Here is a 49,798-nt window from a genome sequence, read left to right on the forward strand (position 1 = left end):
ATCGGTCGATCGGGCGGAACCCCGCCTCTCCAATGCCCACCAAGCGCTGGTGCGGGCCCCGCACAAACCGGGCCACCGCCCGATCGGATCCCCCGGAGCGATCCAACCCGCCACACGAGACGGGAGCCCGGTCGACCGGAAACAGCCCACCGCCGTCTCCCGCAGCTGCTCGTCCCGCCGGCACCCCGGCAGTCTCCTCTGCTTCCGCGCAGCGATCACCCGACAGACGTCGTACCCGCCCTCGACGCCGCGCACGGGCCTGACTGAGCAGATGACCCGGGTGCTCCGGGCTCGCCCGTCCCCCGAGGACGAACCGGCGACCCGGCTCATCGCGGCCGGGACGCGCGAGGCCGGCACCGCCGCCGGGAAGACTTCGGCGGTGCCACGCACGGATCGCGCCTGCGCGGAGGTCGGCGGGCCGCAGCACACCCGTCACCACGGCCTTGCCCCTGATTCCCCTGCCTCGTCGCAGAGTTCAGGATCACGCGAAGGCCGGACAGGCGGACGGCCGGGCGACCGTTCGGTCGCCCGGCCGTCCGGGGAATCCTCGCGGGTGCTCGTCCCGACGCCGGGTCCGAGGCCGGACGTCGGACGCCGAGTCGAGCGCCGGTGCCCCAACCCCGGCTTGCCGGAGGGGGTCCAGGTCTAGAGCGCGACGCCGAGCAGCGCGTCCACCGTCCGCGAGACCAGACCGGGCGCACCGATCTCGGTACCGCCGGTCTCGGCCTGCTGGGCGGCCCAGCGGTCGACGGCAGCCAGCGCGGCGGGCGCGTCCAGGTCGTCGGCGAGGGCAGCGCGGACCTCGGCGAGCAACGTCTCGGCCGACGGGCCGTCCGGGCGGGAGACCGCCGCGCGCCAGCGGGCGAGCCGCTCCACGGCGCCGTCCAGGTCCTCCTTGGACCACTCCCAGTCGCTGCGGTAGTGGTGCGCCAGCAGCGCCAGGCGGATCGCCGCCGGGTCGACGCCGTCACGACGGAGCACGGAGACGAACACCAGGTTGCCGCGCGACTTGGACATCTTGTGCCCGTCCAGGGCGACCATCCCGGCGTGCACGTAGGCACGGGCGTACGGGTGGCCGCCGGTCGCGACGTGGGCGTGCGAGGCGCCCATCTCGTGGTGCGGGAAGGAGAGGTCGCTGCCGCCGCCCTGGATGTCGAAGGACATCCCGAGGTACTGCAGGGCGATGGCCACGCACTCGATGTGCCAGCCGGGCCGGCCGTGGCCGAGCTCGGTGTCCCAGGCGGGCTCGCCCTCACGGGCCGCCAGCCAGAGCAGCGGGTCGAGGCGGTGCTTCTTGCCCGGGCGGTCCGGGTCGCCACCGCGCTCGGCGAAGACCGGCAGCATGGCCTCGCGGTCCAGCCCGGAGACCTCGCCGAAGTGCGGGTCGGACTCGACCGAGAAGTAGATGTCACCGTCCAGTTCGTACGCCGCGCCGCTCGCCAGCAGCTTCTTGACCAGCGGGACGATCCACGGGATCGACTCGACCGCGCCGATGTAGTGGGCCGGGGGGAGCATCCGCAGGGCGGTCATGTCCTCGCGGAACAGGGCGGTCTCGCGCTCGGCGAGGGCGGTCCAGTCCACGCCGGTGGCCACGGCCCGCTCCAGCAGCGGGTCGTCGACGTCGGTGACGTTCTGGACGTAGAGGACGTCGTGACCGGCGTCCTTCCACACCCGCTGCACCAGGTCGAACGTGGTGTAGGTGGCGGCGTGGCCCAGGTGGGTCGCGTCGTAGGGGGTAATGCCGCAGACGTAGATCCGGGCGGTGCCGTCCTGCGGCACGACCTCCCGGACCCCGCCCGTGGCGGTGTCGTGGATACGGAGCGGGAGCCCCTGACCAGGCAGGGCGGGAACCTCGGAGGCGGGCCAGGCATGCATGGAACCGACTCTAACCTTGCGATCATTTGAAAGGCTAACCAGTTACCAAGATCGGCCGGAATCCGCTTCCGATCGATCGGATTCGTTCATCTTCGCCGAAGTGCCCCAGGCGCCGCGAGAGCCACGGCCGGACCCCGGTCACCGTCGGCTGCTGGACCGGGGCGGACGGGACTGATGGGACGGACGAGACGGGGCAGGGCGGACGGGGAAGACGGGGCGGGGCGGAGCGGGGCGGACGAGCCGCACCGGAACCGGACGGCGGCCGCAGACCAGTGTCAGAGCCGCCGTCAGAGCCTCCGTCAGACCGGCGGCCAGGGAATCGACGGCCAGTCAGGAGAGGGCAGCGGATGCCGTGCCGTACGACGCAGCAGGGCCACCCGCTCGGCGGCGGCGGCCAGTTCGGCCGGAGTGAGGTGGGGGCGCAGGCGCTCGCCCAGGACGCCGTCCAGCGCGTCCGCAAGCCTGGCGAGGACATCGAGCGCCTCACCGGTCACGGGTTGCTCCGCCCATCCCCACAGCAGGGTGCGCAGTTTGCCGGGGACCGCGAAGGTGACCCCGTGGTCGATCCCGTAGAGCCGCCCGTCGGCTGCGGAGATCCAGTGGCCGCCCTTGCGGTCGGCGTTGTTGAGCACGGCGTCCAGCAGCGAGAGGCGGCGCAGCCGTTCGTCGTCCCGGTGCACCAGCAGCGCGGTCCGGCCGGGGCCGATCTCGGCCCGGACGATCGGCAGCCAGCCCGGTTCGTGGCCGGCCGGGTCCTGGAGTGCCAGCAGTTCCTCGGCCGCCGGGTCCGGCTCCACCCAGAGCTGGACCATGCCGGGGCCGTGCGGGCCGTCCCGCAGGACCGTCGGCGGTATCAGCCCCCAGCCGGTGGCCGCCGAGACCTCGTACGCGGCGACCTCGCGCCCGGCCAGCGTGCCGTCGGGGAAGTCCCAGAGCGGGCGTTCCCCGGCAACGGGCTTGTAGACGCAGGGAGCGGTCAGCCCGTCCAGGGTCGCGGTGCAGTACAGCACGGCGTTCGAGGCGTCGGTGAGCCGCCCGTGGACGGTGAGCACGCCCTCGCGCAGCAGGCGCAGAGCGGTCTCGGGGTCGGCCGCCAGGGCTGCACTCCCGGACGGGTCCGCCGACGGCACCGCATCCGCCGATGCCGTCGGCGACTGGTCCTCCTGCACGGGGGCCGGGTCGGCGTTCAGCGCCGGTAGCCGTTCGCGCGCGGGCACAGGTGCCCCTCCGGGTCGAGCGGGAGGTTGCAGAACGGGCAGGGCCTGCGGCCGGCCGCGACCAGGTCCAGGGCGCGCTTGGCGAAGACCCGGGCCATCGCCCCGGAGAGCCGCACCCGGAGCATGTCGGGGCCGTGCTCCTCGTCCTCGAAGAGCCGCTCGTCCGCCTCGTCGTCCTCCGACTCGGCCTCTTCCTCGGTCAGTGCCTGGGCCTCGACCACCAGGCACTCCTCCGCGCTGTCCCAGGCGAGCGCCATGGTGCCGACCCGGAACTCCTGCTCCAGCGGGAGGTCCAGCGGCGCGGTGTCGATCAGTTCGACCGGGGCGACGGCAGGGATCGACGCGGATCCTCCGCTGCGCCGCAGCGCCTCGTCCAGCACCTGCTCGACCCGCTCGGCGAGCGCCATGACCTGGGCCTTCTCCAGCAGCACGCTGGTGACCCGCCCCCGGGTGCTGGCCTGCAGGTAGAAGGCCCGCTGACCGGGCTGGCCGACGGTGCCGGCCACGAACCGCTCGGGCTGGTCGTAGAAGTAGACCTGACGGGGCACTCTCTCGCTCCGGGTTCAGATGGGTCAGTCATGGACTCTTGTGCCACCCTACGGCCTGTTCGCCCGCCCCGGTGGGTCAGGTACGGAGCAGTCCGTCAGGTGTCAGCCCGCTTCGCGGCGGGCCGCCCGGACCCCGTGGACGGGGGACGGCGGTGCGGTGCGGCCGGATCGGCTCGGACGCACCGGGCGGGGCCGCACGGACGGGTCGGGCAGGACGGGCAGGACGGGTGGCCTGGATCGGGGGTGCGACCTGGTGCGTCCGGTTCGGGCCGGTTCAGTTCGGGCCGGGTCGGACCAGGCCGGCTTCAGCCCGTGCCGGTCTCGCCCCCGACCACCGCGTCGCCGCTGGGGGCGTGGGCGCCGGGGCGCGGCGCCAGCGAGGCGAGGCTGCCGGTGTCACCGACCCGGAGCACGAAAGGGCGCCGCGGGGTGTAGCGGATCGCGGTGACCGAGCAGGGCTCGACGGAGATCCGCTGGAAGTGGTCCAGGTGCAGGCCCAGGGCGTCCGCGACCACGGCCTTGATCACGTCGCCGTGCGAACAGACCACCCAGACCGCCTCGGGGCCGTGCTCGGCGGCGATCTTCTCGTCCCACTCGCGGACGGCCGTCACGGTGCGGTGGCTGAGCTCGCGCAGCGACTCACCACCGGGGAAGGCGGCGGCCGCGGCATGGTCCTGCACGGTGCGCCAGAGCGGTTCCTTGGCCAGCTCGGCGAGCGGACGGCCGGTCCAGTCGCCGTAGTGGCACTCGCCGAGCCGCTCGTCCAGCGCGGCCGGCCCGAGCTCGGGACGGGTGGCCAGCAGCGGCTCCAGGGTCTGGCGGCAGCGCTCCAGCGGACTGCTCACCACCTGGGCCAGCGGGATCCCCGCCAACCGGGCCGCCAGCGCGTCGGCCTGGGTGCGTCCGGTGTCGTCCAGGTCCACTCCGGGGTTCCAACCGGCGAGAATCCCGGCGGTGTTGGCGGTGGAACGGCCGTGACGGACGAGCAGCAGGGTGGGCATGGGGCCCAGCCTACGGCCTGCGGCCCGGCACCGGAACGGCCGCCGGGCGGGCGACGGGCGGGCGGGCGGCAGGCGGGCGGGAGGCGGCGGGGCAACGGGCCCGCCGACTCCTCCGTGTCCGATATCCGGTGCTTGGCGTCCGGCTAGCGGTGCAGGCGCCGGACACCAGTGCCGGGGCCGGACACCAGTGCCGGATGTCCCGAAGGTGCGCGGGCCCCGGCGATCCCGGGTCCGATGGGCATCGGGCGGCCTCCGGTGGCCTCCGCGTCCGGGCCGGTGAGCGAGCGGTCCGCCACCACCGGTTCGTGAACGATCGCGGGTGCTGACGCCGTCCGCGCCGCGCAGGCGCGACAATGGCCTGATGATCGTCGACAGTGCCATCTACCGCGACGGCCGCCGAATCTCGGGGCCGTCGGACCTCTCCGATGCCCTCGCAGCCGCCAGGACGGCCGGGGACGGCTTCGTCTGGCTGGGTCTGTTCGAGCCCACGGCCGAGGACTTGGAACTGGTCGGCGCCGAGTTCGGCCTGCACCCGCTCGCCGTCGAGGATGCCGTGATGGCGCACCAGCGGCCCAAGCTGGAGCGGTACGAGGGCTCACTCTTCATGGTCTTCAAGACGATCGGCTACCACGCCGACGGCCGTGCCGTGAGCACCGGTGAGCTGATGCTCTTCGTCGGAGACTCCTATGTGGTGACGGTCCGCCACGGAACCGATCGCCCGCTGTCCGGCCTCCGGGCGGCACTGGAGAAGGAACAGGAGCTGCTCGCCCTGGGGCCGGTCGCCGTGCTCTACGCGATCGCGGACGCGGTGGTGGACGGCTACCTCGACATCGCCTACACCCTGCAGGCCGAGCTGGACGACCTGGAGGCCGAGGTCTTCGCACCCGGCCGCCCGCCGCAGGGCATCGCCGAGCGGATCTACGCCTTCAAACGTCAGGTGATGACCTTCCGTCGTGCCACCCTGCCGCTCCAGGAGCCGATGGTCCGTCTGGCGACCGGTGGCACCGACCGCGTCCCGCAGAGGCTCCAGCCGTACCTGCGCGACGTGGCCGACCACCTCTCCCGGGTCAACGAGATGGTCGAAGGCCTGGACCGGCTGCTCTCGGACATCCTCAACGCCAACCTCGCGCAGGTGAGCGTCCAGCAGAACGACGACATGCGGAAGATCTCGGCCTGGGCGGCACTGGCCGCCGTACCGACGCTGATCGCGGGCGTCTACGGCATGAACTTCACTGACATGCCCGAGCTGCACTGGCACTGGGGCTACCCGGCGGCGATCGCGGTGACGCTCGCGATCTGCCTGGTGCTGTACCGGATCTTCAAGCGCAGCGACTGGCTGTAGTCGTGCGCCGGGCTCGCCGCGAGCCGGCAGCAGGCCCGCAGCGAGCCGGCGTCAGGGACGGACCGGTACCACGATCGGCGCCGCGATCGGTGCCGCGATCGGTGCCGCGATCGGTGCCGATTCAGCGCTGATTCGGTCCTGCGTGGGGTCGGCAACCGGCAGTCGGCGCGGCGCGGCGGTCCGGGCCCTCGACCGGCACACCAGAGGTCGAGGGCCCGGCCGGCTCAGGCCAGTCCGGCCAGCTCCAGCGCCTCGACGCCTGCGCGGAGCGCGGCGATCCGCTCGTCCAGGGTGAACCCGGCAGGCGCCAGGGTCAGCGTGGTGACGCCGGCATCCGCGTAGGCCTGCATCCGGTCGGCGATCCGGGCGGTGGAGCCCAGCAGCGAGGTGGCGTCGATCAGGTCGTGCGGGACGGCGGCGGCGGCACCCGCGTAGTCCCTGGCCAGGTAGCGCTCCTGGACCTCGTCGGCGGCCTGCTCGTAGCCCATCCGCCGGGTGAGCTGGTTGTAGAAGTTCTTCTCCTTGCTGCCCATGCCGCCGATGTAGAGCGCGGCGTAGGAGCGCTGGGAGTCGGCGGCCGCCTTGACGTCGTCGCCGAGCGAGATGGCCACGGTCGGGCAGAGGTCGAAGCCGTCCAGGGTCTGTCCGGCCTTGGCCCGGCCGGCCTTGAGCGGCTCGACGGAGAGCGCGGCGTGCTCGGGCGCGAAGAAGATGCCGAGCCAGCCGTCGGCGATCTCGCCGGTCTGCTCCAGGTTCTTCGGACCGATCGCGGCGATGTACAGCGGGATGTGCTCACGCACCGGGTGCACCGTCAGCTTGATCGGCTTGCCCGGGCCGCCGGGCAGCGGAAGCGTCCAGTTCGCACCCTCGTGCACCAGCCGCTCGCGGGACATCGCCTTGCGGATGATCTCCACGTACTCCCGGGTGCGGGCCAGCGGCTTGTCGAACTTGACGCCGTACCAGCCTTCCGAGACCTGCGGCCCCGAGACGCCGAGGCCGAGCCGGAACCGTCCGCCGGAGAGGGTGTCCAGGGTGGCGGCCGTCATCGCGGTCATCGCGGGCGTACGGGCCGGGATCTGGAAGATCGCCGAGCCGACGTCGATCCGCTCGGTCTTCGCCGCGACATAGCTGAGCACGGTGGCGGCGTCGGAGCCGTACGCCTCGGCGGCCCAGCAGACCGAGTAACCGAGCCGGTCCGCCTCCCGGGCCACCGCGATGTTGTCGGCGTCCATGCCGAGTCCCCAGTAGCCGAGGTTGATGCCGAGTCGCATGGTGCCAAGCCCTTCAGTCGGTCCGGTCCGGTCGGTGCTCCGCCCGGCCGTTTCGTATGGCTGTCATTCGTACGGCCATGTGTTCGTAGGGCCGTACGTCTTCGTTTTGTCAGACCGCATTTCGTACTTCCGCACTTCATACGTCTGTACTTCGTACGTCTGTACTTCCGTACGTCCGCACTTCGTGCGGCAGCGTTCCGTACGGTCGACGCCTCGGGTCCTGCCGGTGCTCCGGTACCGCCCGCTGCCGTTGTGGGCGTTCCGGCCGTTCCGGCTGTTCCGGCTGGTACGCGTCCGTGTCGGCCGAGCGTAACCGGGTGGTCGCGGATCAGGCTACTGGCCGGTAGACGTGGGCTGCGTCACGCCCGGGCGACCCGGTCCCTGCGGGTCTGCCGGGCAGCCAGGGCCCCGGCCGCTACGCTCAGCCGACGGCAGGAAGAACCGTTCCCACCTGCGCATTTACCAGCTCAAGGAGGCTCCGCCCGATGGAAAAGCGTCACCTCGGCCGCACCGGGCTTCGGGTCTCCAGGCTCGGCCTCGGCACCATGACCTGGGCCAGGGACACCGACGAGCACGAGGCCGCCGAACAGCTCAAGGTCTTCGTCGACGCCGGGGGAACGCTGATCGACACCGCCGACGTGTACGCCGACGGCGGCGCCGAGTACCTGATCTCCCGGCTGACCGAGAGTCTCGTCCCCCGCTCCGACCTGGTCATCGCCACCAAAGCGGGCAGTGTCTCCGACTCCGACCGCCACCTCGACACCTCACGCGGCCGGATGCTCGCCGCCCTCGACGCCTCGCTGCGCCGGCTCGGCACCGACTACGTCGACCTGTGGCAGGTCCACGCGTACGACCCGGCCACTCCCACCGAGGAGACCCTGCACGCCCTCGACCTGGCCGTCAGCTCGGGCCGCGCCCGCTACGTCGGGGTCTCCAACTTCAGCGGCTGGCAGCTCGCCAAGGCCGCCACCTGGCAGCTCGGCCACCACGGGCGGGTACCACTGGCCGCCACCCAGATGGAGTACTCGCTGCTCCAGCGCGGCATCGAGCGCGAGGTGCTGCCCGCCGCCCTGGACGCCGGGGTCGGGGTCCTCGCCTCCTCACCGATCGGACGAGGCGTCCTCACCGGCAAGTACCGGCACGGCGTACCCCCCGAGTCGCGCGGCGCCTCCCCCTACCTCACCGGCTTCGTCCAGCCCTACCTCGGCGAACGGTCGCGGCGCATCGTGGACGCCCTCGCCACCGCCGCCGACGGCCTCGCCAGCAGCCCCCTCGCGGTCGCCCTGGCATGGGTCCGCGACCGACCCGGAGTGGCAAGCGCCCTGGTCGGCGCCCGCACCGCCGCACAGCTGACTACGGCGCTGTCGGTGGAGGCGCTTACGCTTCCGGGGGAGATTCGAGGCGCGCTGGACGATGTGTCGGCGCCACTACACCGTTACCCCGACCAGGGCTGGACGGAGCTGTGAGGAGCGATTGATGGGCGACGGGGACGTGGAGAACGGCCACGTGGAGAACAGCGCTCCCGGGCACCGCACGGAGGCCGTCGCGGCCCTTGCGGAGGCGATCCGCAACATCGGCCGCCAGGGCGAGACGGTGGCGGCCGGTCAGCACGACGCCTCGGCACCGGAAGCCCCCGCCGGGAACGCCGGCGCAGCCGTAGCCCTGGGCTCGGGTGAGGGCACGGCCCGGGGCACGGGCGGCGACCAGGGCCCGGTTTCCGGTGCTGGGGCCGGCATTGGAGCGGGCACCGGGGCCGGGAGCGAGGATGGGGCCGGGGCTAAGCCCGGCCCGGTGACGGACCGGCAGCACGCCGACGCCCTCCGAGCCGCTGCCGAGGTGCTGTCCGCCGGCGGTGCACCGAGCGCGCTGGCACCTGCCGCCGTCGCCGAGTTCGGCGAGGGCGCGGCGGAGGCACTGCGGACCGACCCCTGGGCGGTGCTCGCGCTGCCCGGCGTCCGGCCCGAGCACGCGGACGGCTTCGCACGCGGGCTGCTCGGCCAGGCCGCCGGCCCCGGCGACCGGCGCCGCGCGCAGGCGCTGGTGCCCTGGCTGCTGGAGCAGGCGGTGCTGCGCGGCCACTCCGCCGTCGACATCGGTGAGGTGGTCACCGGGCTGGAGAAGCTCGGCCTGCCCGATGCGGCCACCGCCCTCCAGGAGGTCGTGGTGGACGGCCGGGTGATGGCCTTTCAGGATGAGGTCCCGGGTAGCCGGCACACCACCACCTCGGACGAGGACGAGCCCCCGACGCGGACCCTGCTGGCCCTGGAGCGCCTGGCCCTGGCCGAGGAGAGCCTCGCCGACGGCCTCGTACGGATCATGTCCACGTTCGTCCCCGCCGAGGACGAGCCCCTGACCGAGCCCCTGACCGAGGACGAGTCCGAGGACACGGTCCAGGATGCGGCCGAGGACACGGAGACGGAGACGGAGGAGGCAGGCCCGGCCGCAACCGAGGCCGACGCGCCGTCTTCCACCGACAACCCGACCGCCGCCCCGGACGTTCCGGCCGAGGACTCCGACGCCGCCCGGCCTCAGGACGTCCGGACGCGCCCGCGTGCCGTCGGCCCGTCCGCCTGGGAGAGCGCCGCCACCGCTGCGCCGACCTCCTCGGCGGCCGCCCTGATCAGGGCCGTCGCGTCCGACCCACTGGTCCTGCACACCGGCGGCGAGGCCGCGCGTGCCGAACCCGCCGCGCTCCTGCACGCGGCGCACGGCCTCGGCCTGCGCGCCTGGGCCGCGACCTGGACGGACCAGGGGCGTGGCAGCCTCGTCGCGCTGCTGCCCGCCGCCGGGTCCACCGGTGGTGCCTCCGGCGCGGCCACCGCTGACTCCGGCAGTGCGGCCGCACACGTCGTCACCCTCGCCGACCTGCTGTCCGGCGCCGCCGGTCCGGGCCGCGCGGAGGACGGTTCGCTGGCGCTGGACGTCCTGATCGTCCTGGACGCCCCACTGCTCGACGTCGAACTGGCCGCCACCGTGTTGGAGGCCCTGGCCGACGGCACCCGGCTGGTTCTCAGCGGCGATCCGGGTCAGCTGTGGTCGGCCGGTCCCGGGCGGTTCTTCGCCGACCTGCTCGCGGCGAAGGCGTGCCCGGCCGTGGCGTCCCGGACGCCGGACTTCGGTCCGATCGGCGAGCTGGTCTCCGGCATCGGCATCGGCGAACTGCAGAACGTCGAGGCGCCGGAGAAGGAGGTGGTGATCGTCACCGCCAAGGACGGCGCCGAGGCCGTGCACCGGGCGATCCAGCTGCTCACCGACTCGATCCCGCGCGCGCTGGGCATCCCGGTCGAGCAGGTGGTCCTGCTGACCCCCGGCCACGGTGGCAGCGCGGGCACCCGTGCACTGAACGCCGCCGCCAAGGCCCGGCTCAACCCCGGCCCCGGCCGGTTCGGCGGCTTCGACCCGGGGGACCGCGTGGCGTACTCACCCGTCCCCGGCATCACCCGCCCGGCCCGGGTGGTGGACGGCGACGCGTCCGGTCTGCACCTCGAACTCTCCGACGGCACGCGGCTGACCGTCACCCCCGCCCAGGCCGCGAAGCTGCGCCACGGCTGGGCACTGACGGTGCACCAGGCGGTCGGCCGGCGCTGGCCCGGCGTGGTCGCCGTGCTGCCCGACGACGCGGCTGCCGGGCTGACCAGGCAGTGGGTGTACACCGCTTTCGGACGTGCCGAGCGGCACCTGTCCGTGGTCCACGCGGCAGCCCAGGCGCTCCCGCAGGCCGTCGCCGAGCGGCCGGCCCAGCCGCGCACCACCCGGCTCCGGGCGATCCTGGCCGAGCAGACCGGCGAGGTGTAGTCCCGGCCGGGCGTTCCACCGCCGCTCCCGGGTCTGCGGGGCCCTGGGAGTGCGGTGGACCCCCGGGAGTGCGGTGAACCCCCGGACTTCGACCGGCCCCTGGACGGGTACCGGTCACTGCGCCGCCCCGGGGCGCGGAGAGCTGCGCGAGAACCCTGCGCGTTCACAGGGAGTTGCTCGCGGAGTTCCCTGCGCCCCGGGGCGGCGCCGCATGGCTGCCCTTCGCGCCCCGGGTGGAGCGTCCCTGCGTGTGCGCCGGGGGCGGTGCAGGGGCAGCGAGGACGGCCCCAGGGTGGCGAGGGCGGTGCCGAAGGTCTCCCTCCGGCACCGCCCACCGTCGTCGGCCTGGCTCAGCCCTCGCCCTCGAAGGACTCCAGGTCGTCGTCGTAGACCTCGCTGACGTCGAAGCGGCAGATCAGCAGCTGCGGGTCCGCACCGTCGAAGGGTTCGGGCAGCCACTCCCCCGGGTCGGACGGCTCGGTCGCCGCGACCCAGAGCGTGGAGTCGCCCTCCTCCAGGCCGAACTCCTCGCAGCGGGCCGCGATTTCGTCCGGTTCGTACTCCCCGAAGAGCACGCCGATCGCCGCGTTGACGCCGCCGTCCTTGCCGCCCCCGGGGGTGAGGGTGCTGTCCACCCGCTCCGCCTGGGTGCGCAGCCGCTTCGCGTCGGCGATCAGGTAGTCGCGGCGGATCAGCACGCTGATCGCCTCGGGCTGGTCCGGGCCGGCGTAGCCGCCGGCGCTCTCGTCCCCGGGGACTTCGAAGGGAGTGACCTCGTCGTAGACCTCGTAGAGGATCTGGTCGTAGGCGATGGCCGCCGCTGCGAGCTCCTCGTAGGCGGTGACAACAGCGGGATCGTCCGCTGCTGCAGGGGCGGAGACCGCTTGCAGGTGGCGGTCGATGGCTGCCTTGACCGCCTCGGCGGCGGCGCGTACCTCGGCGATGGTGAGCTGCGCGGCATCAGACATGGTGCTGACGCTATCCCCCCGGAGCGACGACACGCACAGGGGATGTCGCCTACATCCGTGAATTCCCGGCAACTTACCCCCGGATGTCCGGTCCGGGTGGTTCTGTGACAGCCCTGACCGGCTGCCTCCGGACCGTCCCGGAGGCGGTCGGCACCCGGCCGGCGCCCACCGACCGGTCCGCTCGCCGGCCCGTCCGCCGTCCGTCGGTGGCCGGGTATTGCGCGGCTGGCCACGACTGCGCGCGTCCGTGCGGGCCCGTGCACACCTGCGGCGCACGCATCGCAGGAGCCCCGTCTGGGTATCTGGTCCGCAGCACGAAAACTGATTGCCTGTCAGCGCGGTTCACGACACCCTCGCTGGCAGCAGCCGCCCGGGCCCGGCCCGCAGGACCGGCCCGGTTGTCACAGGCAGGTCGTACCCTGGCCTCCATACGTTCCGCAGGAGGAGAGTTTTGACCCCACCCAAGCTGGTCCGGCAGCCCGAGTACGAGTACCAGTCGCTGCGCATGCCGCGTGGCACGTCCCGGAACGCGGCCCGGCAGTTGCTCACCGAGCACGCCGAGTACGGGAACTGGGAGTTGGACCGGCTGCGCCTGTTCCCGGACGGCAGCCGTACGGTACTGCTGCGCCGCCGGATCATCCGGCAGGTCCGGAGCTGGTAGCGGAGCGCGCCAGCGGTCAGCAGTCGGGGGCAGCAGTCAGCGGGAGTGGACCAGCAGGAGCAACTCGGTAGGTGCGGCTCAGCGGGTGCGCTGGGCGGGTTGATCGGAGCCTGTCGGCCTGCGGCTTCAGTGGATCGTCGGATGTCGGACGCCACCGCCACCCTCTGCGCACGACAGCGCGCCCGCAGCCGTGCGATGACGGCTGCGGGCGCGCTGTAGCGGCCCTCCGGACGGTCTTCGACCCCGAGGGCGGGGTCAGCGGGCCCCAGCGCGTGCGCGACGGTAGAGCACACCGCCCGCGAGCAGCAGCGCCACGCCGGCCGGCGCGATCAGCTCCAGCCCGGCCGCGCCGGTGGATGCCAGCTGCTCACGGCTCGGCGGGCTGACCAGCGACTGCTGGGGCGTCTGGGGCTGAGACACCGACACGGCCGGCGGGGTGTGGCCGCCCGTGTCGGTACCGCCCGGCGGAGTGCTGACCGGGGGCGTGCTGCGCGGCGGGACGTGGGTGGTCTCGCCGGGCGGGCAGTCCTCGCCGGGCGTGGGCTGCGGGTGGCTCGGCGGGGTGACCTCGGTCGCGCCGTGGTTGCCGCAGTCGTTGCCGAAGGCCGGGTTCCCGACGCCGATCACGTTGACCGAGTTCCCGCAGGCGTTCACCGGGATGCTGATCGGCGCCTGCGCACTGTTGCCGGAGATGACCCCCGGGGAGTTCTGCGCACCGCCCTGGGACGAGGCACCCGACCCCGCGTGCACGGGGCCGCCCGAGCCGGTCGGCGCGGCGTGGTCATCGCCCCTGCCGTGGTCACCGGCGCCGTCGGGGCCACCGTGGCCGCCGTGGCCGCTCGGGCTGTGCTCACCGGGCGCGATCTGCCCGCCGTGCCCGCCGTGTACAGCGCTTCCGCCGTGCACACCGCTCCCACCGTGGGACACGTTCCCGCAGTTGTTCCCCATCGCCGGGTTGAGCAGACCGACCACGTTGACCGTGTTGCCGCAGGCGTTGACGGGGATGTCCACGGGGGCCTGCACGCTGTTTCCGGAGCCCACCCCGGGCGAGTTGGCCGCGCCGCCGTGGGCTTCGGCACTTGCGTACGCGTAGCCCGCGGTGGAGGCCAGCACACTGCCGGTGGCCACGGCAGTGAGGATTCCTCTCTTGGCGACCTGTCGCATGTACTCCCCTGACTTCTGATTGTCGGAATTCCTGACGAAGCTGCTGCCCGTCTACGGGATAACGAGACATGACCGCAAAGGTTGAGCCGAACGGGGTTCGTTCACCCAATCGTGTTGCCTCGGATTGCAGACTGACCCGCAAGCCGGATAAGCAGGAACGCGCCCCCGGGCGGAGCCATCCGCCGCCCGGGGGCGCATCGATCAGTGAACCGGCTCGACCGACGACGCGTGCGCCGGTACCGCGCGCAACACCACCTGCGCCGCTACCGCTCGTACCGCCACCGCGTGAGCCGTCACCGCTCCATGGGAGCTGCCCGGCGGGCCGCTCAGAAGTTCTGGCAGTTGTTGCCGAAAGCCGGGTTCAGCAGACCGATCACGCTGATCGTGTTGCCGCACAGGTTGACCGGCACGTGCACCGGGACCTGGACGTTGTTGCCCGACAGCACGCCCGGGGAGTTGACCGCAGCGCCGTCGGCCTGCGCACCGCCGTGAGCGGAGGCGACACCGGCGCCGGCCAGCGCCAGACCACCCGCAGCGGCGACAACGGCAACGATCTTCTTGACCTTCATGGTTCCTCCTGGCCGACCCCGGGTCGTCTCCGGGGCGGCTCGTGTCGATTCGTCATTCCACAGCCCGTTTCCGTGCTGCCATATGGGTGAACGACGGTGTGGCAAACGGGGTACGGAGGAGGTCACCCATTCACCCGCAGCGGTGATATCTCGCACAGGTAATCGACTACTCGTTCCGGGCATTATCGATTCTGCCGAGCCCCGGACGGCAGGCTGCATGTCATTCGCTCCGACTATGCGCCGACGCCGCGCGGGACCACGCCCGCAGCCACTTCCGCAGCCACGCCCGAGACCACCTCGGCTACCGCCCGGTGACGCTTCGGTGACGGCAGCAGCGAGGGCGGGAGCAGGAGCCACCGGCGAGGGCGAGGGCCAGGGGCGGGGCGGGGGCCAGGGGCGGGGCCGGGGACACCGCGAACCGAGCGCTCCGGACATGCGGGTGGCCCGCCCCCCGTGGTGCAGGGGCGGGCCACCCGTCGCCGGTGGTCACACGTCGGCGACCGTCGCCGGTCCCTCGCCGCTCGTCGCTGTCGCCAGGGCGCTCAGCAGGCGTCGATGAACCGGTCCAGCACCCGAACGCCGAACTTGAGCCCGTCCACCGGCACCCGCTCGTCCACACCGTGGAACATGCCGGCGAAGTCCAGCTCCGGCGGCAGCTGCAGCGGTGCGAAGCCGAAGCAGCGGATCCCCAGGTCGTGGAAGGACTTGGCGTCCGTGCCACCGGAGAGGCAGTACGGCACCGCGCGGGCGATCGGGTCCTCGGCACGCAGCGCGGACTGCATCGCCGCCACCAGCGGCCCGTCGAAGTCGGTCTCGATCGCCTTGTCCGAGTGCAGGCTCTCGCGCTTCACGCGCGGGCCGAGCACACTGTCCAGCTCGGCCAGGAACTCCTCCTCGTAGCCGGGCAGGAAGCGCCCGTCCACGTGCGCGGTGGCCTGGCCGGGGATGACGTTCACCTTGTAGCCGGCACCCAGCATGGTCGGCTGCGCGGTGTTGCGCAGCGTGGTGCCGATCATCTTGGCGATACCGCCGAGCACCCGGAGCGTCTCGTCCATGTTCTCCGGGTCCAGTTCGACCCCGAGCGCGTCCGAGAGCTCGTTCAGGAAGGCCCGCACGGACTTGGTGATCCGCAGCGGGAACTGGTGCCGTCCGAGGCGGGCCACCGCTTCGCAGAGCTCGGTGATGGCGTTGTCGTTGTTCTCCATCGAACCGTGTCCGGCCCGGCCCTCGACCGTGAGCCGCATCCAGTGCATGCCCTTCTCGGCCGTCTCGACCAGGTAGAGCCGCACGTCGTTGTTGACCGTGAACGAGAAGCCGCCGACCTCGCCGATCGCCTCGGTGACGCCCTCGAACAGGTCCGGGTGCTTGTCCACCAGGAAGCGCGCGCCGTAGGTGCCGCCCGCCTCCTCGTCCGCGAGGAAGGCCAGCACGATGTCACGCGGAGGCTTCCGGCCGGTCCGCAGCCGGTCGCGGACGACCGCCAGCGTCATCGCGTCCATGTCCTTCATGTCCACGGCGCCCCGGCCCCAGACGCAGCCGTCCGCGATCTCGCCGGCGAACGGGTCGTACGTCCAGTCGGCGGCGTTGGCCGGCACCACGTCGGTGTGGCCGTGGATCAGCAGACCGGGACGGGAGCGGTCCTCGCCCTCGATCCGGACCACGGTCGAGGCCCGCCCCTTGGCCGACTCGAAGATCTGCGGTTCCAGGCCGAACTCGGCCAGCTGCTCCGCGACGTACTCGGCCGCGACCCGTTCCCCCGGACCCGAGCCGTCACCGTAGTTGCTGGTGTCGATCCTGATCAGGTCGCGGCAGATCTCGGCGACCTCCGACTCAGCCGTCACACCCGGGGCAGCCACCCGCTCCGCCTTCGACTCGCTCATGCTCCCACCTCGTCTCAGGCCCGCCCGGCGCATCTCCACGCCACCCCCGGCCGCTGCGGCCGCGGCCCTGCGGGCACGCTCCCGCCATCCTCCCCCAGCCGCCGCCCCACCCCAAGGGCAATCCCCCAGATCGAAGCCCGCCGGGCCCTGCCAGGGACGATTTTGGATCCTCAAGCCGATCTTGCTACAGTTATGCATGTCAGCGCGGCACGGAAACGAGAGCCGCAAAGACAGACACCTAGTCCGGGTGGCGGAATGGCAGACGCGCTAGCTTGAGGTGCTAGTGCCCTTTATCGGGCGTGGGGGTTCAAGTCCCCCCTCGGACACCAACGAACCGCTGGTCACAACTGTGACCAGCGGTTCTTGCGTATCCGGCACTTGCCGGGCCGTTGCGATCACCACTGGGCGCGAAGCGATCAGCCCCCGGCCTCGGGCTGCAGAGCCCTGCCGCAATCGGGATCCGCGTCGCCCGTGCCGACATGAACCACCCGCAACGATGCCAGCGCCGTCGCTGCCACCGGAGAAATCCGACGATGCACCAGCTGACGCCGCCGTTCGGTGACTCGCCGTCGACGGTGGGGTGACGTCGCGCGGGAGCCGGGCCGTCCCGGAGCGGGAGCGGACGGGCCGTGGACCGTGGACGGCGCCCTGCTCCCGGTACGCGACTGCCCCGTCCGCTCGTCCGACCGCACCCACCTCGTTCTCCGCATCACCACCCGATGCGCCGTGTGGCAGGCTTTGGTAACGGTTTATGCCGATAGGATAGCTTTTGTGATCATTAGTGATCGGCTGCGGCGTCGCCGTCTCTCCGGCAGGCGGCTGGAACCTGTTCTGCTGGCGCCGGTGATCCTGACCGTCGTCGTCGCCAGCCTGGCGTTCGCGACGCCCAGGGAGGTCGCCTTCAGCCGTATCCTGACCGCCGCGCCGGCCCTCGCCGCGTGCATGTGGCCCGTGATTCCCACCATCCTGCTGGGGATGCTCTGCCTTCTGATCATGATCGGCCTCAGCCTCGTCTATCCGGACCTGGGGACGTGGTACACGGTGGGGGCGATCGTCGCGGTCACGGTTGCGGCCGCGTACGCGAGCCATATCCGGCTCCAGCGGGAGACGACCCTCCTGCACGTCCGACTCGTCGCCGACGCAGCGCAGGAAGTGGTCATGCGCCCGCTGCCGCGCTTCGTCGGTTGCATCGAGATCGAGTCGCTGTACCTCGCGGCAGCGGCGCACGCCCGCATCGGCGGCGACTTCTACGAAGCCGTCGACACGCCGTACGGGGTTCGGCTGCTCATCGGCGACGTGCGGGGCAAGGGCCTGTCCGCGGTGGGGGCGGCCGCGGCCGTGGTCAACTCCTTCAGGGAGGCCGCCTACGACGAACCGGATCTACGCGGCGTCGCCCGACGCCTGGAGACCAGTACGACCCGCCACAGCGACGCGTACGCCGGCCAGGACTCGCCGGAGCGGTTCGCCACCGCCGTCCTCGCCGAGATCCCGCAGGAGGGCGGCTGCATCAGACTCCTCAACTGCGGGCATCCCCCGCCGCTGCTCGTGCACGCCGGGCAGCTCGGCGTGCTGCGCCCCACGGCTCCCTCGCCGCTTCTCAACCTCGCGGAGCTGATCGGCGACCACTACAGCGTCGATTCCTTCCCGTTCACCCCTGGTGACCTGCTGCTTCTCTACACGGACGGCGTGGTCGAGACCCGCGACCGCACCGGCGAGTTCTTCCCGCTACCGGACTGGCTGCGGCGGCAGAGCCCAACCACGCCCCGCCAGCTGCTCGACCGGCTCCACCAGGACCTGGTCGACCACAGCGACGGCGGACTCGACGACGACATCGCGGCCCTCGCCGTACGCCTGCGCGAACACCCGGACCGCGAAAATCCTCGTCCATCCGGCTCGGCCACTGCTTGACGACCGGAGCCGGCACGCCGCCGAGGGCTGCTTAGCCGACTGCTCACTGCCGGTCCACGTTCGGTGTTCCCGACGAAGGACTGTCGGTGCGTTGCCACGGTGCGGGGCCAACGACCCGGCCAGGCGCGGGAAGTCGAACTACGAACCTCGTGGCGTCACGACCTTCTCACCGGACTTGAAGTCCTCCGTCGCCGAGCGTCCTCGTCATGAACACGCTGTTGGGGTCGGGGCGGTAGTCGGCGAACGGCTCGCAGTAGTCGAAGCCGAACTTCTCGTACAGCTTCCTGGCGGGCAGGAAGAACTCCTCCGAGCCGGTCTCCAGACTCAGCCGTGTGAACCCCATGTGCCCGGACTCGGCGATGATGTGCCCGAGCAGCAGGGAGGCGATCCCGCTGCGCTTGCGTTCCGCATCAGTACGCATGGACTTCAGCTCCGCGTGGGCCGCATCCAGCCGCTTGATCGCACCGCAGCCGACCAGCGCGTCCCCCTCCCGGACCGACCAGAACGTGACCTCCGGGCTCCGGAGTGCGTCGAGGTCCAGCGCGTGCACGCTCTCCGGCGGCGAGATCGAGCGCAGTTGCTGGAGATGAGCGTCGAGGAACCGCGCCGTCTCCGGGCCGCCGAGGTCGTCCACTGCGATCTTCATTACTGCGCCGTCCTTCCTTCCCGGGCTCGCCGGGGAGATCAGCGCTTCGGCGTCGTGCTGCCGGAGCTGTGGAGCCGCGCCGCGCTGGGACGGGACGGGACGATTGTCGACATGCCGAGGTCGGGGGCGCGTGCGAGCCTGAGTGAAGAGCCGTAACACTACGACACTGGAGTGATCATGGGTATCGGCGACAAGTTCAGGGACAAGGCGCAGCAGCTCGAGGAGCAGGCCAAGGAGCGCCTCGGCAAGGACCCGCAACACGCCAAGGACGATGCGCAGCAGAAGGCCTCACAGGCGCAGCAGCAGGGCCAGCAGAGCCTGGACGACATCAGGGACGACATCGACGACCAGCAGTGAGGGGCGGGGCCGGGAGGTGCGCCGCCCATGGACTGGTTGCTCGTGGGCCTCGCCTAGGCGCCTGAGTGCCACCCGGGTCGGCATGACCGCCTGCCCGGACCAGCCTGCGGAGCCGCGGTGACGCCGTGTGGGCCGTGGAGCCGTCGCCGCAGCCGGGACGAGGGAGTTGCGGGGCGGCGGGTACCATCGATGCCTCTGTGACCGACAAGTTCAAGCGGTGGATGTGACGAAACGTTGCGCGCTATGGTAGGGGCGGAGCGGGCAGCGGGCAGCGGGCAGCGGGCAGCGGGCAGCGGGCAGCGGGCAGCGGGCAGCGGGCAGCGGGCAGCGGGCAGCGGGCAGCGGGCGGTTCTGTTCGCGGTCCGGTCGGCAGGTGCGCTGTACCGGCTTCTCGATGTGCTGCCGGTGTTCGGTGGTGACGAGCGGATCCTGAGCCGGTTCACCCTGGAGCCGGGGTCCGAGTTCGGCGTCGAGGCGCTTGCCGCCGTGGAGCAGTCCGGGGCCCGGTGCATCGGCTGGGACGAGGCGGTGCGGTCGACGCACGACCTGATCCTGGCGGCCAGTCCCAAGGGGCAGCTCCACACTCTGCGCGGCCCCCGGGTCCTCCTGCCGCACGGCGCCGGATTCAACAAGGCCCTCAGCGAGGAGGGTTCACCCGGGCTGCCGTCCGGGCTCGACCCGGCCTATCTGCTGGCGGACGGACGGCCGTGGGCCGCGCTGCACGCGCTCGCCCATCCCGATCAGGTCGACCGCCTGGCCGCTCACAGCCCGTCGGCCGCCGCGCGGGCGGCCGTGGTCGGCGATCCGACGCTCGACCGGATCCTCGCGTCGGCCCACCACCGGGAGCACTACCGCACCGCCCTGGGCACCGGCGGCCGCGAACTGGTCGTGCTCACCTCGACCTGGGGGCCGGAGTCGCTGCTGCGGCGCCGGCCGGGCCTGCCCGCCGCCCTGGCCGCCCGTCTCCCCTACGACGCGTACCAGTTGGCGCTCGTGGTGCACCCCAACGAGCACAGCAGGATCGGCGGTTTCGACCTCGCCCGGCAGCTCGCCCCGGCCCTGGACGCGGGCATGGTGCTCGCGCCGCCCTTCGAGGAGTGGGCCGCCCTGCTCGTCGCCTGCGACGCGGTGATCACCGATCACGGGTCCACCGCCCTGTACGCGGCCGCCCTGGACCGCCGCATCGTCAGCGTCACCGACGGCGGGCCGGAGTTGATAGCCGGCAGCCCCATGGCGGCGGTGCTGGCCCAGGTGCCCCGGCTCACCGATCCGGCCGGAGTGGCGGCCGCCCTCCGGTCCGACCGGTCGGGCGGCACCAGGCGGTTCGCCGAGTACGCCTTCGCCGAGCCGTCCTTCGCGGAGCCGGACCACGCGCTGAACAGGCTCCGGGAGGAGCTGTACCGGCACCTGGAGCTGGCACCGCCGGCCACTTCGGTGCGGGCCCGCCCGCTGCCCGCACCCACCGCGGACGTCCGGACGCCTGCAGCCTTCGCGGTGCGGGCACGGATCGAGGGCACCCGGGTCCACGTCGAGCGCCTGCCCGCCCACCTGGACACGCCCGCGCACCATCTCGCCGCCGAGCACCCGGGCGCGAGCGCCGCTCAGCGGCAGAGCGCGGGCCTGCTCTTCCGCCGCGCCGCGCCGCCCTCGTCACTCCCGCACTCCGAGACCTGGACCGCCGCCGGTTGGACGGCCCGGGTACTGGCGGACCACCCCGGCTGCCGGACCGCCGCCGCGGTCCTCTCCCCCGGGACGTGCCTGGTACGGCGTCGCGACGGCGACCTGCTGACGGTCCGGGTCGAACCGTGGCGGGCCGCAGGCCGGGTGGTCCGGACCGACCCGGCCGCGGCGCTCTCCGCCGTGCACGCCTGGCTCGGCGCCCACCCGGGCCGGCGGGCTCCCGTGACACTGTCCTGTCGCACGGGCGTGCACACCGTGCAGGTGGCGCTCACCCCGGCCACCGAGGCCGAACTCTCCTACGAGCTCTGATCGGTGGCGCCGCCGGACCGCTCCCGCAGGACGCGCGCGGACTCCCGGTACGCGGCCGCTTCCGCCGGCCCGCCAGTCTCCTCCGCCAGGTCGGCGAGCGCCTCCAGCACCCTGACCTGGTCGAAGGCCGAGCCCCGCTGCTCGGCGCTCGCCAGCGCCGCCCGGTAGAGCGGCACCGCCTCCGCCGCGCGCCCGACTCGCCGGAGCGCGCGACCGAGCTCGAATCCGGTGCGCGCGGTCATCCGCGCACGGTCCTGCTGCCGGGCCATCGCGTGCGCCTCCCCCAACAGCTCGACAGCCCGGCCGTGTTCACCCGTGCCCGCCGCCGCTCGACCGAGCAGGTAGGTCTGCAGCATCACACCGTAGGCGTTGCCGATCGCCAGATGCTGCCCGCGGGCCGCCTCGAAGTGCTCCGCGGCGGCGGCCCAGTCGCCCTGGACGGACAGCAGCTTGCCACGGAACTCGGCCACCGACGCCCGCAGTCTGCGCTCCGGCTTCGAGTCCCCCAGCGCCTCGGCCCCGCCCAGCGCCTGTCGCAGCTCCGCCGCGGCCTGCTCGTACTGCTCCTGCTCCCACAGCGGCCTGGCCAGCTGGCACCGCATCCGGACGATCGCCGGCACGCTGCTCCCCTCCCGGACGGCCGCGGCGACGCCCCGGGTGAACGCGTCCACCACATCGCCGTAGTGCGGGTGGTCGAGGAAGTGGGTCCACAGCGGCTCGCACAGGGCCCAGGCGTCGCCGTCCAGACCGTCCTCGTACGCGATCCGGACACAGCCGTACAGCGCGAGGCGCTCGGACTCCATCCAGCGCAGCGCCCGCGCTCTGTCCGTCAGGGCCGGGTCCGTCGGGCCCGTGGCCGTGAAAGCCGTGAAGTCGACGTCCGGGGCGTACGGCAGGGGCGGTACGGGCTCGGCGAAGGTCATCCGGCTGCCGGCCGCCAGTTCGTCCGCCCGATGTGCCTGGCGGCGGTACCAGCGCACCAGCCGGCGGCGCCCGGCGGCCGCCCCGGCGCCGTCCGGGTCGGCCCGGCGGGCGCAGCGGTTGGCGTGCCCGCGCAGCAGGTCGTGCATCCGCCACCCGTCGGGCCTGTGCTCCAGCAGACCCGCGTTCTCCAGTTCCTCCAGGGCCTCCTCGGCCTGCTGCGGACCCTCCCCCAGCAGCGCCGAGGCGGCCGGCAGGCTGACGGACCTGGCCGGGTGCTGCGGCAGCAGCCGGTACAGCCGGGCGGCCGTGGGCCCCAGCCCCGCATGGGCGGCGTCCCAGACCGCCTCGACCTTGGGCAGGCCCTTCTCGTTCAGTTCGGCGGTGAGTTCGGTGACCAGGCGCGACAGGCTGCGGTGCCGGTACCTGACGGCCCACCGGCCCGCGACCTGGAGTGCGGCCGGCAGCCCGGCGCACCGGCGTGCCAGCTCCGCCACGGCTTCCGGTTCGGCGCTGGTGCGCGTACCGCCGACGATCCGCCGCAGCAGCCGGGTGGCGTCCTCGGTCGCGAGCGGCTCCAGCGTCACCTCCAGTGTCAGGACCCCCTCCAGGTCGTACAGTTGCCCGTGGCTGGTCACGATCACCACGCTCGCGGCGGAGGCCGGCAGCAGGGGGACGACCTCGGCGCCGTAGCGGGCGTTGTCGACCACCACGACCAGGTGCTTGTCCCGGGTCTGCGTCCAGTACTGCTTGGTCCGCCCGGTGAGGGACCGCTCCAGCCACTCCGGGCCGACGCCGAGCGGTCGCAGCAGGTCACCGAGTGCGTCCGCGATCTCCACCACGCCGTCGCGCCGAAGGTCGTCGAGGTCGACGTAGAGCACGCCGTCCTCGTGGCCGTCCCCGAGCCCGCGGGCGACCCGGAAGCCGAGCTCCGTCTTGCCGATCCCCGCCAGGCCGTTGAGCAGCACGACCGTCGGGGAGCCCGGATTCGTCCGGTCCTCGGCCGCCAGCAGGACACGGGCCTGCTCGGCCGCCCTTCCCTCGAAGTGCGCGGTCTCCGGCGGGATCTGATAGGGCACCGGGGGCTGGACGGCCGCCGAGTACACGTGCTGGTGCAGCTGCCCGACCGTCCCGGCCTGCACGAGGGATTCCACCTGTGCGTGTCCGCCTACGCTGTTGTACGTCTCCTCCGCCACACCCCAACTCTACGGTCGGATCGCTCTGGTGACGGTCGGCCGGGCCGGGACCCTCCGGCGGCGTCGGCGGCCGACACCGGCGGGTCGGGCGGCCGTGCCGATGCGGTGTCAGTCGCGCCGTCGGGTGACGACCGCCCGGTCGAAGCGCTCCGCGGCCGGGTCCCGGCATGCTGTCCGGCTGCCGGGCGGACGTCCTGCCAGGGGCTCGGGGAGCGGGAGTTCGGTCCGGGCCGCCTCCGCGACCGGGCCGTGTGGCGTGGTCCCGGCGGCTCGCGGCGCCGATGCGCCCGAGGGCCGTCCGGAGCTGCGCGGAAGGCGCGGTGCGGCCGGAGGCGCCCCGGCCGCCATCACGGGGGAGCGTACGCCGGACGGGCTCAGCCGACCGTGACCCGGAAGTGGCTGTGGTTGAAGGGTCCGAGCCGCACCTCCACCGGGAGCTCGGGCACCGCCTCGTCGGCGGTCAGCTCGGCGTGACCGATGGCCAGTCGGGCCTTCTTCTGGAAGCGGTAGCGGAAGTACACCGCCAGGTCGTGCGGCCCCGGAGAGACCGGGATCCGCGTGACGCCGCCCCAGAGTGCCGGGGTCTCGACGCCGTCGACGTCCACCAGCGGCCTGGTGAAGGCGCGGTGGAAGAGCAGCATGCCGGGGAAGGGCCGTATGTCGACCAGCAGTCCGACCGTTGTCGAATCCATGGCATTCCTCATCAGGACGAGCCGAGTACCGATTCCGGCCGGAATCCCCGGGCGATTCCCGCCAGACTGCCCACGGTGATCAGGACGGTGGCGCCGCCCGCGATCAGCAGCAGCCTGACCGGCCCGAGTTCGGTCAGGCCGAGCGCCAGGGCCAGCAGGACGCCGAATCCGGGCAGCAGGGCGACGACGGTCACCAGTCCGCCGCCGTTGCCGGCCAGGCCGCCCTGCCCCGGCTGGGCCAGCTTCGGGAAGAGCAGGTTGAGCAGCATGGCCAGGGCCGCGCCCGCCCAGGACGCCAGCAGCGGCAGCCCGAGGGCCAGCGCCAGGTAGCCGCCGGTCGGCGCGAGGCTGTCGTGGTGGAGCCGGGTGGCGATCACCATGGCCGCCGCGCCGATCGCGCTCATCACCGCCCACTGGACGGTGGTGACGACGAGGACGTAGCCGAGCAGTCCGCCCGCGATGTCGGCGGGATTGTAGGGCGCGGCGAGCATCGCCTCCAGCGCGCCGACCCCGGCCTCGGCGCCGATCACGTTCCGGACGGCGAGGCCGGCGCCGACCGTGCCGTGCATGGCGAGGACGCCGGGAACCAGTACCAGCAGCAGCCCGGCGGCGATCGTGTCGCCGGTGGCACCGTACTGCAGGCCGAGCCGGGCGCTGTCGGCGGCGCCGTTGACCCCTCGGTCGTCGGAGACCAGCGGCAGGACGACGGTGGACGCGATCGTCAGGACGAAGGGGAGGAAGACGGTGGCCAGGTTGCGCAGCCGCTCCCGGCGCATCCGCCAGAGCAGCGCACCGGCCAGGACGCGTGACCGGGCCGGGTCCGGCAGCAGACTACGCCGCGCCATCGTTCGCACCTTCCGTCTGCAGCTGCCGGTAGACGTCTTCCAGCGGGTTCCGCACGGGCGCCACCTCGTGCACGCCGACGCCCGCGCCGACCAGCTGTGTCACCAGTGCCTGGGCGGCCCGTTCGTCGGCCACCTCGACCACGACCGTGCCCTGCCGCTGCCGCTCGCAGCGGTGGCCGAGCCGCTCCAGGGCGGCCGGCAGGTCGTCCGAGCCGCGGATCTGCAGGCGGTAGGCGCTGCCGATCAGGGCGGTGCGCAGTGCGGCCGGTTCGCCGCGGCCGACGATCCGGCCGCCGTGCAGGACGGTCACGTCGTCGGCCAGCCGGTGCGCCTCGACCAGGGCGTGGGTGGAGGCCACGACGGTGTGCCCGTCGTCGGCCAACGCCCGCAGGTGGTCGGTGAGCTGCTCGGCCGCGGTCGGGTCGAGGCCGGACATCGGCTCGTCCAGGAGCAGGATCGGGGGACGGCCGAGGAACGCCTTGGCCAGGCCGACCCGCTGGTTCTGGCCCCGGCTGAGGCTGCCGATCCGCTGGTCGGCGAGCTTCTCCAGCCGGAGCAGCGCCAGCACCTCGGCGATCCGCTGCTCCGCCGGGCCCGGCGGCAGGCCCAGGACGCGGGCCCAGTAGCGCAGGTTGTCGACCACGCTCAGTCTGGGCGCGAGCGCCGACCGGTGGGTGGCCAGGCCGATCAGCGATTTGGCGTCCACCTCGGCGTGCACGTCCCTGCCGTCGACCAGGACCCTCCCCCGCATCGGGGTCAGGATCCCTGCCAGCACCCGGAAGGTCGTCGTCTTTCCCGAGCCGTTCGGCCCGAGCAGGATGTGGACTCCCGCGCCGAACTCCAGGCTGATGTCCCGGACGACCGTCTTCCCCCGGTACCCCGCACAGACGCCTTCCACTGCCAGTTCGAACACGTTTTCAATCTAGCACTTCTGACGGATCGTCAATTGATCAAGGGGGTGAAGAGGACGACAGTTCTGCCGACCCGAGCAGGCCGGGCCGACGGCGGGACGCGACGGGGCGCGGCCGGGCGCGGCCGGGCGCTAAGCATCGGAGTCGCCCGCCGAGACCAGTCCCGTCTCGTAGGCCAGGACGACCGCCTGGGCCCGGTCCCGGAGGGCGAGCTTGGCGAATATCCGGGCCACATGGGTCTTCACGGTGGCCTCGCTGAGGGTCAGTTCGCGGGCCAGTTCGGTGTTGGAGAGGCCGCGTCCCATCAGGGTCAGGACTTCGAGCTCCCGGGGCGTCAGTACGGTGAGGTCGCGGTGGACGGCCGGGGTCCGGTCGGGCCGCTGCTCCCCGGCGCGGCCGTTCCCGCCGGCGGCGGCTCCGGCCCCCTCGGTGGCGAAGCGCTCGACCAGCCGCCGGGTGATCGAGGGAGCCAGCAGGGCGTCCCCGGTGTCGACCAGGCGGACGGCGGCGGCGAGGTGCGCGGCGGTGACGTCCTTCAGCAGGAAGCCGCTCGCCCCGACGGCCAGGGCGGCGTAGACGTAGCGGTCGAGGTCGAAGGTGGTCAGCATGATCACCCGGCAGTCCGGGTTCTCCTCCAGGACCTGCCGGGCGGCCTCCAGGCCGTCCATGTTGGGCATCCGGATGTCCATCAGGATGACGTCGGGCCGGAGCAGCCGCGCCGCCGCCACCGCCTCGACCCCGTCGGAGACCTCGCCGACGACATCGATGCCGCGCGCCGTGAGGATCATGCGGAAGCCGGTGCGGACCAGGGTCTGGTCGTCGGCGATGAGGACACGGGGTGCGGGCTCGGTGGCGGCCGGGCCGCCGTCGGCGTCGGCCCGCGCACGCGGTGCGCGGTGGCGGTCGGCGGTGGTCCCGGGCAGCCGCGGATCGGTCGCGGTCGGTTCTGGAATCGTCATGGCCGGTCCAAGGGTATGCGTGCCCGGACCCGGTACCCACCACCGAGTCGCCTCCGGGCGTCCAGATCGCCGCCGTAGACGGCGACCCGCTCCCTGAGCCCGAGCAGTCCGCGCCCCGCGCCGTCGCTCCGCTCCGGGGACTGCCGGGCCTGCTTCGCGGGCGCGGGCCGGTCGCCGGGGCCGCCGTCCGGCCGGTCACCGGACAGCACGCTCGGCCCGCTGTTCAGCACCTCGACCCGCAGGTAGTGCTCCGCGTACCGCACCGTCACCTCGGCCTTCACCCCGTCACCGTGCTTGAGCGCGTTGGTCAGTGCCTCCTGCACGATCCGGTACGCGGTCAGATCGATCCCCGGCGGGAGCGGGCGGGGCTCCCCGGAGATCCGCACCTCCACCGGCAGGCCCGCGAACGCGATCCGGTCGACCAGCGCGCTCAGCCGGTCCAGGCCCGGCTGCGGCGACAGGTCTGCCTCGTCCACGCCGTCCTGCGCCGGCGCGAGCAGGCCGAGCAGGTGCCGGAGTTCGGTCATCGCGTCCCGTCCGGCGCCCTCGACGGCCTGCAGCGCGGCGGCGGCCTCGTCGGGCATCGTGTCCAGGACCTCGCGGGCGGCCCCGGTCTGGATCACCATCACACTCACGTTGTGGCTGACGATGTCGTGCAGTTCCTGGGCGATCCTGGCCCGCTCGCCGTCGACCGCGCTCCGGGCCGCGCTCTCACGCTCCCGTTCGAGCAGCCAGCCCCGCTCCTCCAGCGCCTTGCGATGCAGGCGCCGGGCCCGCAGCAACGCCGCACCCAGCCACCCGGCGACCGGCCATGCCGCCGCCGAAGTGACGACCAACCAGCCCGTCCCGGATATCCACACGGGGGGACACTCTGGCAGGCGCGGACCACCTTCCGCATCCTCCCCCGGGTCCAGCCCGCTACATCCCCGGGATGACCTGGCCGGCACCCGAGGCCGGATGCCCGACGCCCGACGTCCGATGTCCGGGGCCCACGGCCCGCCCGGACGGTGCGTCAGGGCCGCGGAGCGCGCCAGCGGTAGAGGGCGTCCCACTCGGTGGTCGTCCAGGTGCCGTCCCCGAGCAGCGCCGCGCTGTCGACGTCCCGCATCGGGTACTCGATCCGGCCGTGCAGGGTGCCGGTGACCGGGTCGGCGAGCCAGTGGCTGTGCTCCTGCCAGACGTCCTCACCGAACCGCAGCACCCGGGCTTCGTCGTAGGAGTTGTGCAGGGTCACCATCGCCGTCCCGGCGTCCACGAACCCGCCCCACCCGGATATCCACGGGGCGTCGTGGACCGAGCAGTCGTCGGTGCCGGGGGCCGGGAAGTCGGCCAGGCTCAGCGTGGCGGTGCGCTCGTACGACGGGAGGCGGTGCCAGCTGACGTCCCTTCCGCGCCGGTCCCGGCTCATGCACAGGGCGGCGTGCGGGTCGACGTCCAGGAGGTCGCGGTCGCGCTGGAGCCGTTCACCCGGACCGGCCATCGGCCGGCCCAGGACGATGCGGCCGGACTCCCACCGGGCGTGGTGATCCGTGGCGCCGGGTCCGTCGTCCGAGACCCGCACGCCGACGACCTCGCCGCCCTCCCCCCAGTACAGGCTGACGAACCGTTCGTAGCCGCCGCAGGGGATCATGCTCCGCGCCAGGACCGTCCCCTCGGCGTCCAGGGTGAGGATCAGGGTGCTGCCGGGCAGCCCCGAGGGGAGCCGCAGCCAGATCCGCAGCTCTCCGCCGGAGCCTTCGGCCGGGCGGGCCCCGACGGTCGAGAAGTCGACATAGCCCCACCGCTCCACCGCCCAGCCGCCGTACTGCTGCTCCCACAGCCGCCTGCCGTCCCGGCCGACCGCGACGTACGCCCCGTCGACCGCGAAGACCGCGAACGACAGATCGGGGGCCACCCACTCCCGCGCGCTCGGGGCGGCTGACGGGGACGGGAACTCGGCGCCCGGCACCGCCCGTTCGCCCAGCTCGTGGAGGCGCAGCGAGTCGGCGGTCCTGACCCACAGGCGGGGCAGCGGCCCGGAGAGGTCGATGGACGTCGAAGCGTGCTCCCGGTCCGGGAGCGGGTACTTCGCCACCAATTGCGGAGTGATCGTCATACCGCGATCCTCTCTCGTCCCACCCGGTGGGCGTCTTCAGCCCGGCGCCCCTTCCGGGCACACTCGCTGGGTTCGTCCCCTTTCGTCACCGGCGAACACCCCCGAACCCCCGCTCCGCCCGGCGGAAGTGGAGTGGTGGGGTGCGTTTTGGGTGGGTAGGGATCGGGGTCGGCTGGGTCTGATGCGAACACGTAAATCGGACGCCACCCGGCGGCCATCCCGCAGTGGCCGCCGCGCCGTTCGAGCGCGACACGGTTTCGGCCGAGCGCACTGCAAGGAGAGGTGGACGCCCTATGCCCGGACCGACGCCCCAACCGACGCCGAACGGCGGGCGCAGCAGGCGCGACTGGGGTGAACGCACCCTCGCCTGGGCCTTCCTGCTGCCCTCGCTGGCGGTCTTCGCGCTGTTCATCGGCTATCCGCTGGGCCGGACGCTGTATCTGAGCACCCACGGCAACGACCTGTTCGGCGCACCGTCCCGGTATGTCGGGATGCGGCACTACACCGACCTGCTGGCCTCCGCCGAGTTCCACAAGACGCTGGTCACCACGGTGCTGTTCGTGCTGCTGACCGTGGGGCCGGGGGTGTTCGGCGCGCTCGGCCTGGTGCTGCTGCTGGAGAGCCGGGTGCGGGGCGTGCGCTGGCTCCGGTCCGCGTTCGCGCTGCCGTTCGCGTTCTCGGTGGCCAGTGCCTCGGTGGTGTTCTCGGTCTTCTTCAACCCCGCCATCGGGGTGCTGAACGGCCTGCTGTCCCAGTTCGGCGCCGGGCCGGTGGGCTGGCTCACCGACCAGCGGTACGCGCTGCTGTCGGTGTGCGCCGCCACGGTGTGGATGAACCTCGGCTACAACGTGCTGGTGCTCTCCGCCGGGGTCGGCTCGATACCGCAGGAGACCGTCGAGGCGGCCAGGCTGGACGGCGCGGCGGGCTGGCGGCTGGCCCGCAGCATCACCGTCCCGCTGCTCGGTCCGCACCTGTTCTTCCTGGTCGTGGTCTCCACCATCAACGCCCTGCAGAGCTTCGGCCAGATCCACATCCTCACCCAGGGCGGTCCGGACGGCGCGACCCGCACCCTCGTCTACTCGGTCTACGAGAAGGCCTTCGCGTACGGGTCGAGCGACTTCGGCACCGCGAGCGCCCAGGCGGTGGTGCTGCTGGTGGTGGTACTCGCCTGTGCGGGCGTCCAGTTCGGCGTCCTGGAGCGGAAGGTGCACTACGCGTGAGCGCCACCCGGTACACCCTCACCGAAACCCGCGCGATACCCGAAGGCGCCTTCCGCACGAGGGAGTTGTTCGGACACCTGGCCGTGTACGCGTTGCTGGGCGCGGCCGTGGTCACCGTCGCCTTCCCGGTGTACTACGCCTTCGCCGGGGCGGTCATGGGGCCGTCCGACCTGTCCTCCTACCCGCCGGCCCTGCTGCCGCACTCGGTCACCGGACGGAACTTCACCGGTGCCGTCGAGGCGATCCCGCTGGGGCGGCAGTACCTCAACTCGGCCGTCACCGCCGGCGCGATCACGCTGGCGCAGCTGCTCACCTCGATCCTGGCCGCCTACGCCTTCGTCTTCCTGCCGCTGCGGTGGCGGGCGGCGGTCTTCGCGGTCTTCCTGGCGACGCTGATGGTGCCGTGGGAGGCCGTGATCATCCCCAACTACCTGACGCTGTCGGGTTGGGGGCTCGGCAACACGTACTTCGGGCTGGTCCTGCCGTTCCTGGCCTCGGGCTTCGGGACGTTCATGCTGCGGCAGTCGTTCCGGCAGTTCCCGGCCGAACTGCGGGACGCCGCACGGATCGACGGTGCCGGGCACTGGCGGTTCCTGTGGCGGATCCTGGTCCCGCTGAACCGGCCCTCGCTGGCGGCGATCGCGATCTACGTCTTCCTCTCCGCGTGGAACCAGTACTTCTGGCCGCTGATCATCACCCGCACCGCCCGGATGCAGACCCTGCAGATCGGGCTGGCGAGTCTGCGGGACGCCGAGCGCGCGGACCCCGGGCTGATCCTCGCCGGGGTCGTCCTCTCGCTGCTGCCGACCCTCGCGCTGGTGGTGTTCGGCCAGCGCTTCATCGTCCGCGGGCTGACCGCCGGCGCGGTCCGCTGAACCTCCGCCCGGACCCCGTCCGTTCGAAAGGGAGTCACCCATGAGCAAGTGGAGCCTCAGACTGGCCGCCGTGCTGGCCGCGGCCGGCCTCACCCTCACCGCCTGCAGTTCCTCCTCCTCCGGCCCCGGGTCGTCGGCGGACGCCGCCGCGCCCGGACCGCAGGCCCTGGACCAGGCGCAGGGCGTCACCACCGTCACCTTCTGGCATGCGATGACCGGCCAGAACGCGACCGCGCTGACCTCGCTGGTGAACGCCTTCAACGCGGCCCACCAGGGGAAGATCGAGGTCAAGCCGCTGTTCCAGGGCAGCTACGACGACGTCGTCGCCAAGTACAAGGCGTCGGTGCAGCAGAAGGCCACGCCCTCGCTGGTGCAGGTCTACGACATCGGCACCCGGTTCATGATCGACTCCAGGCAGACCGTCCCGGCCCAGGCGTTCGCGGACAAGGACTCGTACGCGCTGGACGACATCGAGCCCAACATCCGCAACTACTACACGGTCGGCGGCAAGCTCGCCTCGATGCCGTTCAACTCCTCGATGCCGCTGCTCTACCTCGACGCCGACGCGTTCCGGGAGGCCGGCCTCGACCCGGCCGCGCCGCCTCGGACCCTGGCCGAACTCGGCGAGGCGGCCAAGAAGCTGACCAAGAAGGACGCGAGCGGCCAGACCGTGCGGTACGGCTTCGGCGCGGCCGTCTACGGCTGGTTCGTGGAGGAGCTGATCGCCGAGTCCGGCACCCTCTACTGCGACCAGGACAACGGCCGCACCCGGAAGGCCGGCAAGGTGCTCTTCGACTCCGCCCAGGGCGCGCAGGCCGTCCAGTGGTGGGCCGACCTGGTGAAGGGCGGGTACGCGGCCAACACCGGGCGGGTACCGGCGGACGCCCAGGCCGCCTTCAAGGCCGGAAAGGTCGCGATGCACCTGGAGTCCACCGGCGTGCTGCGCGGCTACACCGAGGCCGCCAAGTTCACCGTCGCCACCGCCCCCTACCCCAGGCTCACCGCCAACGACCAGGGCGGGCCCGCGATCGGCGGCGCCTCGCTGTGGATCGACGGCCCCGGGCACTCGGCAGCCGAGCAGCGCGCCTCTTGGGAGTTCGTCAAGTTCCTGTCCGAGCCCGCCCAGCAGGCCGCCTGGCACACCGGCACCGGCTACTTCCCGGTCAACCGCAAGGCCCTGGACGACCCCAAGGACAAGGAGTGGCTGGCCAGGTACCCGCAGTTCCAGACCGCCATCGACGAACTGCACGCCACCAAGCCCACCCCCGCCACCGCCGGCTGCCTGCTCGGCGTGATGCCCCAGGCCCGCAAGGGCGTCGAGACCGCCGTCGAGCAGACCGTCAGCGGCGCCAAGACCGCCCAGCAGGCCCTCGCCGACGCCGCGAAGGACCTCCAGCCGGCCATCGACAGCTACAACGCCTCGGTCGGCTGAGCCCAACCCGCCCGCGTGGACCCGGGCCCCGGACCTGCGCGGCAGGAACCCCGCGGGCCCGGGGACCACGGCCCCCTGCGCCGGGCACCCGCCCCGGGGCCGCGCGACGCACCCGGCCGCCGGCCGGGCAGACTGGGCGGGCGGACCGGGCAGGGGCACCGGCGCGGGTCACGGTCCGCGAAGAGCCCGGGTCCGCCGGGCGGAACGCCGGTGTTCCGTCCCCCCGGCCGCAGTTGGGAGTCCAGGATGACCGAGCAGCACCGGCCCTTCCTCTACGTCGTCGTCTGTGCCTCGGGCATCGCGGGCGGCGTGGGCGGGCTCATCTCCGTCGCGCAGCACGAGGGTTGGGAGGTCGGCGTGGTGGCCACCCCCCAGGCGCTCGGCTTCATCGACCGGGAGGCCGTCGAGACGCAGACCGGCTACCCCGTCCGGTCCGCCTGGCGCCTGCCCGGCGAACCGAAGCCGCTGCCGCCGCCCGACGCCATCGCGGTCGTGCCCGCCACCTTCAACACCGTCAACAAGTGGGCGGCCGGCATCTCGGACACCCTCGCCCTCGGCATCCTCTGCGAGGCGTACGGGCTCAGGGTGCCCACCGCCGTCCAGCCGTTCCTCGGCGCCGCCCAGGCGGCCCACCCCGCGTACCGGGAGAGCCTGGCCCGGCTGCGCTCGATGGGCGTGCTGATCGGGGACTTCGATCCGGACGACGCCGACGGGGAGTACCGCTGGACCTGCGTCCTGGACCTGCTCCGCCCGGTGCTGCGCGGATGGCCACCGGCGTGACCTCCCGGGTGCCCCGGACGCGTGGCCGTGCTGACCGGGCGGGCCGTGCTGACCGGGCGGGCCGTGAACGGCTCTTGGACGGGAGCACCACCCGCTGCCGGCCCACATCGACGAGCGGGCCGCGTCCGAGGCCGTCGACCCGGCCGAGGAGGGCGGCCACGGCTGCACGCTGACGGCACGGCGGCGGTGTCGCACCGCCGCGAGCAGCCGAGGCTGCCCCCGGATCGGGGACAGCCTCGGTGCGGAGCGGTGTTGCCGTGTCAGTTGACGGTGTAGCTGTAGGGGAGCGCCGCCAGGACCGAGCCGGTGGTGGCGACGGAGTTGTTGGCGGTGGCCACCGTGGTCGGGGCGGTGACCAGGTAGAGGATGCCCGAGACGGTGCTGCCCCTGGGGGCGGTCGGGGTGACGGTGACCTGGATGGTGCCGGTGGCGCCCGGCTTGACGGTGACCGGGGTGGTCGCCGGGGCGTTCGCGTTCACCGCGAGGGCGTACGGGTCGCCGGTGCTGGAGCTGATCGCCGGGTCGAACGCCAGGGTGTGCGCGGTCGCGGTGACGGTGGAGCTGCCTGCCGGTGCGCCGGAGTTCGGGAACGGGCCGATCTGCTGGACGTAGGTGCTCCAGAAGCCCGGGACTATCGGCTGGGCGGCCGTGCCCACGCTCCGGGCGACCGAGATGGTCGAGCCGTTCTGGGCCTTCTTCAGGTCGCCGAACAGGTCGGGCGAACCGGTCGGTGCGCTGATCTCCAGCTGTGCGGCGACGCTGGAGGCGGCCACCGCGGTCAGCCGGTCGGTGCCTGGCGGGATCAGGAAGCCGGGGACCTGGGAGGTCGGGGTGAGCGGCAGTGCGACCGTCCCGGAGGCGGCCTGCGGCACCAGCGGCAGATCGGCCTTCTTGTCGAGCCGGCCGTCGGCCTGGACCACCTGGGTGGCGGCGGTGTTGTTGGTGTAGGTGACCGTCACCGTGCCGGGCTTGCCCGCGGCGAGCTCGGTCCTGGTGTCGTTGGGCAGCCCGGTGGCGCTCGCGCGGTTCCGGTCGAGGCCGATGGTGCCGGTGAACGGCTGGCTGAGCTCCGACCCGCTGACCGGGTTGACGACCACCAGGGCGAACCGCCAGCGGCCGGGAGCCGGGTCGAGGGTGGTCACCGACAGGCCGGCGGCCTTGCCGGTCACCGTCCCGTCCGGGGCGAGCAGCGCGTTGCTCTCGACGTCGATCGGGGTGCCGTTCGGGCTGATCAGGACGCCCTGGACCAACACGTTCGGGTCCCCGCCGAGGGTCAGACCGACCCGCAGGTCACGGTGGCCCTTCGGGACGTCGAACGCGTAGGTGAAGCTCTGCGCGGGCGAGTAGCTGCGGGCGTTGCCGCCGGTGATGGTGCCGGTGAACCCGCCGGTGGTGCCGTTCAGGTCGACCAGGCTGCGCAGGATGACCGGCACGCTGGTGGTGTGGCCGTTCGAGCTGGAGACGGTGACGGACTGGGATTCGTCACCGCTGGTGGTGGGCGTGGTCAGCTGGACGTGCAGGGTCCTGCTCTGCCCCGGCGCCAGCGTGGTGACCTGCGGGCTCACGCCGCCGGCCGGGACCGCCCGCTGGAACGAGGTGTCCAGCTGGACGTTGCCGGTGAAGCCGTTGCTGCCGGCGGGGGTGTAGAGGACCGCCTTCCACTCCCCGGCGACCGGGTGCGGGACGTCCACGATGCCGAAGTTGGCCGAGACCGGTCCGCCCTGCGGGCGGGTGTTGGTCTCCAACCGTCCGGACGGGTCGAGCAGCGTCATCCGGACCACCGGGGTCACCGTGTTGCTGCCGGACTTCTGCGCGGCGCCGGGCCACGCTATCGACGCCGCCAGCCGGTCGGCGCCGGACGGGACGGTGAAGGTGACGTCGTGGTGCACCCAGGTGGCGCCGTTGGTGGCGTAGCTGAAGGTCGGGTCGGTGGCGGAGTTCAGCGGCACGGTCCGCTGCGTGGCGGACAGCGGGGCGAAGGTCCGGGTGGCCGCGCTGACGGTCTGCGGGGTGCTGCCGGTGTTGACCACGTCGACGTCCGCGGTGCGGGTCGAGCCCGCGCGGCCGGTCAGGTCGATCTGGCCGGTGGTGACGGCGACCGTGGAGCTGCCCTTGGCACCGTCCGGGCTGTGGTAGCCGCGGGCGGCCTCGACGGCGGCACGGACGTTCAGCAGGCCGGCGCCCTGCTCCTGGGCGGGCAGGCCGAGGTCGCTGGCGGTGCCGGTGAGGAAGGCCTTGACCAGGGCGGGCGTCGGGGAGGCGCCCCGGTGGGAGTCCCGGTACGCCTGGATCACGTCGGCCGCCGCACCGGCGGTCAGCGGCGCGGACTGGCTGGTCCCGCCGAAGGACTGGATCGAGCTGCCGGCGCCGTTGTAGTCGCTGCACTCGGTGTACTTGTCGGTGTCGGGTCCGCACAGGGCCCAGTCCGACTCGCCCGGGGCCACCAGGTCCACCGTCCGGCCGCCCTGGGTGATGCCGCCCGAGGAGAGCGCGGAGATCCGGTTGTTCGACCAGGTGCCGTTGGAGAACTGCGCGGCGGCGTAACCGGTCTGCAGGTAGGACTGGTTGTCGGTGGAGGCACCGACCGAGATCACCTTGGAGTCGGTCGACGGGGAACCGATGGTGCCGTTGATGCCCGCGTCACCGCTGGACACCGTGACCGTCACCCCGGCCGCGACGGCCTGGTCGTTGAAGAGCGAGACGGTGTCGTGGGCGCTGCTGTCCGGCGTCACGTTGCTGCCGAACGACTCGTTCAGCACGTCGACGTGCGCCACCGAGACCGCGTAGTCGATCGACTGCAGGATCGCGGAGTTGGGGAAGGTCTCACCACCGGCCTTCAGTGCGACCAGCGAGGCGCCCGGTGACATGCCCTGGATCCGGATGGTGCAGCCGGCCGGCAGCGGGTGGCTCGGGTTGACGAACTTCGACAGGTCGTAGCTCTGCCGCCCCTGGGCGATCATCGCCGAGGCGTCGCCGAAGGCCTCGGCCGCGCCGCTCGGCGCGTCCCAGCCCTCGCCGGAGAAGTCCTGGTGGTCGACCACGGCGTGCGAGCCGTCCGGCCGGATGAAGTCGGGGTGGTCGGGGTCGAGGCCGTCGGCGATGTACGCGACCTTGACGCCCTTCCCGTCCGCGATCTCGTGCGCGCCCGGCGCGTCCTTGGTGCCCTCCACGTGGGTGGAGTACAGCGCCTCGGGCTCCAGCAGCGGCTTGGACGGGTCGCTCGGGCAGATCGCGCCCGGGGCCCCCGCACCGGCCGGGGCCTTGCCTGCGGCCGCGTTCGGGGCGGCGGCGCTCTTCGGGGCCTTGGCCCCCGTGGCGCCCTTGGCCTCGGCCGGCGTGACCGGGCTCGGCGGGGCGACCGTGACCTTCTGGTCGTCGACCACCGAGGCGACCGCCGGGTTCGCCGCGAGCGCCGCCCGCAGCGCCGGGCTCACGGTCGCCGAGAAGGCGTTGCCGACCACGAAGCTCTTGATGTTGCTGCCGCCCTCGGCCCTGACCCTGGCCAGCAGCGGCGCCTGCGTGGAGGCGGCCTGCTGCTTGCGCTGGGTCAGGTGTCCGGAGTCGGCCGGCGCGCTCGGCAGCTGGTCCTTGAGGATCACGATCACCGGGGCCGGGGCGCCGCTGTCGGCGGCTGCGACGGTCCCGGACGGGGAGGGAAGTGGCGAGCTCCAGGCGGTGGCCCCGAAAGCCAGCACCATGGAAGCGGCGGTGAGGGTGACCGCTGCCGCCTGCGGCTTGTGCCGACGGATCATGAACATCCCTTCATCTGATGCGATGTCAGGAGCCGTGTTCGGAGCACGCGCACGAGGTCGGACGCATGCACGATCCTGGAACACCCGTCCCGACAGGCCCGCATTCCAGCGCATGGACGGACCCCGGGACAAGGGGGTTCGCGGGCGCACCAGCAGGCGGACGCACCGCAGGAATGCCCAAGGGCCGGTCAAGTCCGCAGTTCGGGCCCGGCGTGTCGGAAGGGAGTGCGCAGCCGCAAAATTTTCCCGGCGGCCATCGCCCGGTTGCACCATCTGACGGAGCGACAAAAACGGATCAAGCGGCAGGAAAGCCGCTCCGGCCCACCGGGACGGAGCGGGTCGGCTAGCCTGGCGCGGGGGCTGAGAGCGGGATTCCGATCGTGGGGGGTTGGGGCGTGGCTTCTGCCGGACGCGCAGGGTACGTGTGCTTCGCGGCACAGGACTGGTGGTACCACAATCGGGCGCACTCCGACGTCCAGTTGATGCTGAAACTGGCGGAGCGGCGTCCGGTGCTCTTCGTCAACAGCATCGCGATGCGGATGCCGCTGCCCGGCCGGAGTTCGCAGCCGCTGCGGCGGATCCTGCGCAAGGCCCGGAGCATGGCCCGCAAGGTGCAGCGCCCGGTGCCGGGCCTGCCCGGCTTCGCGGTGATGACTCCGGTACTGCTGCCGTTCTACGGGAGCCGGACGGCCCGCGCGCTGAACGCCCGGCTGATCGCGCTGCAGGTACGGCTGGCGGCGCGCAGCCTGCGGATGTCCACGGACGTGTGCGTGGCGACCATCCCGACCGCCGCCGACGTGGTCGAGCACCTGCCGCACCGCACCCTGGTCTACAACCGCTCGGACCGGCACTCGGCGTTCCCCGAGGCCGACACGGCGTCGGTGGAGGTCCTGGAGCGGCGGCTGATGGCGACCGCCGACCATGTGCTCTACGTCAGCGGTGAGTTGATGGCCGCCGAGCGGGAACTCACCGGTGACCGGGCGGTGTTCCTGGACCACGGGGTGGACCTGGAGCACTTCGCCGCCGAGGGGAGTGCGGAACCCGCCGATCTGGCGGCGATCGCGCGGCCCAGGATCGGGTTCTTCGGCGCGCTGGACGACTTCGTGGTCGACTTCGACCTGCTCGCCCGGGTCGCCAAGGAGCACCCGCAGGCCCAGCTGGTCCTGATCGGCGACACCACCACCGACCTCGGCGCACTGACCGCGCTGCCGAACGTGCACCACCTGGGCTTCCGCCCGTACGCCGAAATCCCCTCCTACGGACGGGGGTTCGATGTCGCGCTGATGCCGTGGCTGGACAACGACTGGGTGCGGCACTGCAACCCGATCAAGCTCAAGGAGTACCTGGCCCTGGGGCTGCCGGTGGTGAGCACCGACTTCCCCGAGGTGCGGCGCTACAGCGAGCAGATCGCCGTGGCCGGATCGGCGGAGGAGTTCGGCGAGGCGGTCGGGGCGGCGCTGGCGGCTTCGGCTTCGGCTTCGGCTTCGGCTTCGGCTTCGGCTTCGGCTTCGGCTTCGGCTTCGGCGGACGGTGTCGACGCGGCAGCGGCTGCGCGGCGCCGACGGGCCGCCGTGGCGGCGGACTCCTGGGCGGCGCGGGCGGGCGAGCTGCTCGACCTGGTCGAGGGGCCGAAGGCCCGCGCGCAGGGGCCGACGGCGGGCGCCCAGGCGTCGGCGGCACAGGCCCAGGCGCCGACGGCCGGCTGATCGCACACCGAGCGAGGAGATCAGCGTGCACACCCGCCCGCGGTCCCGGGCCGTCCTGGCGATGCTGCTGGGCCTGGTCCTGAGCACTCTTCCGGCCTGCACCGGCGGCGGCGAGCCCGCCCCCGCGCCGCCGGGCCCCGGCCGTCCGGTCGGCCCGAGCACCACGATGTTCGGTGCCGCCGAACCGGCCGACACCTCCTTCGCGGACCCGGCTCCCACCACCCTCGGGGTCCGCTTCACCTCCACGCTCCCCGGCCTGGTGACCGGTGTCCGCTTCTACAAGGGCCCCGGCAACACGGGTACGCACGTCGGCGCGCTCTGGGACGCCCAGGGACGGCAGCTGGCCCGGGTCGCCTTCACCGGCGAGTCCGACGTCGGCTGGCAGCAGGCGAAGTTCGCCCAGCCGGTGCGGATCGCCGCGGGTACCACCTACACCGCCGGGTACCTGGCGCCGTCCGGGCACTACGCGGCGGCTCCGAACGCCTTCGACGGCGGGCCGGTCACCACCGGCTCGGGCCCGCTGACGGCGGTCGGCGGCGGCTTCGCCGGGGGCGGCACGCTGGCCTTCCCCGCGCAGTCGCACGAGAACACCGATTACTACGTCGACGTGTCCTTCTCCCCCACCGAGTCGGCCTCGCACGTCCCGGGCGCCTTCACCCCCGGGTACTGGTCCAAGTGGCCCGCGACCGCACGGTGGAAGGACCCGGCGAGGCTGCCCGTGGGCGTGTGGATGCAGGACCCGACCACCCCGCTGAACGGGTCCGACGAGGCCCACGCCTTCGCCGCGCTCGGGGTCAACACGCTGGTGGGGCTCTGGGACTGGCCCGAGGAGGACCACGGACAGGTGGCGGCGGCCGCCGCCGCCAAGCTGGCGGTCGTCGCCGGGGGGCAGGCCTGCGACCCGACCCCGGGCGGTCCGGCCGGCGCCTCCGCCTGGGCCTGTGGCACCGCCGACCTCCCACTGGCCGCCCGGGCCGCCCGGCTGGGCGGGGGCGCACTGGCCGGGTACCAGCTCGCGGACGAACCGGACATGAACGTCCCCGACGGCACCGCGACGGGCGCGGGCTGCATGCCGCCCGGAAAGCTCGGCGACTTCGCCGCCAGCCTGCACGGGCAGGACGCCACCCGGCCGGTGCTGGTGAACTTCGGCAGCGGTGTGGCGGGCGGGGCCCGGAGCCCCGGCTGCCCGACCGACTTCGCGGCCTACACCGCCTCCGCCGACATCGTCTCGGTCGACTTCTACGGCCTCACCGACCCGTCATCGCCCGCTCGCAGCAAGGGAGTCCGGGTCTACGCGGCGACCGCGGCCCGGGCCCGGAAGCTGGCCCCGGGCAAGCCGGTCTGGGTGTTCCTGGAGACCCCGGTGCAGATGCAGGGCGCCTCGCTCACCCCGTCGGGTGCGAAGGCCGCGTCCCCCGCACAGGTACGGGCCGCGGCCTGGGCCGCGCTGGTCAACGGGGCGACCGGGCTGAGCTGGTTCTGCCACTCCTTCGTCGCGCAGGGCCAGCAGGTGGACGCGTGCCTGCGGGACGCCGCCTCGGCGGCCGCGATGAGGACGGTGAACGCGGACGCCCAGGCGTACGCCCCGTACTGGAACGCCCCACCCGTCCTGGTCGGGGTCACCACCCAGGGCGCGCCCGTCACCGCCACCCTGCGTACGGCCGGTGGTCGCACCGCCGTCCTCGCCGTGGCCACCGACACCCCCGAACTCCCCGGCGGCGGCCCCGCCACGGCCACCTTCACCCTTCCCGACCACTGGACCGGAAAGGTCCGCACCGACGACGGCCGCACCCTCACCACCACCGACGGCACCTTCACCGACCACTTCGACGCCTACCAGCCGCACGTCTACACCCTGGGCGGCTAGCCGGGTGCGGCCCTCGGCGGTGGTGGACGCGGTGCCGCCGGGGAACCGTCCGGCCTGTCCCGAACCGGCCCGGCCGGTGCCACCGGGCCGGTGAACCCCCTTGCCGGGACCGGGTGGTGGCAGCCGTCGGCGCTCACCTGCGCGCGTGGTCGCGACGGGGTGCGAGGGCGAGGTGGGTGAGGACGGCCCCCAGGGCGGACAGCACCGCGAGGGCGATGCCGAGGGTGTGGAAGGCGCCGGTGAGGCCGGCCGTCAGGGCAGCCCGGTGCGCTGCGGCCGGCTGGCCCTGAACGGCCTGTCCGGCGATCCGGGCGGCGGCGTCGGCGGGCAGACCGCTGTGGTGCAGGCGGGCCGCGGTGAGGGTGGTGAGCAGGGCGGCGGCCCCGGCGACCGCGACGGACTCACCGGTGATCCGCATCGTGTTGAAGATCCCCGCGGCGGCTCCGGCGTTCTCCACCGGGACGGTGCTGACGGCCGCGTTGTCCATGACCCCGAAGGCGAGGCCCACACCGGCACCGAAGGGCAGCAGCGGCAGGGCGAGGGCCGGCCACGATCCGTCGGCGCGCAGGGTCGTCAGCAGCAGCGCTCCCACGGCGATCAGGGCGGAGGCCCCGGTCAGGACGGTCCGCACCGAGGTGCGCGCGGCGAGCCGGCCGGCGAGCAGCGGCAGGACCAGCACGGGTGCCGTCAGCGGCAGCAGGAGCAGACCGCTGGCCGAGGTGGAGCGGTCACCGACTCCCTGGAGGTAGCAGGGCAGGTAGATCAGCAGGATCACGAAGCCCAGCGTGACCGTGAAGGGCTGGCAGAGCACGGCGAGGAAGTCGGGCCGCCGGAACAGCCGGACGTCGAACATCGCCCGGTCGGCCAGCCCGATCTCCGCCACCGCGAAGAGTACGACCAGGGCCGACGCGGCGACCAGGAGAGCCAGCGTGCCCGGTGCGGTCCACCCGGCGTCGGCGGCCCGGACGAACGCGAAGGACAGGCAGGCGAGTCCGGCGGTGAAGGTGGACAGCCCGAGCAGGTCGAGGGCGGGCCTGGCGGGGTTGCGGGACTCCGGCGCCCGGGTGGCGCACAGCCACGCGAGCCCGGACATCGCCGCGACCAGGAGGAACACCGACCGCCAGCCGACACCTTCGACCAGTGCCCCGGCGACCGGCGGGCCGAGCGCCAGGCCGGAGCCGAAGGACGCGCCGAGGATCCCGAAGGCCAGCTGCCGACGCCGCCCCGAGGTGGCCTGGGCCAGCACGGCCGCACCGGCGGCCAGCACGGCCGCGGCCCCGCAGCCCTGGACCGCCCGCGCGGCGTCGGCCAGGGCCATCGACGGAGCCAGCGCGACCAGCAGGGACATGGTGCCGACCAGCGCGATGCCGACCAGCAGGATCCGGCGCCGGCCGAACCGGTCGGCCAGGCCACCGGCCGCCAGCGGCAGGGCGGAGAAGGTGACGTTGAAGGCGTTGAGCATCCACTGGGCGGCGCCCACCGAGGAGCCGAGGTGCGCCGCCATGCCGGGCAGCGCCACCGCGGCCCCGGTGATGGAGAACGGCAGCATCGCACTCGCCGACGCGACCGCGGCGACCGTGAGCCGAAAGCCCGCCCCGTCGCCGTCCGCGCCTGCGGCTGTGGCTGTGGCTTCGGCCGCGGATCGGGCCGGGGGCGGCGCGGTGGACGGCTCCGGGCGTCGGGAGGCGTCGAGGGAGGAGGGAGTGGGCATGCCCCCGATCCTTCGTGGGCACGGCGGCCGGATGAAGGGGCCGCGGTTCCCTGGGAACGACAGGGCCACCCTCGGCCCACCGCACCCGGACCATCGGTCCCCATACTGGGACGCATGGCCGACACGAACATGATCGCCGGCAACCTCGGCGACTACCTGCGGACCAGGCGGGCCCTGGTCTCTCCCGCCGAGGTCGGCCTTCCCCCGACCGGGCGCCGTCGGGTGCCCGGCCTGCGCCGGGAGGAGGTCGCCGAGCTGGTCGGGCTCAGCACCGACTACTACGTGCGCCTGGAGCAGGGCCGGGCCGACCGGCCCTCCGACGAGGTGCTCGACGCACTGGGCCGGGCCCTTCGACTGGGGTCCGCCGAACGTGCGCACCTGTACGACCTGGCCCGGCCGCCCCGCCGGTCCGCCACGACCGCTGCGGCCGCTGCAGCCGGGGCGACGGGCGGCGGCCGGGGCGAGAGCGTGCGCTCGGGGCTGCGCCGGGTGGTGGAGGCCATCCCGACCACCCCGGCCGTGATCATGAACGACCGCAACGACGTCCTGGCCTGGAACCGGCTGGCCGCCGCACTGATGGCCGACTTCCCCAGCCTGCCGCCCCGGGAACGGAACATGGCGCGACGGATATTCCTGGACCCGCACGCCCCCGAGGTCCACCAGGACTGGGACGAGGCCGCCCGCACCACGGTGGGCATGCTGCGGATGGCCGCGGGCCGGCGACCGCACGATCCCGAACTCGTCCGCCTGGTCGGCGAACTGTCGCTGGGCAGCCCGGCCTTCCGGAAGCTGTGGGCCAGCCACCACGTACACGAGAAGACCCAGGGGCCCAAGCGCTTCCGGCACCCCGCGGTCGGGGACGTGACCCTCCACTACGAGACCTTCCGGGCTCCCGGAGCCGCGCACCTGCTCCTCGTCATCTACACGGCGCCGCCGGGAAGTCCGGCCGAGGAGGCACTGAACCTCCTCGGCAGCCTCACCGCCCCGGGCGCAGCCTCCCGCACTCGCACCGGAGGAAGCCCCGGACAGAGCTAACCCCGGCAGCCCACCCGTCCGCCCGGCCCACCACCCGGCCCGCAGGTGACCACTTCGAAGGCCCAACGTCCCCGACGGGCCGTCGAGTTGTCGTCGTCACCGACGGGGGCGGGCATCGGAGCCGCAACCGCCCGGCTTCCGCGCAGGGCCGGGCACCACGTGCTCGCCCCCGGACGCCGGCCCGAGCCGCACGCATCGGTGCGGGCCCGCGATGCGGCCGACCGCCGGCGGTGCCGCGGCGGCCGACGGGTGGCCGCGGGTCAGCGTCCGGAGTGGAGCAGCAGCCGCAGCGCGGCGCGGGGGCCCTGGAGGAGGTAGCGGCGGGCGAGGCGACGGGGTTCGAGGAGGAGGCGGTAGAGCCACTCCAGGCCGTTGTCGCGCCAGAAGTCGGGGGCCCGGTCGACCACACCGGCCAGGAAGTCGGCCGCGGCGCCGACGGCCAGGCCGACCCGGATGCCGCTGCTCTCGGCGTGGGCGGCGAGCCAGGTCTCCTGGCGGGGTTTGCCGAGGCCGACGACCAGGAGGTCCACCTCCGCGCGCTTGACCTGGTCGGCGAGGTCGGCCGCGCCGCCCGGGGCGGTGAGTCGGGCGCGTTCGGGTGCCCAGTAGCCGGCCACGGTCAGCTCCGGCCAGCGCTGGGCGATCCGGTCGGCGAGCAGGCGGTGGGTCTCGGTGCGGCCGCCGAGGAAGCCCACCCGGGCGCCGGTGCGCTCGGCGACCGCGAGCAGGTCGGGCAGCAGGTCCGCGCCGGTGAGGCGGTCCCAGCGGCGGCCGGTGAGCCGCTGTGCGCGCCAGACCAGCGGCATGCCGTCGAGCAGGACCAGCCAGTCGGCGGTGGACTCGGCCCGCTCGACCAGACCGGCGTGGGCGCCGGAGCGGCCGAAGTGGTGCAGGTGGTCGAGGTTGGTGGAGGCCACCACCAGTGGACGCCCGCCCCGGCCGCCGAGCCGCTCCGCCACCCGCCCGGTGAGCCACGCCAGTGAGCAGGCGTCGGCCGGTGTGCCACCGAGCCGCATCCGCAGCACGCCCTGGTCCGCCAACGTCATCTCTCCGTTCCCTGAAGAGCCGCACGGTTCACCGCGCGCGGCCCGAAGTCCTCGACAGAATCGCCCTGTTGGACGGGTGGCTAGGCGGGGACGGCCACGGCCCGGCGCCGTCGTCGGACCCGCGTCCGTGCGTACTCGTCCGTCCAGAGCGCCGCGGCGACCCCGAGCAGCGTGCCGAGCGCGGCCACCCCGACCAGCCCGCGGCTCTTGACGCCCAGGACGGGCAGCGCGGTGGGCGGCACCAGCTGGTCGCTGGTGATGTAGCGCTGCCTCGGCACGTTCAGTCCGTTCTGCAGCTTCTGCAGTTCGGTCTCGAAGTGCTCCACCAGGATGCCGACTTCGCGGTTGGTCTCGTTCGGGTCCGCACCGCGCACGCTGACCTCCACGGTCGGGACGACGTACGCCTCGGTCTTGGTGGTGCCGGTGTTGCGCGGGGCGAGGTCGAAGTCGCCGCTCACCCCGGCCCGGTGGAGCTCCGCGGTGCCCGAGGGGCTCTTCAGCACGGTGACCACGGCCGCCCCGATGATCGCCAACGACGGCCGGAAGTCGGTCATCCCGGTCGGGTCCTGCGGCGTCTCGGGCGGTTTGACCCGCACCACGGCGGCCGACCGGTAGGACGTCTCCGGTTTCGCCACCACCACCGCACCGCCGAGCGACAGCGCCGCCACCAACAGCAGTACGTACCAGCGCCGCAGCAGCGCGCGCACAACCTCACGGAAGGACATCCCTCACCCCACCCCGTCGGCCATCCTCTCACCGCACCGAACAGGATTGCGGGAGTTCAGGGATTGTCCTCCGCCGAATTCCCGTTCCAACTACCCTCGTGCGGGGGTGTCTTGACAGCCAGCTCGGCGCAGGCCGAGGCGACTGCGACACTGGGGCCAGCCACGGCCCCAGGGGGAGTAATGTTGGACATGCGCGAGGTCCTTCGAGTGATCCGCAAACGCTGGTACGTCACGCTGCCGATCGTGCTGATCACGATGGCACTGTCCGCGGTGGCCAACGCCGTACTGCCGACGACCTATCAGTCCCAGTGCTCGATCTCACTGTTGAACTCGCCGGACGTCGCCGCGCAGGCACCGAACAACGGGAACCCGTTCCTGAGCTTCAGTCAGGCCCTGACCGTCACCGCGGACTTCCTCGGACGCCGGCTGGCCTCGGACGACTCGGCCAAGGCGCTCAAGGACCGCGGCCTGACCGGGGAGTACTCGGTCAAGCTGGCGGACAACGCGATGGGCCCGTTCCTGACCCTGACGGTCACCGGATCGGACCCGGTGCAGGTCAAGAAGTCGATCGTGGTGCTCAACGGCTACGCCGCCGAGCAGCTCAAGGCGATCCAGACCGAGCAGAAGGCACCGGCCGGGTCGCAGATCGCCTCGACGGTGATCATCCCGCCGCAGGCCCCGCAGGCCCAGACGAAGAGCAAGCTGCAGTCCGTGGCACTGATCGCGATGGGCGGTCTGGCGGTGGCCTTCCTGTCCGCCTTCGTCGCCGAGAACCTGGCGGGCGTGCTGCAGCGGCGCCGTTCCGCCGCCGCGCGGCGCGGTGCCGGGCCCGGGGCGGGCGCCGGCGAGGAGCCCGCCCAGGATCCGCAGACCGAACCGTCCCTGTCCGTCGGAAGGTAGCGGCCGGTGACCGAGCTGGACGCGACTGCTCCCCCGGAGCCGTCGGCCACCACCACGCCCGGAACGAAGACGCCCGAAAGGAGCGTCTCCGGGAGGAGCGCCCCCGGGAGGCACGGCCCCGCGGCGAACTCGCCCGCACCGCAAGGCCCGCGCGGCGCCTACGGGATGGACGCGGTCACCGTGCTCACCGGGTACGTACTGCTGGCCATGTTCATCCCGTCCAACCTGGTGCTGCCGGGCATGGGCGGCGTCGGCACCCCGGCGAACGTCGTCGCGCTGCTCGGGCTGCTCTGGTACCTCGCCGCCTGGCTGACCGAGCGCATCGTCCCCGCCAGGGGCACCCACGCCCCGCGGATCGCGATGGTGGTGTTCGGCGTCGCGGTGCTGCTCGCCTACATCGCCTGTGCCGGGCGACCCGCCATCACCAAGGAGATGCAGGGTGCCGATCGCGGCCTGATCGCACTGCTGGTGTGGACCGGCCTGGTGGTGGTCTCCTCCTCCGGGATCAGGAGCCGGGCCCGGCTGGAGATCCTGCTGCGGCGGCTGGTGGTGTGCGCGAGCATCGTCGCCCTGCTCGGCTGGTACGACTTCCTCACCCACACCAACATCGCCTCCTCGCTGCACATCCCGGGTCTGCAGTCGAGCGCCGCCGGCTTCGAGACGATGAGCCGGGGCGCGTTCACCCGGCCGCGCGGGACGACCGGCCATCCGCTGGAGTTCAGCGGGATGCTGGCGATGCTGCTGCCGTTCGCCGTGCAGCAGGCCTTCGACCCGGCCCGCTACCACCGGGGCCGGCTGCGCCGCTGGCTGCCGGTGTTCCTGATCGGCGGCGCGCTGCCGCTGTCGGTCTCCCGGACCGGGATCATCGGTGTCGGCGTCGCCCTGCTGGCCATGCTGCCCGCCTGGCGGCCGCAGCGGCGCGGGTACGTCCTGGGCACGGTCGGCTTCGGCGTGCTCGGGCTCGGGGCCGCCGTACCGGGGCTGCTGTCCACGCTGACCGGGCTGTTCAGCTCCTTCTTCAGCAACACCGACAGCAGCACCCAGGCCAGGACCGGCGACTACGCCAAGATCTGGGAGTACATGCAGGACTCGCCGTGGGTCGGCCACGGCATGGGCACCTTCCTGCCCGAGCTCTACTTCTTCACCGACAACATGTACCTGCTGACCGCCGCCGAGATGGGTTTCTTCGGGATCGCCGCGCTGCTGCTGCTCTTCCTCACCGGGCTGCACTGCGGCGGCGCCGCCCGCCGGCTGGCCGGGGACGAGCCGACCCGTGAACTCGCCCAGTGCTTCGTCGCCGCCGCCGCGGTCGCGCTGGTCAGCAGTGCCACCTTCGACTCCCTGGGATTCCCGATGTTCGCGGGCATGTTCTTCCTGCTGCTGGGGTCGAGCGGCAGTCTGCTCGGCAGCCTCCGCCACCCGGCGCCACCCGCCGCCGCCTGGGCCGGCCCCGCGCCGGGTGCGGCGGCCGTGCCCGGCGCCGCCGTGGGGGCGGCCCGGTGAGCCTCGGCGCCAAGGTCCGGGCGGGGGCCCGGCTCAGCCTGCTGAACACCGTGGTCATCCGGATCGGCAACTTCGCGGCCGGTGTGGTGCTGGCCCGCACCCTGCTCGGCCCGCGCGAGTGGGGGCTCTACGCCACCGGCATGGTCGCGCTCGGGGTGCTGCTCTCCGCCAACGAGATGGGCGTCAGTCTGGCGATCATCCGCTGGGAGCGGGACGTCAAGGAGTTCGCCCCGACCGTCGTCACCCTCTCGGTGCTCTCCAGCACCGCGCTGTACGGGCTGCTGTTCGTCGCCGCCCCGGCCACCGCACGGGCGCTCGGCTCGCCCGACGCGACGGCCGTGCTGCGGGTGCTCTGCTTCTCCGTGGTGATCGACGGCCTGGCCTGCGTGCCCAACCAGGTGATCGCCCGCGAGTTCCGGCAGGGCGCCCGGATGGTCCTCGACCTGCTCAACTTCCTGGTCACCACCGGCACCACGCTCGCCCTCGCCTACACCGGCGCCGGGGCGATGAGCTTCGCCTGGGGCGCGCTGGCGGGCAACCTGTGCGCGCTGGCCGGCTGCGCGATCGCGGTACCCGGCGTGCTGCGCCCGGGGTGGAGCACCGCCGAGGCCCGCGCACTGGTCTCCTTCGGCCTGCCGCTCGCCGGGGCCAGCCTGCTGGTCCTCGCCATGCTCAACGTGGACTCGGTGGTGACCGGCGCCCTGCTCGGCCCGGTCGCCCTCGGCTTCTACCAACTCGCCTTCAACGTCTCCAGCTGGCCGGTCCGCAGCATCTCCGAGGCCGCCCGGCGGATCTCCTTCGCGGGCTTCTCCCGGGTGGCCGACTCCCGGGAAGCACTGGCGGACGCCTTCGGCCGGGGGCTCGGTGTCCTGATGGCCGCCGCCGTACCGCCGTGCGTCCTGCTCGCGACCCTGGCCGAACCCGCCGTGGAGACCATCTACGGCGACCGCTGGGCCCCCGCCGCCGGGGCACTGCGCTTCCTGGCACTGCTCGGACTGCTGCGGATCGCCTACGAGTTGGCGTACGACTGCCTGGCGGCGGCGGGCCGGCGCAGCTCGCTGATCGCCGTCCAGGGGTGGTGGCTGGCGGCGCTGGTCCCGGCGCTGCTGGTCGGCGCCGACCGGTGGGGCATCACCGGCGTCGGGGCCGGGCACCTGGTGGTGGCCGCGCTGCTGGTGGCACCGGCCTTCGGGTGGGCGGTGCGGCGGGCCGGGGTGAGCGGCGCGGTCGTACTGCGGGCCTGCGCCCGGCCGTTCGTCGGCGGGCTGCTGATGGCGGCCGTCTCGCTGCTGGTCGACCACTGGTCGGGCGGGACGAGGTGGGGGATGTTCGCGGCGGGCGCGGCCGCGCTGGCGGTGTACGTACCGGTGGTGCTGCCGATGCGGCGGCTGCTGCGGAGCGGTGAGGCGGCGGTGGCGGTCGAGCCGCGCGGGGAACGAGTGCTGGCTGCGGAGGGGGAACGGTGATGGGACCGCTGCTGCGAGGGGCCAAGCGGCTGCTGCGCGAGCGTTTCGGCTTTCTGCGGCTGATGGAGGCCCGCAACAAGGTGGTGCTGAGCTGGACGGCCCTCGGGCTGCGCCGCCGGGAGGACGCCGAGGTCCGGCGGCTCGCCGCGGAGCTCGGCCGGCGCCCGTCCGCGCTGGTGGCGACGGTGATCCCGACCTACCGGCGTCCCGAGGGCCTGCGGCGGGCGGTGGACGCGGCGCTGGCCCAGACCGTCCGGGAGCAGGTGGTGATCGTGGTGGACGACGGCGCCGGACTGCCCGAACTGCCCGACGATCCCCGGCTGTTCGCGGTGAGCCTGGCCCGGAACGTGGCGGTGGCGGGCGTGGTGCGCAACGTCGGGATCCGGCTCAGCTCGTCCCGGTACGTCGCCTTCCTGGACGACGACAACGAGTGGGAGCCCGACCACCTGGAGCGCGCCGTCGAGGCGTTGAGCGCTCCCGGCGGCCCGGACGCCGTCTACACGGCGCTGCGGCGGCTGCGGCCGGACGGCACCGAGATGGACGTGCTGTCCGTGCCCTTCGACCGGCGGCGGGCGGCCGAGGAGGGCTTTCTGGACACCAACGCGGTGGTGGCCCGGCGCACCCGCGCGCTGCGGTTCAGCCGGCTCCGCCGGCCGCCGCAGGTGATCCCGCGCGAGGACTGGGAGTTGGTGTTCCGGTACAGCCGCACCCGTCGGGTCGAACACCTGCCCGTGCCGACCGTGCGCTACCTGGTCAACCCGGACAGCTACTGGTCCAGCTGGTCCGAGCACTGACCCGCCGGGCACCCCGGGGCTGCGGGCTCCGGAACGGCCGGACCCTGATCCTGGTCGGCGCCGAGGTCACCGACAGCGGTGAGGGGGGACGGTCGGCCGCGGCCGGCGCCGAGCCCGGGGGGGACCCCCGGCCCGCCCCGCGGCCCGACGCCCCGCCGGGGGGCGCAGGCCCAATA

39 protein-coding genes and 1 tRNA gene are annotated in these 49,798 nt (G+C 73.1%); 19 read left to right on the top strand and 21 right to left on the bottom strand.

All coding sequences use genetic code 11. From position 1 onward, the window contains the following. Positions 1 to 645: 645 nt before the first annotated feature. From mshC to ACFC1R_RS16010, 4 genes are all read right to left on the bottom strand, one after another. On the bottom strand, positions 646 to 1,875 hold the full coding sequence (gene mshC / locus ACFC1R_RS15995) for a cysteine--1-D-myo-inosityl 2-amino-2-deoxy-alpha-D-glucopyranoside ligase (RefSeq protein WP_375938861.1): 1,230 nt from the start codon (positions 1,873 to 1,875) through the stop codon (positions 646 to 648). A 299-nt stretch (positions 1,876 to 2,174) separates the two neighbouring features. Next, positions 2,175 to 2,972: an SCO1664 family protein gene (locus ACFC1R_RS16000; RefSeq protein WP_375939040.1), complete on the bottom strand. Its 798-nt coding sequence runs from the start codon at positions 2,970 to 2,972 to the stop codon at positions 2,175 to 2,177. An 89-nt stretch (positions 2,973 to 3,061) separates the two neighbouring features. After that, entirely contained in the window at positions 3,062 to 3,640 is a 579-nt protein-coding gene (locus ACFC1R_RS16005) for a DUF3090 domain-containing protein (protein ID WP_375938863.1), read from the bottom strand. A gap of 305 nt (positions 3,641 to 3,945) precedes the next feature. Then, a complete protein-coding gene (locus tag ACFC1R_RS16010; protein ID WP_375938865.1) occupies positions 3,946 to 4,641 on the bottom strand; it encodes a histidine phosphatase family protein in 696 nt (231 codons plus the stop codon). 361 nt (positions 4,642 to 5,002) lie between these two features. Between ACFC1R_RS16010 and corA the strand changes: the two genes are divergently transcribed. Further along, positions 5,003 to 5,983: a magnesium/cobalt transporter CorA gene (corA, locus tag ACFC1R_RS16015; RefSeq protein WP_375938867.1), complete on the top strand. Its 981-nt coding sequence runs from the start codon at positions 5,003 to 5,005 to the stop codon at positions 5,981 to 5,983. A gap of 224 nt (positions 5,984 to 6,207) precedes the next feature. On the opposite strand, the gene ACFC1R_RS16020 is transcribed toward corA, so the two are convergent. Then, a complete protein-coding gene (locus ACFC1R_RS16020; RefSeq protein ID WP_375938869.1) occupies positions 6,208 to 7,254 on the bottom strand; it encodes an LLM class F420-dependent oxidoreductase in 1,047 nt (348 codons plus the stop codon). A 485-nt stretch (positions 7,255 to 7,739) separates the two neighbouring features. Here ACFC1R_RS16020 and ACFC1R_RS16025 point away from each other — a divergent pair, with 485 nt between their 5' ends. Both ACFC1R_RS16025 and ACFC1R_RS16030 read left to right on the top strand, forming a co-directional pair. Then, a complete protein-coding gene (locus ACFC1R_RS16025) occupies positions 7,740 to 8,720 on the top strand; it encodes an aldo/keto reductase (protein WP_375938871.1) in 981 nt (326 codons plus the stop codon). A 10-nt stretch (positions 8,721 to 8,730) separates the two neighbouring features. After that, positions 8,731 to 11,049, top strand: a complete 2,319-nt coding sequence (locus tag ACFC1R_RS16030; protein ID WP_375938873.1) for an ATP-binding domain-containing protein — start codon at positions 8,731 to 8,733, stop codon at positions 11,047 to 11,049. 350 nt (positions 11,050 to 11,399) lie between these two features. Here ACFC1R_RS16030 and ACFC1R_RS16035 read toward each other — a convergent pair whose 3' ends face one another. Continuing rightward, a complete protein-coding gene (locus ACFC1R_RS16035) occupies positions 11,400 to 12,017 on the bottom strand; it encodes a hypothetical protein (protein WP_375938875.1) in 618 nt (205 codons plus the stop codon). Positions 12,018 to 12,468: 451 nt separating this feature from the next. On the opposite strand from ACFC1R_RS16035, the gene ACFC1R_RS16040 reads away from it, so the two are divergent. After that, positions 12,469 to 12,678 carry a DUF5703 family protein gene (locus ACFC1R_RS16040; protein WP_045305085.1) on the top strand — a complete coding sequence of 70 codons (210 nt, stop codon included), beginning with the start codon at positions 12,469 to 12,471 and terminating at the stop codon, positions 12,676 to 12,678. 255 nt (positions 12,679 to 12,933) lie between these two features. Here the strand turns inward: ACFC1R_RS16040 and ACFC1R_RS16045 are convergent, their stop codons facing one another. From ACFC1R_RS16045 to ACFC1R_RS16055, 3 genes are all read right to left on the bottom strand, one after another. Beyond that, complete coding sequence (locus ACFC1R_RS16045; protein WP_375938877.1) at positions 12,934 to 13,806, bottom strand: chaplin; 873 nt, start codon at positions 13,804 to 13,806, stop codon at positions 12,934 to 12,936. 362 nt (positions 13,807 to 14,168) lie between these two features. Beyond that, on the bottom strand, positions 14,169 to 14,411 hold the full coding sequence (locus tag ACFC1R_RS16050; protein ID WP_045305087.1) for a chaplin: 243 nt from the start codon (positions 14,409 to 14,411) through the stop codon (positions 14,169 to 14,171). 542 nt (positions 14,412 to 14,953) lie between these two features. Next, positions 14,954 to 16,291, bottom strand: coding sequence for a M20/M25/M40 family metallo-hydrolase (locus tag ACFC1R_RS16055; RefSeq protein WP_375938880.1), 1,338 nt, complete (start codon positions 16,289 to 16,291; stop codon positions 14,954 to 14,956). 241 nt (positions 16,292 to 16,532) lie between these two features. Between ACFC1R_RS16055 and ACFC1R_RS16060 the strand changes: the two genes are divergently transcribed. Further along, a tRNA-Leu gene (locus tag ACFC1R_RS16060) sits at positions 16,533 to 16,620 on the top strand. Positions 16,621 to 17,062: 442 nt separating this feature from the next. Further along, positions 17,063 to 18,199: a PP2C family protein-serine/threonine phosphatase gene (locus tag ACFC1R_RS16065; RefSeq protein WP_375938882.1), complete on the top strand. Its 1,137-nt coding sequence runs from the start codon at positions 17,063 to 17,065 to the stop codon at positions 18,197 to 18,199. 166 nt (positions 18,200 to 18,365) lie between these two features. Here ACFC1R_RS16065 and ACFC1R_RS16070 read toward each other — a convergent pair whose 3' ends face one another. After that, a complete protein-coding gene (locus ACFC1R_RS16070) occupies positions 18,366 to 18,845 on the bottom strand; it encodes a GNAT family N-acetyltransferase (RefSeq protein WP_375938884.1) in 480 nt (159 codons plus the stop codon). 177 nt (positions 18,846 to 19,022) lie between these two features. Here ACFC1R_RS16070 and ACFC1R_RS16075 point away from each other — a divergent pair, with 177 nt between their 5' ends. Together ACFC1R_RS16075 and ACFC1R_RS16080 are read left to right on the top strand one after the other, a co-directional pair. Beyond that, a complete protein-coding gene (locus tag ACFC1R_RS16075) occupies positions 19,023 to 19,202 on the top strand; it encodes a hypothetical protein (RefSeq protein ID WP_375938886.1) in 180 nt (59 codons plus the stop codon). A 243-nt stretch (positions 19,203 to 19,445) separates the two neighbouring features. Beyond that, positions 19,446 to 21,191 (top strand): translation initiation factor 2, encoded by a 1,746-nt coding sequence (locus tag ACFC1R_RS16080; protein ID WP_375938888.1) that lies wholly within the window; start codon positions 19,446 to 19,448, stop codon positions 21,189 to 21,191. Here ACFC1R_RS16080 and ACFC1R_RS16085 read toward each other — a convergent pair. The 7 genes from ACFC1R_RS16085 to ACFC1R_RS16115 all read right to left on the bottom strand — a co-directional run bounded on the left by ACFC1R_RS16085 (position 21,179) and on the right by ACFC1R_RS16115 (position 28,810). Next, positions 21,179 to 23,308: a hypothetical protein gene (locus tag ACFC1R_RS16085; protein WP_375938890.1), complete on the bottom strand. Its 2,130-nt coding sequence runs from the start codon at positions 23,306 to 23,308 to the stop codon at positions 21,179 to 21,181. The two genes, ACFC1R_RS16080 and ACFC1R_RS16085, sit on opposite strands and share 13 nt — an antisense overlap. A 374-nt stretch (positions 23,309 to 23,682) precedes the next feature. Continuing rightward, positions 23,683 to 24,000, bottom strand: a complete 318-nt coding sequence (locus ACFC1R_RS16090; protein WP_375938892.1) for a hypothetical protein — start codon at positions 23,998 to 24,000, stop codon at positions 23,683 to 23,685. Positions 24,001 to 24,011: 11 nt separating this feature from the next. Beyond that, the gene (locus ACFC1R_RS16095; protein WP_375938894.1) at positions 24,012 to 24,845 is read right to left on the bottom strand and encodes a hypothetical protein; all 834 of its coding nucleotides are present in this window, start codon (positions 24,843 to 24,845) and stop codon (positions 24,012 to 24,014) included. After that, positions 24,832 to 25,758, bottom strand: coding sequence for a heme ABC exporter ATP-binding protein CcmA (gene ccmA / locus ACFC1R_RS16100; protein ID WP_375938896.1), 927 nt, complete (start codon positions 25,756 to 25,758; stop codon positions 24,832 to 24,834). The genes ACFC1R_RS16095 and ccmA overlap by 14 nt, the downstream gene beginning before the upstream one ends. Before the next feature lie 129 nt (positions 25,759 to 25,887). Beyond that, entirely contained in the window at positions 25,888 to 26,715 is an 828-nt protein-coding gene (locus tag ACFC1R_RS16105) for a response regulator (RefSeq protein WP_375938898.1), read from the bottom strand. Then, positions 26,712 to 27,551 carry a sensor histidine kinase gene (locus ACFC1R_RS16110; RefSeq protein ID WP_375938900.1) on the bottom strand — a complete coding sequence of 280 codons (840 nt, stop codon included), beginning with the start codon at positions 27,549 to 27,551 and terminating at the stop codon, positions 26,712 to 26,714. The genes ACFC1R_RS16105 and ACFC1R_RS16110 overlap by 4 nt, the downstream gene beginning before the upstream one ends. A gap of 176 nt (positions 27,552 to 27,727) precedes the next feature. Then, on the bottom strand, positions 27,728 to 28,810 hold the full coding sequence (locus ACFC1R_RS16115; RefSeq protein WP_375938902.1) for a hypothetical protein: 1,083 nt from the start codon (positions 28,808 to 28,810) through the stop codon (positions 27,728 to 27,730). 293 nt (positions 28,811 to 29,103) lie between these two features. Between ACFC1R_RS16115 and ACFC1R_RS16120 the strand changes: the two genes are divergently transcribed. The 4 genes from ACFC1R_RS16120 to ACFC1R_RS16135 all read left to right on the top strand — a co-directional run bounded on the left by ACFC1R_RS16120 (position 29,104) and on the right by ACFC1R_RS16135 (position 33,117). Then, positions 29,104 to 30,030 carry a carbohydrate ABC transporter permease gene (locus ACFC1R_RS16120; RefSeq protein ID WP_375938904.1) on the top strand — a complete coding sequence of 309 codons (927 nt, stop codon included), beginning with the start codon at positions 29,104 to 29,106 and terminating at the stop codon, positions 30,028 to 30,030. Further along, positions 30,027 to 30,905: a carbohydrate ABC transporter permease gene (locus ACFC1R_RS16125; protein WP_375938906.1), complete on the top strand. Its 879-nt coding sequence runs from the start codon at positions 30,027 to 30,029 to the stop codon at positions 30,903 to 30,905. The genes ACFC1R_RS16120 and ACFC1R_RS16125 overlap by 4 nt, the downstream gene beginning before the upstream one ends. A gap of 40 nt (positions 30,906 to 30,945) precedes the next feature. Further along, positions 30,946 to 32,337, top strand: coding sequence for an ABC transporter substrate-binding protein (locus tag ACFC1R_RS16130; protein ID WP_375938908.1), 1,392 nt, complete (start codon positions 30,946 to 30,948; stop codon positions 32,335 to 32,337). Positions 32,338 to 32,583: 246 nt separating this feature from the next. Then, positions 32,584 to 33,117 carry a flavoprotein gene (locus tag ACFC1R_RS16135; protein WP_375938910.1) on the top strand — a complete coding sequence of 178 codons (534 nt, stop codon included), beginning with the start codon at positions 32,584 to 32,586 and terminating at the stop codon, positions 33,115 to 33,117. Positions 33,118 to 33,377: 260 nt separating this feature from the next. Here ACFC1R_RS16135 and ACFC1R_RS16140 read toward each other — a convergent pair whose 3' ends face one another. Then, positions 33,378 to 36,875 carry a S8 family serine peptidase gene (locus ACFC1R_RS16140; protein ID WP_375938912.1) on the bottom strand — a complete coding sequence of 1,166 codons (3,498 nt, stop codon included), beginning with the start codon at positions 36,873 to 36,875 and terminating at the stop codon, positions 33,378 to 33,380. Between the two features lie 389 nt (positions 36,876 to 37,264). Between ACFC1R_RS16140 and ACFC1R_RS16145 the strand changes: the two genes are divergently transcribed. Continuing rightward, entirely contained in the window at positions 37,265 to 38,575 is a 1,311-nt protein-coding gene (locus ACFC1R_RS16145) for a glycosyltransferase (protein ID WP_375938914.1), read from the top strand. A 25-nt stretch (positions 38,576 to 38,600) separates the two neighbouring features. Continuing rightward, a complete protein-coding gene (locus ACFC1R_RS16150; RefSeq protein ID WP_375938916.1) occupies positions 38,601 to 40,442 on the top strand; it encodes a DUF4082 domain-containing protein in 1,842 nt (613 codons plus the stop codon). 133 nt (positions 40,443 to 40,575) lie between these two features. Here ACFC1R_RS16150 and ACFC1R_RS16155 read toward each other — a convergent pair whose 3' ends face one another. Next, a complete protein-coding gene (locus ACFC1R_RS16155) occupies positions 40,576 to 42,153 on the bottom strand; it encodes an MFS transporter (protein ID WP_375938918.1) in 1,578 nt (525 codons plus the stop codon). Between the two features lie 114 nt (positions 42,154 to 42,267). Here ACFC1R_RS16155 and ACFC1R_RS16160 point away from each other — a divergent pair, with 114 nt between their 5' ends. After that, positions 42,268 to 43,188, top strand: coding sequence for a helix-turn-helix transcriptional regulator (locus ACFC1R_RS16160; RefSeq protein WP_375938920.1), 921 nt, complete (start codon positions 42,268 to 42,270; stop codon positions 43,186 to 43,188). 260 nt (positions 43,189 to 43,448) lie between these two features. Here the strand turns inward: ACFC1R_RS16160 and ACFC1R_RS16165 are convergent, their stop codons facing one another. Together ACFC1R_RS16165 and ACFC1R_RS16170 are read right to left on the bottom strand one after the other, a co-directional pair. Next, positions 43,449 to 44,234: a WecB/TagA/CpsF family glycosyltransferase gene (locus ACFC1R_RS16165; protein ID WP_375938922.1), complete on the bottom strand. Its 786-nt coding sequence runs from the start codon at positions 44,232 to 44,234 to the stop codon at positions 43,449 to 43,451. Between the two features lie 80 nt (positions 44,235 to 44,314). Continuing rightward, positions 44,315 to 44,959, bottom strand: a complete 645-nt coding sequence (locus ACFC1R_RS16170; protein WP_375938924.1) for a hypothetical protein — start codon at positions 44,957 to 44,959, stop codon at positions 44,315 to 44,317. Between the two features lie 189 nt (positions 44,960 to 45,148). On the opposite strand from ACFC1R_RS16170, the gene ACFC1R_RS16175 reads away from it, so the two are divergent. The 4 genes from ACFC1R_RS16175 to ACFC1R_RS16190 are packed head-to-tail and all read left to right on the top strand — an operon-like array spanning position 45,149 to position 49,622. Beyond that, complete coding sequence (locus tag ACFC1R_RS16175; protein WP_375938926.1) at positions 45,149 to 45,859, top strand: chain length determinant protein; 711 nt, start codon at positions 45,149 to 45,151, stop codon at positions 45,857 to 45,859. Positions 45,860 to 45,865: 6 nt separating this feature from the next. Next, positions 45,866 to 47,362: an O-antigen ligase family protein gene (locus ACFC1R_RS16180; protein ID WP_375938928.1), complete on the top strand. Its 1,497-nt coding sequence runs from the start codon at positions 45,866 to 45,868 to the stop codon at positions 47,360 to 47,362. Next, entirely contained in the window at positions 47,359 to 48,828 is a 1,470-nt protein-coding gene (locus ACFC1R_RS16185) for an oligosaccharide flippase family protein (protein ID WP_375938930.1), read from the top strand. The genes ACFC1R_RS16180 and ACFC1R_RS16185 overlap by 4 nt, the downstream gene beginning before the upstream one ends. Continuing rightward, positions 48,828 to 49,622: a glycosyltransferase family 2 protein gene (locus ACFC1R_RS16190; protein WP_375938932.1), complete on the top strand. Its 795-nt coding sequence runs from the start codon at positions 48,828 to 48,830 to the stop codon at positions 49,620 to 49,622. Before ACFC1R_RS16185 ends, ACFC1R_RS16190 begins: the two co-directional genes overlap by 1 nt. Positions 49,623 to 49,798 lie beyond the last annotated feature (176 nt).

Origin of the sequence: Kitasatospora sp. NPDC056138 (assembly GCF_042264695.1) — a bacterium.
Classification (GTDB): domain Bacteria; phylum Actinomycetota; class Actinomycetes; order Streptomycetales; family Streptomycetaceae; genus Kitasatospora.

Excerpts from the sequence above, each read along its gene's own strand:
- ACFC1R_RS16080 (WP_375938888.1), top strand. The coding sequence starts at position 19,446 with ATGGTAGGGGCGGAGCGGGCAGCGGGCAGCGGGCAGCGGGCAGCGGGC.
- ACFC1R_RS16130 (WP_375938908.1), top strand. The coding sequence starts at position 30,946 with ATGAGCAAGTGGAGCCTCAGACTGGCCGCCGTGCTGGCCGCGGCCGGC.
- ACFC1R_RS16135 (WP_375938910.1), top strand. The coding sequence starts at position 32,584 with ATGACCGAGCAGCACCGGCCCTTCCTCTACGTCGTCGTCTGTGCCTCG.
- ACFC1R_RS16070 (WP_375938884.1), bottom strand. The coding sequence starts at position 18,845 with ATGAAGATCGCAGTGGACGACCTCGGCGGCCCGGAGACGGCGCGGTTC.
- ACFC1R_RS16120 (WP_375938904.1), top strand. The coding sequence starts at position 29,104 with ATGCCCGGACCGACGCCCCAACCGACGCCGAACGGCGGGCGCAGCAGG.
- ACFC1R_RS16190 (WP_375938932.1), top strand. The coding sequence starts at position 48,828 with ATGGGACCGCTGCTGCGAGGGGCCAAGCGGCTGCTGCGCGAGCGTTTC.
- ACFC1R_RS16075 (WP_375938886.1), top strand. The coding sequence starts at position 19,023 with ATGGGTATCGGCGACAAGTTCAGGGACAAGGCGCAGCAGCTCGAGGAG.
- ACFC1R_RS16050 (WP_045305087.1), bottom strand. The coding sequence starts at position 14,411 with ATGAAGGTCAAGAAGATCGTTGCCGTTGTCGCCGCTGCGGGTGGTCTG.
- ACFC1R_RS16140 (WP_375938912.1), bottom strand. The coding sequence starts at position 36,875 with ATGTTCATGATCCGTCGGCACAAGCCGCAGGCGGCAGCGGTCACCCTC.
- ACFC1R_RS16095 (WP_375938894.1), bottom strand. The coding sequence starts at position 24,845 with ATGGCGCGGCGTAGTCTGCTGCCGGACCCGGCCCGGTCACGCGTCCTG.
- ACFC1R_RS16105 (WP_375938898.1), bottom strand. The coding sequence starts at position 26,715 with ATGACGATTCCAGAACCGACCGCGACCGATCCGCGGCTGCCCGGGACC.
- ACFC1R_RS16010 (WP_375938865.1), bottom strand. The coding sequence starts at position 4,641 with ATGCCCACCCTGCTGCTCGTCCGTCACGGCCGTTCCACCGCCAACACC.
- ACFC1R_RS16175 (WP_375938926.1), top strand. The coding sequence starts at position 45,149 with ATGCGCGAGGTCCTTCGAGTGATCCGCAAACGCTGGTACGTCACGCTG.
- ACFC1R_RS16165 (WP_375938922.1), bottom strand. The coding sequence starts at position 44,234 with ATGACGTTGGCGGACCAGGGCGTGCTGCGGATGCGGCTCGGTGGCACA.
- ACFC1R_RS16030 (WP_375938873.1), top strand. The coding sequence starts at position 8,731 with ATGGGCGACGGGGACGTGGAGAACGGCCACGTGGAGAACAGCGCTCCC.
- mshC (WP_375938861.1), bottom strand. The coding sequence starts at position 1,875 with ATGCATGCCTGGCCCGCCTCCGAGGTTCCCGCCCTGCCTGGTCAGGGG.
- ACFC1R_RS16020 (WP_375938869.1), bottom strand. The coding sequence starts at position 7,254 with ATGCGACTCGGCATCAACCTCGGCTACTGGGGACTCGGCATGGACGCC.
- ACFC1R_RS16035 (WP_375938875.1), bottom strand. The coding sequence starts at position 12,017 with ATGTCTGATGCCGCGCAGCTCACCATCGCCGAGGTACGCGCCGCCGCC.
- corA (WP_375938867.1), top strand. The coding sequence starts at position 5,003 with ATGATCGTCGACAGTGCCATCTACCGCGACGGCCGCCGAATCTCGGGG.
- ACFC1R_RS16090 (WP_375938892.1), bottom strand. The coding sequence starts at position 24,000 with ATGGATTCGACAACGGTCGGACTGCTGGTCGACATACGGCCCTTCCCC.
- ACFC1R_RS16025 (WP_375938871.1), top strand. The coding sequence starts at position 7,740 with ATGGAAAAGCGTCACCTCGGCCGCACCGGGCTTCGGGTCTCCAGGCTC.
- ACFC1R_RS16170 (WP_375938924.1), bottom strand. The coding sequence starts at position 44,959 with ATGTCCTTCCGTGAGGTTGTGCGCGCGCTGCTGCGGCGCTGGTACGTA.
- ACFC1R_RS16160 (WP_375938920.1), top strand. The coding sequence starts at position 42,268 with ATGGCCGACACGAACATGATCGCCGGCAACCTCGGCGACTACCTGCGG.
- ACFC1R_RS16155 (WP_375938918.1), bottom strand. The coding sequence starts at position 42,153 with ATGCCCACTCCCTCCTCCCTCGACGCCTCCCGACGCCCGGAGCCGTCC.
- ACFC1R_RS16115 (WP_375938902.1), bottom strand. The coding sequence starts at position 28,810 with ATGACGATCACTCCGCAATTGGTGGCGAAGTACCCGCTCCCGGACCGG.
- ACFC1R_RS16055 (WP_375938880.1), bottom strand. The coding sequence starts at position 16,291 with ATGAGCGAGTCGAAGGCGGAGCGGGTGGCTGCCCCGGGTGTGACGGCT.